The organism is Nonomuraea sp. NPDC050153, assembly GCF_044460125.1.
Lineage (GTDB): Bacteria > Actinomycetota > Actinomycetes > Streptosporangiales > Streptosporangiaceae > Nonomuraea.
In genome coordinates this window covers 167,076-213,693 of the sequence record NZ_JBITJQ010000020.1, presented here as the reverse complement: position 1 = coordinate 213,693, position 46,618 = coordinate 167,076, and the positions used below count along the sequence as shown (strand labels likewise).

Annotated in this window: 55 protein-coding genes and 2 pseudogenes (1 of these 57 running past the window's edge); 27 read left to right on the top strand and 30 right to left on the bottom strand. The window is 67.1% G+C overall.

Annotation, left to right across the window (positions count from 1 at the left end; genetic code table 11):
* Positions 1-207 precede the first annotated feature (207 nt).
* The 5 genes from ACIBQ1_RS38370 to ACIBQ1_RS38350 all read left to right on the top strand — a co-directional run bounded on the left by ACIBQ1_RS38370 (position 208) and on the right by ACIBQ1_RS38350 (position 2,475).
* A complete protein-coding gene (locus ACIBQ1_RS38370; protein WP_397284632.1) occupies positions 208-507 on the top strand; it encodes a hypothetical protein in 300 nt (99 codons plus the stop codon).
* Complete coding sequence (locus ACIBQ1_RS38365; RefSeq protein WP_397284631.1) at positions 507-899, top strand: hypothetical protein; 393 nt, start codon at positions 507-509, stop codon at positions 897-899. The genes ACIBQ1_RS38370 and ACIBQ1_RS38365 overlap by 1 nt, the downstream gene beginning before the upstream one ends.
* A 329-nt stretch (positions 900-1,228) precedes the next feature.
* On the top strand, positions 1,229-1,621 hold the full coding sequence (locus tag ACIBQ1_RS38360; protein WP_397284629.1) for a hypothetical protein: 393 nt from the start codon (positions 1,229-1,231) through the stop codon (positions 1,619-1,621).
* Positions 1,614-2,120 (top strand): HAD domain-containing protein, encoded by a 507-nt coding sequence (locus ACIBQ1_RS38355; RefSeq protein ID WP_397284627.1) that lies wholly within the window; start codon positions 1,614-1,616, stop codon positions 2,118-2,120. The genes ACIBQ1_RS38360 and ACIBQ1_RS38355 overlap by 8 nt, the downstream gene beginning before the upstream one ends.
* A 70-nt stretch (positions 2,121-2,190) precedes the next feature.
* Positions 2,191-2,475, top strand: a complete 285-nt coding sequence (locus ACIBQ1_RS38350) for a hypothetical protein (RefSeq protein ID WP_397284625.1) — start codon at positions 2,191-2,193, stop codon at positions 2,473-2,475.
* Between the two features lie 357 nt (positions 2,476-2,832).
* Here ACIBQ1_RS38350 and ACIBQ1_RS38345 read toward each other — a convergent pair whose 3' ends face one another.
* The 6 genes from ACIBQ1_RS38345 to ACIBQ1_RS38320 form a co-directional block, all read right to left on the bottom strand.
* Positions 2,833-3,768, bottom strand: coding sequence for a hypothetical protein (locus ACIBQ1_RS38345; RefSeq protein WP_397284623.1), 936 nt, complete (start codon positions 3,766-3,768; stop codon positions 2,833-2,835).
* Between the two features lie 236 nt (positions 3,769-4,004).
* Positions 4,005-4,394, bottom strand: coding sequence for a DUF6262 family protein (locus tag ACIBQ1_RS38340; RefSeq protein ID WP_397284621.1), 390 nt, complete (start codon positions 4,392-4,394; stop codon positions 4,005-4,007).
* On the bottom strand, positions 4,381-5,874 hold the full coding sequence (locus ACIBQ1_RS38335) for a tyrosine-type recombinase/integrase (protein ID WP_397284619.1): 1,494 nt from the start codon (positions 5,872-5,874) through the stop codon (positions 4,381-4,383). The genes ACIBQ1_RS38340 and ACIBQ1_RS38335 overlap by 14 nt, the downstream gene beginning before the upstream one ends.
* Entirely contained in the window at positions 5,816-6,679 is an 864-nt protein-coding gene (locus ACIBQ1_RS38330; protein ID WP_397284617.1) for a hypothetical protein, read from the bottom strand. The genes ACIBQ1_RS38335 and ACIBQ1_RS38330 overlap by 59 nt, the downstream gene beginning before the upstream one ends.
* The gene (locus ACIBQ1_RS38325) at positions 6,676-7,752 is read right to left on the bottom strand and encodes a tyrosine-type recombinase/integrase (protein WP_397284615.1); all 1,077 of its coding nucleotides are present in this window, start codon (positions 7,750-7,752) and stop codon (positions 6,676-6,678) included. Before ACIBQ1_RS38325 ends, ACIBQ1_RS38330 begins: the two co-directional genes overlap by 4 nt.
* A gap of 481 nt (positions 7,753-8,233) precedes the next feature.
* Entirely contained in the window at positions 8,234-11,284 is a 3,051-nt protein-coding gene (locus tag ACIBQ1_RS38320; protein WP_397284613.1) for a BTAD domain-containing putative transcriptional regulator, read from the bottom strand.
* Positions 11,285-11,483: 199 nt separating this feature from the next.
* Here ACIBQ1_RS38320 and ACIBQ1_RS38315 point away from each other — a divergent pair, with 199 nt between their 5' ends.
* Genes ACIBQ1_RS38315 through ACIBQ1_RS38305 form a run of 3 tightly spaced genes read left to right on the top strand, consistent with a single transcriptional unit; the run spans position 11,484 to position 12,811 of the window.
* Entirely contained in the window at positions 11,484-11,849 is a 366-nt protein-coding gene (locus tag ACIBQ1_RS38315; RefSeq protein ID WP_397284611.1) for a hypothetical protein, read from the top strand.
* 28 nt (positions 11,850-11,877) lie between these two features.
* A complete protein-coding gene (locus tag ACIBQ1_RS38310; protein ID WP_397284609.1) occupies positions 11,878-12,234 on the top strand; it encodes a hypothetical protein in 357 nt (118 codons plus the stop codon).
* Between the two features lie 40 nt (positions 12,235-12,274).
* The gene (locus ACIBQ1_RS38305) at positions 12,275-12,811 is read left to right on the top strand and encodes a hypothetical protein (protein WP_397284607.1); all 537 of its coding nucleotides are present in this window, start codon (positions 12,275-12,277) and stop codon (positions 12,809-12,811) included.
* A 94-nt stretch (positions 12,812-12,905) separates the two neighbouring features.
* Here ACIBQ1_RS38305 and ACIBQ1_RS38300 read toward each other — a convergent pair whose 3' ends face one another.
* Positions 12,906-13,628 (bottom strand): phosphotransferase, encoded by a 723-nt coding sequence (locus ACIBQ1_RS38300; RefSeq protein ID WP_397284606.1) that lies wholly within the window; start codon positions 13,626-13,628, stop codon positions 12,906-12,908.
* On the opposite strand from ACIBQ1_RS38300, the gene ACIBQ1_RS38295 reads away from it, so the two are divergent.
* The 4 genes from ACIBQ1_RS38295 (at position 13,578) to ACIBQ1_RS38280 (ending at position 15,467) form a co-directional block, all read left to right on the top strand.
* Complete coding sequence (locus tag ACIBQ1_RS38295) at positions 13,578-13,751, top strand: ClpX C4-type zinc finger protein (RefSeq protein ID WP_397284604.1); 174 nt, start codon at positions 13,578-13,580, stop codon at positions 13,749-13,751. The genes ACIBQ1_RS38300 and ACIBQ1_RS38295 overlap by 51 nt on opposite strands.
* A gap of 128 nt (positions 13,752-13,879) precedes the next feature.
* Positions 13,880-14,356: a GntR family transcriptional regulator gene (locus ACIBQ1_RS38290; protein ID WP_397284602.1), complete on the top strand. Its 477-nt coding sequence runs from the start codon at positions 13,880-13,882 to the stop codon at positions 14,354-14,356.
* Positions 14,357-14,410: 54 nt separating this feature from the next.
* Positions 14,411-15,265 (top strand): helix-turn-helix domain-containing protein, encoded by an 855-nt coding sequence (locus ACIBQ1_RS38285; protein WP_397284600.1) that lies wholly within the window; start codon positions 14,411-14,413, stop codon positions 15,263-15,265.
* A gap of 13 nt (positions 15,266-15,278) precedes the next feature.
* Positions 15,279-15,467, top strand: a complete 189-nt coding sequence (locus ACIBQ1_RS38280; protein WP_397284598.1) for a DUF397 domain-containing protein — start codon at positions 15,279-15,281, stop codon at positions 15,465-15,467.
* Positions 15,468-15,649: 182 nt separating this feature from the next.
* Here ACIBQ1_RS38280 and ACIBQ1_RS38275 read toward each other — a convergent pair whose 3' ends face one another.
* On the bottom strand, positions 15,650-16,525 hold the full coding sequence (locus tag ACIBQ1_RS38275) for a winged helix-turn-helix transcriptional regulator (protein WP_397284596.1): 876 nt from the start codon (positions 16,523-16,525) through the stop codon (positions 15,650-15,652).
* Between the two features lie 54 nt (positions 16,526-16,579).
* Here ACIBQ1_RS38275 and ACIBQ1_RS38270 point away from each other — a divergent pair, with 54 nt between their 5' ends.
* From ACIBQ1_RS38270 to ACIBQ1_RS38260, 3 genes are all read left to right on the top strand, one after another.
* Positions 16,580-17,887 carry an MFS transporter gene (locus tag ACIBQ1_RS38270; RefSeq protein WP_397284594.1) on the top strand — a complete coding sequence of 436 codons (1,308 nt, stop codon included), beginning with the start codon at positions 16,580-16,582 and terminating at the stop codon, positions 17,885-17,887.
* Positions 17,888-18,107: 220 nt separating this feature from the next.
* On the top strand, positions 18,108-18,785 hold the full coding sequence (locus ACIBQ1_RS38265) for a hypothetical protein (RefSeq protein WP_397284592.1): 678 nt from the start codon (positions 18,108-18,110) through the stop codon (positions 18,783-18,785).
* Between the two features lie 207 nt (positions 18,786-18,992).
* The gene (locus ACIBQ1_RS38260; protein WP_397284591.1) at positions 18,993-19,718 is read left to right on the top strand and encodes a hypothetical protein; all 726 of its coding nucleotides are present in this window, start codon (positions 18,993-18,995) and stop codon (positions 19,716-19,718) included.
* Here the strand turns inward: ACIBQ1_RS38260 and ACIBQ1_RS38255 are convergent.
* Positions 19,702-20,256: a hypothetical protein gene (locus ACIBQ1_RS38255; RefSeq protein WP_397284589.1), complete on the bottom strand. Its 555-nt coding sequence runs from the start codon at positions 20,254-20,256 to the stop codon at positions 19,702-19,704. The genes ACIBQ1_RS38260 and ACIBQ1_RS38255 overlap by 17 nt on opposite strands.
* A 186-nt stretch (positions 20,257-20,442) precedes the next feature.
* Here ACIBQ1_RS38255 and ACIBQ1_RS38250 point away from each other — a divergent pair, with 186 nt between their 5' ends.
* The 5 genes from ACIBQ1_RS38250 to ACIBQ1_RS38230 all read left to right on the top strand — a co-directional run bounded on the left by ACIBQ1_RS38250 (position 20,443) and on the right by ACIBQ1_RS38230 (position 25,575).
* A complete protein-coding gene (locus ACIBQ1_RS38250) occupies positions 20,443-20,607 on the top strand; it encodes a hypothetical protein (protein WP_397284587.1) in 165 nt (54 codons plus the stop codon).
* Positions 20,608-21,143: 536 nt separating this feature from the next.
* Positions 21,144-22,976 (top strand): serine/threonine-protein kinase, encoded by a 1,833-nt coding sequence (locus tag ACIBQ1_RS38245; protein ID WP_397284585.1) that lies wholly within the window; start codon positions 21,144-21,146, stop codon positions 22,974-22,976.
* Between the two features lie 76 nt (positions 22,977-23,052).
* The gene (locus tag ACIBQ1_RS38240; protein ID WP_397284583.1) at positions 23,053-23,814 is read left to right on the top strand and encodes an FHA domain-containing protein; all 762 of its coding nucleotides are present in this window, start codon (positions 23,053-23,055) and stop codon (positions 23,812-23,814) included.
* A gap of 267 nt (positions 23,815-24,081) precedes the next feature.
* Positions 24,082-25,020, top strand: coding sequence for a hypothetical protein (locus ACIBQ1_RS38235; RefSeq protein WP_397284581.1), 939 nt, complete (start codon positions 24,082-24,084; stop codon positions 25,018-25,020).
* Positions 25,021-25,239: 219 nt separating this feature from the next.
* Positions 25,240-25,575 (top strand): DUF6431 domain-containing protein, encoded by a 336-nt coding sequence (locus ACIBQ1_RS38230; RefSeq protein WP_397284579.1) that lies wholly within the window; start codon positions 25,240-25,242, stop codon positions 25,573-25,575.
* A 138-nt stretch (positions 25,576-25,713) separates the two neighbouring features.
* On the opposite strand, the gene ACIBQ1_RS38225 is transcribed toward ACIBQ1_RS38230, so the two are convergent.
* Positions 25,714-26,307 carry a hypothetical protein gene (locus tag ACIBQ1_RS38225; RefSeq protein WP_397284578.1) on the bottom strand — a complete coding sequence of 198 codons (594 nt, stop codon included), beginning with the start codon at positions 26,305-26,307 and terminating at the stop codon, positions 25,714-25,716.
* A gap of 294 nt (positions 26,308-26,601) precedes the next feature.
* Here ACIBQ1_RS38225 and ACIBQ1_RS38220 point away from each other — a divergent pair, with 294 nt between their 5' ends.
* Positions 26,602-27,060, top strand: a complete 459-nt coding sequence (locus tag ACIBQ1_RS38220) for a spore-associated protein A (RefSeq protein ID WP_397284577.1) — start codon at positions 26,602-26,604, stop codon at positions 27,058-27,060.
* Positions 27,061-27,702: 642 nt separating this feature from the next.
* On the opposite strand, the gene ACIBQ1_RS38215 is transcribed toward ACIBQ1_RS38220, so the two are convergent.
* Entirely contained in the window at positions 27,703-28,200 is a 498-nt protein-coding gene (locus ACIBQ1_RS38215; RefSeq protein ID WP_397284575.1) for a DUF6225 family protein, read from the bottom strand.
* Positions 28,201-28,473: 273 nt separating this feature from the next.
* Here ACIBQ1_RS38215 and ACIBQ1_RS38210 point away from each other — a divergent pair, with 273 nt between their 5' ends.
* Positions 28,474-28,698, top strand: coding sequence for a helix-turn-helix domain-containing protein (locus tag ACIBQ1_RS38210; protein ID WP_397284573.1), 225 nt, complete (start codon positions 28,474-28,476; stop codon positions 28,696-28,698).
* 121 nt (positions 28,699-28,819) lie between these two features.
* On the opposite strand, the gene ACIBQ1_RS38205 is transcribed toward ACIBQ1_RS38210, so the two are convergent.
* From ACIBQ1_RS38205 to ACIBQ1_RS38115, 19 genes and pseudogenes are all read right to left on the bottom strand, one after another.
* Entirely contained in the window at positions 28,820-31,024 is a 2,205-nt protein-coding gene (locus ACIBQ1_RS38205) for an NACHT domain-containing protein (protein WP_397284571.1), read from the bottom strand.
* A gap of 372 nt (positions 31,025-31,396) precedes the next feature.
* Positions 31,397-31,654: a hypothetical protein gene (locus ACIBQ1_RS38200; protein WP_397284569.1), complete on the bottom strand. Its 258-nt coding sequence runs from the start codon at positions 31,652-31,654 to the stop codon at positions 31,397-31,399.
* A complete protein-coding gene (locus tag ACIBQ1_RS38195) occupies positions 31,651-31,974 on the bottom strand; it encodes a hypothetical protein (protein WP_397284567.1) in 324 nt (107 codons plus the stop codon). The genes ACIBQ1_RS38200 and ACIBQ1_RS38195 overlap by 4 nt, the downstream gene beginning before the upstream one ends.
* Positions 31,974-32,249 carry a hypothetical protein gene (locus ACIBQ1_RS38190; RefSeq protein WP_397284564.1) on the bottom strand — a complete coding sequence of 92 codons (276 nt, stop codon included), beginning with the start codon at positions 32,247-32,249 and terminating at the stop codon, positions 31,974-31,976. Before ACIBQ1_RS38190 ends, ACIBQ1_RS38195 begins: the two co-directional genes overlap by 1 nt.
* A complete protein-coding gene (locus ACIBQ1_RS38185) occupies positions 32,246-32,755 on the bottom strand; it encodes a hypothetical protein (protein ID WP_397284562.1) in 510 nt (169 codons plus the stop codon). The genes ACIBQ1_RS38190 and ACIBQ1_RS38185 overlap by 4 nt, the downstream gene beginning before the upstream one ends.
* Positions 32,752-33,120: a hypothetical protein gene (locus ACIBQ1_RS38180; protein ID WP_397284560.1), complete on the bottom strand. Its 369-nt coding sequence runs from the start codon at positions 33,118-33,120 to the stop codon at positions 32,752-32,754. Before ACIBQ1_RS38180 ends, ACIBQ1_RS38185 begins: the two co-directional genes overlap by 4 nt.
* Positions 33,113-33,460, bottom strand: a complete 348-nt coding sequence (locus ACIBQ1_RS38175; protein ID WP_397284559.1) for a hypothetical protein — start codon at positions 33,458-33,460, stop codon at positions 33,113-33,115. Before ACIBQ1_RS38175 ends, ACIBQ1_RS38180 begins: the two co-directional genes overlap by 8 nt.
* Positions 33,457-33,639, bottom strand: a complete 183-nt coding sequence (locus tag ACIBQ1_RS38170; protein ID WP_397284557.1) for a hypothetical protein — start codon at positions 33,637-33,639, stop codon at positions 33,457-33,459. The genes ACIBQ1_RS38175 and ACIBQ1_RS38170 overlap by 4 nt, the downstream gene beginning before the upstream one ends.
* Before the next feature lie 464 nt (positions 33,640-34,103).
* Positions 34,104-34,310, bottom strand: a complete 207-nt coding sequence (locus ACIBQ1_RS38165) for a hypothetical protein (protein WP_397284555.1) — start codon at positions 34,308-34,310, stop codon at positions 34,104-34,106.
* Between the two features lie 112 nt (positions 34,311-34,422).
* On the bottom strand, positions 34,423-35,118 hold the full coding sequence (locus ACIBQ1_RS38160) for a hypothetical protein (protein WP_397284553.1): 696 nt from the start codon (positions 35,116-35,118) through the stop codon (positions 34,423-34,425).
* Entirely contained in the window at positions 35,115-36,020 is a 906-nt protein-coding gene (locus tag ACIBQ1_RS38155) for an ABC transporter ATP-binding protein (RefSeq protein ID WP_397284551.1), read from the bottom strand. Before ACIBQ1_RS38155 ends, ACIBQ1_RS38160 begins: the two co-directional genes overlap by 4 nt.
* Complete coding sequence (locus ACIBQ1_RS38150; protein ID WP_189140698.1) at positions 36,017-36,391, bottom strand: GntR family transcriptional regulator; 375 nt, start codon at positions 36,389-36,391, stop codon at positions 36,017-36,019. Before ACIBQ1_RS38150 ends, ACIBQ1_RS38155 begins: the two co-directional genes overlap by 4 nt.
* 820 nt (positions 36,392-37,211) lie before the next feature.
* Positions 37,212-37,919, bottom strand: a complete 708-nt coding sequence (locus tag ACIBQ1_RS38145; RefSeq protein ID WP_397284549.1) for a Tn3 family transposase — start codon at positions 37,917-37,919, stop codon at positions 37,212-37,214.
* Between the two features lie 5 nt (positions 37,920-37,924).
* Complete coding sequence (locus tag ACIBQ1_RS38140; protein ID WP_397284547.1) at positions 37,925-38,137, bottom strand: hypothetical protein; 213 nt, start codon at positions 38,135-38,137, stop codon at positions 37,925-37,927.
* A gap of 20 nt (positions 38,138-38,157) precedes the next feature.
* Positions 38,158-38,886, bottom strand: a pseudogene (locus tag ACIBQ1_RS38135) (IS256 family transposase); the annotation flags it as partial.
* 132 nt (positions 38,887-39,018) lie between these two features.
* On the bottom strand, positions 39,019-40,449 hold the full coding sequence (gene ltrA, locus ACIBQ1_RS38130) for a group II intron reverse transcriptase/maturase (protein ID WP_397284545.1): 1,431 nt from the start codon (positions 40,447-40,449) through the stop codon (positions 39,019-39,021).
* A 165-nt stretch (positions 40,450-40,614) separates the two neighbouring features.
* Positions 40,615-41,175, bottom strand: a pseudogene (locus ACIBQ1_RS38125) (transposase); the annotation flags it as partial.
* Positions 41,176-41,480: 305 nt separating this feature from the next.
* Positions 41,481-42,722: a serine hydrolase domain-containing protein gene (locus ACIBQ1_RS38120; protein ID WP_397284543.1), complete on the bottom strand. Its 1,242-nt coding sequence runs from the start codon at positions 42,720-42,722 to the stop codon at positions 41,481-41,483.
* Between the two features lie 528 nt (positions 42,723-43,250).
* Positions 43,251-43,532, bottom strand: a complete 282-nt coding sequence (locus ACIBQ1_RS38115) for a hypothetical protein (RefSeq protein ID WP_397284541.1) — start codon at positions 43,530-43,532, stop codon at positions 43,251-43,253.
* Between the two features lie 128 nt (positions 43,533-43,660).
* Between ACIBQ1_RS38115 and ACIBQ1_RS38110 the strand changes: the two genes are divergently transcribed.
* From ACIBQ1_RS38110 to ACIBQ1_RS38090, 5 genes are all read left to right on the top strand, one after another.
* Positions 43,661-43,972, top strand: coding sequence for a hypothetical protein (locus ACIBQ1_RS38110; RefSeq protein ID WP_397284539.1), 312 nt, complete (start codon positions 43,661-43,663; stop codon positions 43,970-43,972).
* A gap of 108 nt (positions 43,973-44,080) precedes the next feature.
* Positions 44,081-44,533 carry a hypothetical protein gene (locus tag ACIBQ1_RS38105; RefSeq protein WP_397284537.1) on the top strand — a complete coding sequence of 151 codons (453 nt, stop codon included), beginning with the start codon at positions 44,081-44,083 and terminating at the stop codon, positions 44,531-44,533.
* Between the two features lie 52 nt (positions 44,534-44,585).
* The gene (locus ACIBQ1_RS38100; RefSeq protein ID WP_397284535.1) at positions 44,586-45,173 is read left to right on the top strand and encodes a tyrosine-type recombinase/integrase; all 588 of its coding nucleotides are present in this window, start codon (positions 44,586-44,588) and stop codon (positions 45,171-45,173) included.
* 143 nt (positions 45,174-45,316) lie between these two features.
* A complete protein-coding gene (locus tag ACIBQ1_RS38095) occupies positions 45,317-46,147 on the top strand; it encodes an alpha/beta fold hydrolase (RefSeq protein ID WP_397284533.1) in 831 nt (276 codons plus the stop codon).
* A gap of 23 nt (positions 46,148-46,170) precedes the next feature.
* On the top strand, positions 46,171-46,618 hold the 5' portion of the coding sequence (locus ACIBQ1_RS38090; protein ID WP_397284530.1) for a MerR family transcriptional regulator. Its footprint extends 332 nt past the window's final position; 448 of the gene's 780 nt are visible here — the first part of the coding sequence; it begins with the start codon at positions 46,171-46,173; its stop codon lies off the right edge, out of view.

The window sequence follows — 46,618 nt, the reverse complement described above, 5'->3', positions numbered from 1 at the left end:
CCAGTGGTCCCACCAGGGCCACATCAACAAGATCGGACCAGCGCTCTACGCCTGCACCTCATTGAGCGCTTAAGCCTTCGTCAGCAGGCTCTAAGGTAGGCTCGAAAGCGAATCGATCAAGCCGTCTCCGTCAAGCACGGGCGCACAGAGAGGCATCTCCGACAGACTCGTTGGCGATACCGCCAACAAGAAAGGATCAAGGAAAGCATGACCGAACCCACCACCACCAAGCACGTCCACTTCATCACCCGCACCCCCGGCAACAACGCCAACTCCTCCAAGCCCCAGACCGCCGCCGAGATCCGCTACATCTTGGACCAAGCCGAGTTCGCCAACCCGCACCTCGTCGCCATCGCCGCAGGCGAAGGACACTTCGCCGTCTCCGGGAAGGCGGAAGCGTGGGTGGCTGTCTCCTGGTGCTCCGGCGACTGCGAGCACGAGATGGCCCAGGCCGTACGGGTGGCCGAGCACATGATGAACAACCCCGCCGCCCAGGAGCGCCCCTGATGCCCTACCTCACGCTGGGCAGCAACCCCACCATCCTCCGCATCGTCATCCAATCCGGAGACGACCAACGCCCCAGTCCCGTCGATGAGGACGACGAGCTCATCCCGCCACCGCGGCCGGGCGAGTGGGCCATCGCTCTCATCGACGACGACAACATGCACCTGCTCGCCATCGAAGAGGCCACCGCCGACGACCTGGCCGACTTCATCGCCCGCCTCACCGTCCAGGCGGCCACCGCCATGCGGGCCGCTGGCGTGGACCTGGCGGGCCGGATCGAAGCGTCCCTCGTCGTCGCAGGGCTCTGGCCCCGCGGCGACCACGACCACAATTCGGAAGGAACCGTTCTTCCCGAGAAGGGCTCAGCCACTACCGATGATCTACAGAAGGGATGAACATGCAGCGCTCCGTCCAGATTCGTACCGTCACCGGATACGTAGCAGACGGCGGCGGCTGGGACCCAAACGTGAGGGCGGCGGCCACACACACGACGTCGAGCTTGACCACCCTGCTGTCGAGGACGCCATCGACGCTGCTATCAACGTCCTGTGCGAGTACGGCCGCACAACAACTACCTGGAAGAGAGAGTCGCCCGCCTGCGCGGCTTCTCCAAGGACGAGGAGGCCTGCCTCCGCGCCAAGCTATCCAGCTATCCACCGCCGTAGTCCCCCGCGCCGCCCTACCTGAGGAGACCACCACCATGCCTACCGCGAGAGGACCTGGAGTGACCGAGACCCGCGACTTCCACATCGGCGACATCCTGTCCGGCGCTAGCCACGTGCTCGTATCGCCCACCCGCTTTGACGGCCTCTACCAGATCTTGAATTGGATGACTGGCGACAACCTGTTCACCCACCAACTCCCGCGAGCCGCAGAAGAATGCACCCCGTCGCTGCTCGCCCAGCACCCCGACCTGGCTGAAGTCGACGTGCCAAAGTCGTTCGAGGACGAGGCAACCTACGAGGCTTGGATGACCGAACAGGTCGCCCTCTACGGGGAAATCCGTCCTGTCGCACCCTTAGAAGCCGTGGACCATACCCGTATCGACCCGGTGGACGAGGCGCGGATGAGGCGCCCGGATGCGACCATTATCGAGATCGAGGACGACCGTGGCTGACGACCTCTGCCCGCTGATCCTTTTGGACGTCGATGGCGTTCTCAACGCCTGGCACCGGCAGGGTCCGCACTGGCAGACGTACGACGCTGTCTCCGACATCGGAACGTTCAAGGTCAACCTCAACCCCGAGCATGGGCCGATGCTGCTTCAGCTCGCCGCCGAGACGGGCGCGGAACTGGTGTGGGCGACCACATGGGAACTCCACGCCAACCTGTCCATCGCGCCACTCATCGGCTTACCCGATCTGCCGGTCATCCTGGTTAACTCCGGTCGTGAGGTGCCATACGTACACCCGAAAACGCCGCCCGTTGCCGAGTATGTGATGCGCCGGCCGTTCGTGTGGTTCGACGACGACCTCGAACGAGCCGATCGGCTGTACCTGAAGGGGCACGACAACGTGGACGCCTTCCAGATCATCGACGTGGGGCCGCGCAAGGGACTCACGCACCGCCACATCAGGCAGGCCGCCGAGTGGCTCGCGGAGGTGAGCCGTGGCTGACAACCTCCGTTGCATCGACGAACTCGCTATCCGCTCACCCCGAGGTGTTCGCACAGGAAGGCGGTGGCGGGTGACCATGACGACGTGGGACGGGCACTGCCCCGAAGAGCTCAACCGGGAATGGTGCCACCACACCTACAGCCACTGGCCGCCCACCGAGCCGGGCACACAGGAACTCGCGCCGTGGCGGGGAGGACCCGCCAACGAGCGGGACAGGGCCAGGTTCCTGGCGCTGTCGGCCGAGGACCGGCATCGAGCCTCCCTGCTCGCGCAGGCCGGAGACGACGGTGTCCGCTCCACCGCCGCATGCTGGGCGGCGGCGCTGGACGAGATCACGGGAGGAAGTGGGGAGTGAAGGCACCAACGATTCACCAGCCCTGGGCGTGGGCCATCGCTCTTGGCGGCAAGCCTGTCGAGAACCGCACGCGCGCCACCCTTATGTCGATCTTGGCTCGCGATCTCCTCGCTGACCTGCTGGTTTGCGACAACGACATGCCCATGACGCAGGGGGTGGCTTTCCGTGGCTAGACAGTTCGCGGCCCAATACACAGACGAGGACGGCGTCGAGCACACGAGCCACTTGGTGCCGCGTGTCAAGGCCATCGCCTTCGCCCGCATTTTGCGCGAGCACCCTGGACCCCAACGCCGCAGTGGTGGCTTGTCAGCTTCGAGGCGGCTGATCCGGCTGGCGACCGGGGCTCAAAGGCTGTGATCAGTGTTCGCGCGCGTATGCGTAGAGCGTCACGGCGGTGATGAACGCCACCTCGATCCCCAGCACCTTATCCAGAATGGTGAAGCCTGAAATGTCTGACGGAACCAGGACCTGACGCAGGGAAATGACCGCCAGCAGAGCGGCCGCCAGCTCCAAGGGACTGGTGTTCTTGCTATGTCGGCGCAGTGCGAGGGCGAGGACGAGCAGGACAGGGGTCGCCAGGATGGCGTACACGAAGGCGAGCGCGTTCGGGCGGCGGGTGAGGTCGATCTGGATAGCCGTGTCCAGGCGTAGCCGGTGGACCACGTTGTCGTCGGGCCGGGTGCCTTCGACCTTGCCTCCGGTGTCCACGTAGTAGCTGTGCGCGTTGTCGCCCAGGCGCGGGAGCGTCCAGTCGCTCAGGTTGTCGTCAAGCTTGATGGTGGAGATGAAGAGCATGAGCGTCCGCTTCGACATCCGCTTCGTCCCGTCGGACAGCGGTGGCAGTTCGACGCCGTCGGAGACGGTGATCTCAATCTGGAATCTGGCGGAGTAGCGGTCGTGCGGGTAGGCGGTCATGGAGCCCGTGAGCGGCACCTTGAAATCCGGCAGCGGCGCGAACCCGGCGTACATGTCACGCAAGCGGATCTGAGTGGAAACCGTCTGCGTGGTGATGCCCGACCTGGCGACGCCAGTGGCGCCCGCCCAAACTCTCATTGTCCCGAGAGCCTCTTCGTCCACGTCGGGTAGCCGCAGCTGCAGATCCGCGCTGAAAGTCGCCTCACGTGCGCGTAGGTCGATGTCGCGAACGCTCAAGAAAACTGTGCCGTCAGAGGACAACTGCGCGCCGATCTGGCTGTTAGGCCCGCCCAGCTCGTCGCCGCCTCTCATCGGGAAAGCAGCCCAGATGGCTATGAGAAATACGGCTAAGGCCACTAATGCGAGCGTCACGCGCACTGATCACTCCGCTGAGGTCTACGGCTTTTCACATTGGGGCGGTCGGCGATCGGGTACGCCTTGTCGACCAGTGTGAGCCACGCCGGGTTGCGCCACCATGCATTCGAACGGTGGATGGCGGCAATTCCGCCTACACCGTCTCGCTCGCCACTGGCCGTTCCGTTGTCTCACGCCCCGAGAACTGCCTGCCAGCGGAGGTTCCCGCCCATGACTGATGAGTGGTGCTTCGACCAAGGCTACTGGGACGGCAAGATCCGAAGTCGCCGCAGTTCGCCATGCGCGGCTTCGAGCCGGGCGGTCACGTCGGAGACCTGGTCGCGGAGTTGCTTGTTGCGCTCCAGTGCGATCTCCAGCCTGCGCTGGAGCGAGGCCTCGCTGGCGCGTTGGGTGCGTGACCGTGAGTTTTTCGGGGTGCGCTGCTGGAGCTGGCCGATCGCCTCGATCAGGTCGGGCTGGGTGTATAGCCAGGAGCGGGAGACCGCGGCGGCCTGGGCAATGCCCACCACGGTGGGGCGGTCGCCGCGGCGCTCGACGGCTGCGATGGCGTCCTGGGCGCGCTGGCGGGCTTGCTGGTGGCGTTGCTTGGACGCCTCGATGAGGAAGCGGGCGTTGTCAGCCGGCGGCATCGAGATCGGTCACCTTTCCCCCGGCCACGATCTGGCCGTCCGTGGTCCGCTCCAGGGCGTCGATGATTTGATCGAGCTTGCGCAGGGTGCGAGTGTTCTTCTCGGCGACCCTGGCCAGGCCGGACGCGGTGGCGTCGGCGATGAGCCGCTCGGTCTCCTCATGCTGGCGGCGGTGCTGGGAGAGGAAATCGGCGGTGGTGATGAAGAAGCGGCAGTCCAGGCACGGGTTGGCGTATTCGCAGTCGGTCTGGATGGGTGCCCCGCAGTAGCCGTTGGGCAGGGTGACCTTGGCGCGGACCATGCTGAGCTTCATCCAGGCGGCGTCCGCGAGTGGGTGCTCGGGGTCGAGTTGGACGGTCTGTCCGTCGGCGTTGATCTTCGTCGCCCGTTCCCAGTGCTGGCGGACGGTCTTGTCCAGCAGCCGGGCGTAGACGGCCGTCATCTGCGGGGACATGTGGTCGAGCAGCTTCTGGACCACATGTTGGGGGACGTTGGCGTTGATCAGCCGAGTCGCCAGCGTGTGCCGGAACTGGTGAAAGGTGACCTTGATGGGCTGACTGTGCTCATCGCGCAGGTCGAGCGCGTCGAGCCACGCCTTCAGCTGGTCTCGGAGACGACGGTCGCTGACCGGCTTGCTGCCGTCGAGGTTGGCGTTGGCGGCGGGGAACAGCCACGGCGACCCGTCCGGGAACCGGCGGTGAACGGCGCCCTGCTGAACGGCGATTCTGTCGGCGAGGGCTGTGCTGAGCGGGAAGAACGCGGGCCGGTCGTGAATCTTCCGGTTCAGCCAGGCCAGGTAGGGGTTGCCCGAGGCATCAGGCACGATGCAGTCGAAGGGCAGCCACCTCGCGTCCTTGAGACGAAGCCCGCATGCGATGAGCAGTTCGAGTAGCAGCCGGCCGTCGTCGGAGGGGAACTTCGCGAGCGCCTCGGGCTTTTCAAGCTGGCGCATCACGGGTTCGGGGATGAAGCGCGGCTTGCTGACTCGCGGACGTGGTCCGTCGTCGTGGTAGATGAAGGCGCTGCCGGGCAGTTCGGGCAGCCATCCGTGCCGGTGGATGTCCTTGAGCAGGGTGGAGATCGAGCTGATCTGGTGCGAGCGGGTAGTCGGGTCGGGCACCTGGGGGTGCAAGGCCGCGATCCAGGTCTCGATGCGTTCGCGGGTCAGAACCGCCGGGGAGGCGTCCGGTCCGTCGAGCTCGGCGAGATGGCCTGCGAGCCGGACGCAGGCGTAGATGTTGGTCTTGATCGTGGCTGCGTTGATCCCTTGGGCAAGACGCCAGCGGCACCAGCGTTTGACGACGTCCTTCAGCCACGGCTGCGTGAGGCCGTCGAAGTGTAGCCATCGAGCCTGTTCGCGTTCCACTCCCAGGTGTCGCAGGTCCCACGTGTCGCGCGGATACTGGTCGGCCCACGGGTCGTCACCGATCAGTAAGGCGTCCAGCTCGAAGCGGGTGTCCTGGATGAAGGCGTGGGACATGCTGCGGTAGGCCGCGCGGCCGGGCCTGGTGGAAGGTCAGCCAGTCGGCCTCGTCCCAGTCGAGCAGGCTCGTGAGCTCGGCCGGACGGATCCAGGAGACGGCGCGCGATACGATACTGGGCGGGGTGTGCCTGGTGCCCAGGTCATGACGGCGTTGCAGCCCAAACTGGATCTCCAGGCGAATCTGCTGGCTCAGATCATGAAGCCGGATGTAAGGGTTGCGGCGCAGCTCCAGGACCTTGAACCAATCTCGCATTTGGGTCGACGTCAGGTTGGGGTGGCCGTTGTTGCGCCAGCGGATGTAGTGACGTCCGCACAAGGTCATCGATGGGCTGTCGGTCCGCCACGGGCAGCCGTCGACCAGGCACTCCCGATCGTCACGTCGCGTCGGGTCGCAGCGCGCCGTGGCAATCCACTGGTCCAGATCCGGCGAACCTGCCCGCTGCCACGCCTCGGTGTGGCGTGCGCACAAGGGCCGGCTGCCGCGCGATGCTCTGCCGCACCGAGCGACGCTGCAACCGGGCGGGTTGTCGCGCCACCTCGTGGTCGGGTCCTCGCAGAGGATCCAGGCCTCCAGGTCGGGCATGCCCGCTCGGCGCCAGCGTCCGTAGTGGTGGGTGCACAGCCCCTTGACCGAGAAGCTCACGGCGCGCGTGCAGGCCGGAATCCTGCAGATGCCCTGGAAGAACACGGGGCTGTCGGGCGGCGGATAGAACTCCTCGCCCGTGCGGAACTCCGGCCGCACCGTCGCCATCAGCCGTTCCAGCAAGCCCGCGCCAGTGGCCAGCGGGCGCGGTGCGGTCACGAGCTCATCTCCTGGTCGTTTCCGATCAGTCCTGCGGAGACAAGGACGCGTCGATGATCCTCGACACTCAAATGGCTGTACGTATCAGCCGTGACCTGCGGGTTGGCATGCCCGAGCAACGCAGCCACGACCTCGATCGGGACCTCGGCTCGCAGCAGCCGGGTGGCATAGGTGTGGCGGCAGGCGTGTGGCGAGAAGTGCGTGATCTCGGTCCGCGCTCGCAGCCGTTCCACCAACTCGTTGACGTTCGCCCTGGTCATCGGGGAGCCGATCGGTGGATGGAACAGGTTCACGAACACGTAGTCGCAGTCGAGCATCCCGTACTCGATCTCCACGTAGTCGGCGTACAGGTCGAACACCTCGCTGCGGACCGGGATCGTGCGGCCCTTCAGCCCTTTGGCTCGAGCCTGGTTGGCGTTGTCCTCGCGCGGGACGACCTCGACCTCGCCGCGCCGCATGCTCAGGTCGCTGTGGCGCAGGCCGAGCGCCTCGCTGACCCTCAGGCCCGACTCGTCCAGCAGCGTGATCAGAAATTTGTCCCGCAGGCGGCGGCACGCAGCAACCAGGTCCTCGGTCTCCTGCGGTGTCAGGGTCTTCGGGCACTTGCGGTGGGCGTGAATCCGGAGCGGACTGTACTCCACCGGGCCGCCGCGCCAGGTGTGCACCAGCATCGGCACGTACCGGCCCGTCGGCCGGGTACCCAGGAGCTGACCGAGCAAGGCCGGCACCGATTCGTCGCGCCGGGCGTGGTAGCGGTAGAAGGAGCCGACGGCGGCCCGCTTGCGCTGCAGGGTGCTGTTCTCCAGCGCCTGGCCGGTACCGGGCAGCAAGAACACTCCCGGCGCCCGGGTCGGCTTCGGCCGGCGCAGCCAATCGAAGAACTGGGCGAGCTGCTCCAGGGTCAGCTGACGAAACTCCAGGCCGATCTGGTCAAGCCAGATGAAGAAGTCCCGCAGGTCGTAGGCGTAACCCTGCACCGTGTTCGGCGACGCGCCGCCAGCTGCCATCCAGGCCAGGAACGCCTCCACCGGCTCGACGGGCAGCCCGTCCGCGTCCACCACGGTGTACGACACCGGGCCACTGTCTGGGGACCGAAGGCGCTGTACGGCGAGCCCACTCATCTCGGGGCCTCCATCGACATGGACACGGCAACAGGACGTGTCTATGAAGCACCACAGAGTGAGATCCCGCCAGCGAGTTGGACGTCATGGACACCAACTTGCTCGCTCTACATAACCACCACCCACCGAGGCGAGATCGCCATCCACGCCGGGAAACACTGGGACGAGGCCGGAGCCTGGGCCTGGCGCATCATGGGAGCGGCTACGTCGGAGGAGCCGCTGGTGCCCGACGACGAGCGGTTCGTGTTCGGCGCGATCGTGGCCGTCGCCGAGTGGGTGGGCGTAGTCCGGGACGCGTCGTCGCCGTGGGCGGAACCGGGACAGGTGCACTGGCTGCTGGCCAACATGCGTCCGCTCAGCGAGCCGATGCCGTGCCGGGGCTGGCATAACATCTGGGACGTGCCTCCCGAGGTGGAGGCCCTGGTGCGTGCGCTCACCGACCCTCGAGGCGAGCCACCGCCTCCTCGGCATCTGGATGATCAAGCTCTTTCAGCAGGGCTTGGGCCTGTGACCAGGCGTGTCGCGCCGCATCGAGCTCGTTGAGTGCGGCGTGGTTGTCGCCTAGGTGGAGGAGAACTTCCCCATGGTGGTATTGATCGCCTAACTCCACGAACAGATCGAGTGCCTTCTGATAGGAGGCGGTGCTCTGTTGAAGGTCGCCGAGGTGGTGGTGGGCGTGGCCAAGGGTGTCCCATGCGGCTGCTGCTCCCGGACGGTTGCCCAGTTCGTGATGGAGAGCGAGCGCGTCTTGGCTGTAGATCAGGCCTTTGGCGTAGTCGCCGAGTTGGCAGTAGTGCCAGCCGATGTTGTTGAGGGTGGCGGCCAGTCCTTGGCGATGGTCGGCGATGCGGTACCGCTGCAACGCCTGCTCGTCGTGCCGTAAAGCCTCAGCGTACTTGCCTTGCCGCCCGGCGACGATACCGAGGTTGAGGAGGGTGAGCCCTTGCAAGATAGGAGTGCCCACCGCGTTGAACAGGTCAAGGGATCGCTGCAAGTGTGAGGTGGCGTCATCGAGGCGGTGAAGTCGCGTATAGCCGTATCCGAGAGATTGTTCACTGTACGCCTGCCCAAGCCGGCAGCCGTGTTCGTGAGTGATCTCCAGGGCGGTGTGGCTGATGTTGATCCAGTCGTGCCAGTGTCCTTGCCGCTCGAGGTACGTGGCTAGTGCCCACGTAAGCTGCCACGTATGGGTGACGAAGCCGGACATGGCGGCTTGCCGAACGCTGGCGATCAAGACAGGATGCTCACTCGCGAACCAGGTGGATGCCTGTTGGGCATCGGTCAGGGATTCCACGGTGACACCATGCTGAGGGGCCGCGGGTTGCGGCTCTTCCCGGTTCGGGTACAGAAGTTGATCAGCGGCCAGCGCCGTGTGCAGGTAATGGTCGAACAAGCGGCGCAGGGCTTGTCGGCGGTCGTCGTGGTCGTCCTTGTCATGGGCCAACTCTGCTGCGTACGCACGTAGCAGGTCATGAAAAGCGAACCGACCGGGAGCGTTCTCGGCGAGCACGTGAGCTTTGTTAAGTTCGTCCAGTAGCCGCCGGGCGCGATCAATGGGGATTCCGGCCAGGCTCGCTGCGGCTGCCACGGATACATCCGGTCCCGGGTGCAGGCCAAGGAGACGGAACAGACGTCCGGCGTCGGGGCTGAGCGTGTGGTACGACCAGGAGAATACGGCTCGCACGTTAGTGATGGGGTCACCGCCGTCAAGGCCGTCCAGGGTGCTGCCGGTCTCTTGCAGTTCGCTGGTCATCGCCTTGATCGTGACAGCGGGCCGAGCTGCGATGCGAGCCGCGGTGATCGCCAGAGCGAGGGGAAGCCGGGCGCACAGGGCGACGAGGTTGTCGATCTCACCCGGCTCCGCAGCGACACGGTGCCGTCCGAGGCGGTGACCGAGCATCTCACGTGCCTCCGCAACCGTCATCAGGTTCAGGATGATGGGGTACGCGCCCTCGACCACGAGCAGGCTGGTCAGTGGATTGCGGCTTGTCACTACGGCGAAGCATCCAGGCGAGGCCGGCAGCAATGGACGTACCTGCTCTGCGTCCCGCGCATTGTCCAGGACAACGAGCATCCGCCTGCCCGCGAGCAGGCTCCGATACAAACCCACCTGAGCGGTCACATCGGTTGGTATCCGATGTGGGGCGACGCCCAAGGCGTCGAGGAAGCCGCGCACCGCATCGGCAGGGGTGATAGGCGATTCACTCGGGCCGAACCCACGCAAGTTCACGTACAGCTGTCCGTCTGGAAACTGATCACGGGCTCGGTGTGCCCAGTGCACAGCGAGAGCGGTCTTACCCACGCCGCCGGTGCCAGCGATAGCGGAGATCACAACGGTGGCCAGGCTGCCTTCAGCAGCGGGGAGGAGCTCATCGAGGTGTTCAAGGGCCTCGGTGCGGCCGGTGAAGCCGGAGACGGCGGGAGGTAATTGGGCGGGAATGGGAAAGGCTGATCGGATCTGCCCACCCTCGCTGTCCGCACCGGCCCGGTCGCCTTGGTCCGCGTGCAGGATCGTGAGGTGAGCTTGCCGGGCTTCCGGCCCCGGTTCGATGCCGAGCTCTTCGCGCAGGCGGCGGCGTAACCTGGCGAACTCGCGCAGCGCCGTCGACCGCTGCCCGTCCAAGGCCAGGGCCAGCATCAGCCGGACATGCAGTCCCTCGTGCAGGGGCTCGTCGTGGATGAGACGGCGTAATAGCGCGATCGGCTGCTCGGGCAGACGCAGGGCGGCCGCAGTCTCGGCGAGGGCGAGAGCCGCCGCCAGCCGTCGATTGGTGAGCGCGACGGCGGTGGGGTGCTGCTGAAGACGGTCGCTGGCGTCGGTCACGACTCGGCCGCGCCATTGGCCTAGGGCTTCGTCCAGCGTCCGGTACTCCTCTATCGACCCGGTCGCCTCGCCCTCCGCCCGGGTCACCAGGTCGCCGAACCGTCCGGCGTCGATCCTGCGCGGGTCGATCCTCAGCGCGTACCCCCGGCCTGCCGAGACCAGGGCCTCAGCAACCGATCCGCCCACAGGTGCGGCCGTAAGCGTCGAACGCAATCGGGCTATGTGAACGTGCACCACATTGCGGCATGTCCGAGGAGGTCTCTCACCCCACAGGGTGTCGACGATTTCGTCGACCGTGACCGTCTCGTTTGCATGGAGGGCCAGGAGTGCGAGCACGTCACGCCGCGCCGGCGACAAGCCGTGCACCTCGACTGTGTCGAGCCGGACGGACATCGGGCCGAGGATGTCCAGACGTAGTCCGCCCTCGTCACCGTCGGGGTGGCCATTGGAGACCAGGGCGTCGCGATCGGAGTCCGACAAGGCGAGCGCAGCGGCCAGGCGCTGTGCCGACAGAGCGCGCGGGCGCGCCCGGCCGCTTTCGATGTCGCGCAGCGCCCGCACGCTCAGGTCGGCGCGGCGGGCCAATTCCTGCTGGGTCATACCCGACTCGACACGGCGCCGCCGGATCAGGCCGCCGACCGAATCTCGTGCAGGCCGCATGAACAGCCCCCCGTCCGCATCACTCGCCTGCCGCCAATTCTGCCGACAACTGCCGCACGCCGCCAGACGCCGAAAGAATCCGCAGCTCATGGATGTGGATGGGAGAGTCATTGCGTTAAGCGGCTGTCAAGCAGTCGCGCGGTATGTGCCGCTAGCGTTTTGAAATGCGAATCGATTCCCGTCCAGTACAGGACTACGCATGAGAAGAACGAAACACGGATTCGTCAACGCCGTCCTGGTCTTCCTGGTGGCGGCCCCTCTCACCGCCTCCCTTGCCGCTCCGGCTCAGGCGGATGAAGGTCATTGGTCCAGGGAACGCAGCGGATGTGTCTACACAGGTGGCATCTCCGCCGACCACCGCTACGCGTGGACCGCAAAGTCCTCGGGAGGCTGCGACGGCCACCCGTGGCTCAGGATCTACTCCAACTACTCCAACATCACCGAATATTGGGAGGGCCACAAGGCTAATTTGATCTCCAGAAGTGGCACGCTCTGCCCGGACCCGTCCTTCTGCGCCGTCTACCACAGGAGCCAGAGCAACGAGTCTTATGGGCAAAGTCACTGACTTTCAGGCTCACAATCGTGGAGAACGCATGGATACGATCCAGAAAAGATATGTGAACGTTATTCTGGCTTGCGCGCTGGCTGTGCCGGTCACCGCACTCGTCGCCACTCCGGCTCAGGGGGACGAAGGTCATTGGTCCAGGGAACGCAACGGCTGCATCTACACCGGCGGGATCTCCTCCGATCACCGTTATGCATGGACCGCCAAGACCTCGGGAGACTGCAAGGGCCACCCTTGGCTCAAAGTGTATTCGGACTACGATGAAATGTGGGAAGGGCATCGCGAAAACGTCGTCTCCAGGAGCGGCACGCTTTGCCCTGACGTCAATTTCTGCCAGGTGTACCACAGGACGCAGGCGAACGAGTCCTATGGACAGAGCCATTAGCGCACGTGCTGCGGCCCTGGGGTTCAGGAGCTTGACGGGGTTGGTCGTCCTCGTGCTCTGGGGGTCGCCGGCCGGCTGCGCGCAGGCCGGCGATCCCCAACTCCAAACAGGGGCCCGCGAGCCTTCCCAGACCGCCACCGGCATATCGGCTGTACCGGTGACGCGAGCGGACTACGAGGACGCGGTGGGCCACACACGGGACTGCATGCGCAAGTCCGCCGTGCAATTGGTCAGTTATGGCTGGGATCCGATCGACCAGCAGGACATGATTCTGACGTACCGCGCGCCGGGAGTTCCGGAAGCGACGGTATTCGACGTCGCCCGAAAGTGCCGAGCCCGGCATCTGAATGCCGTCGAAGCCCGCTATAGAAACGACCATCAGGCGCTCATGATACCAGAACTGATGAAACGCGTTCAGCATTGCCTCAAGGCGAAGGGTGTTTCTGTCACCGGGCAGGAGCGCAATCCGGGCGACCTTCTCGCGGTGGTTTCTGAGGACAGGCTGATGGATCTCTTGGACTGCGTGCACCAAAATGCGAACCAGCTTTATCCGACGCTGCCCATCGAGTTCCCCTGATCCTGGATCCACTGGGCCCAGGACTCGGTGGGCCTTGGCCGGCCAACGCCGGAAGAGCTCGATGCGCAGGGAGGGTGCGCCGCGGGGTTAGGGGTCAGGCGAGCAGGTGAAGGACCCGCCGGGCCTGCCGTTCCAGGGTTCCTGCGGGATTGCGGGTGGCGAACGGCCCGTCCGGGCCGAGCATGAGGAACCAGCCCAGCGCGAGCAGCCGGCGGAAGTCCCGTACGCGTTCGCGCTGCCGCCTGGTCAGCTCCAGGGCGGCCAGCAGGTGCTCTGCGTCGAGGGCGCCGTCGACGCGTGATATGTGCTTGCAGACTTCGGCGAGCTCGAAGGCGCGGTCGCTGCGGCCGGAGTCTTCCCAGTCGATGATGCGTACCTGGCGATCGTGGTCGTCCCACAGGTAGTTGGCATGATTGCCGTCGGACAGGCCGAGGATCGGTGGCAATGGATCAGCGGTGAGCTTGCCGGGAGCGGTGGTGGCCAGCCACGCCGCTCCTGCCCGGTAGGCCTGGTGCGCGGCGGGCGTGTCGCCGAGGTTGGGCTGCTTGTCGGCCCAGGTACGGACCTTGGTCACGGCTGCGGCGGGTCCCCACGCGGCGGGCTCGACCGCCGCGACCACCGGCGCGGGGATCGCCTGGTGGAGCCGGGTCAGGGCGGCGGCCAGAGCGGTGACCTGTTCGGCGGTGACGTGCTCGCCGCGCAAGACGCGGCCGGGTAGCCGGCTCATCACCACGGTGGGCGGATCGGTGTCTCGGCTGGCAGCGTGATGCCGGCGCTGGAGGTGACTCCCGTCAGCTGTGACTGGTGCGGGGGCCACCCGGACAAGCGCCGCATCGTCGTGCAGGGGGCAGGCATGGCGATCTGCGACGACTGCGTGGAGCTCGTGGTCATCATCATCGAGGAAGAGGGGAAGAGGCGGGCGGCAGAGAACGAGAGGTAGAGTGCCCCGTACACGCGCGTGTGATCTGCAAATCCCGCGCACCGCGAAGGCCCTGGCAGGGATCCACCCCCTGCCGGGGCCTTTCGCACAGGTATACACAGGTACGCGTTCCGGGTACGGTAGAGCGCATGATCCGCGCCGACGCCAAGTACCCGCAGGTGGCCGCCTCCATCGTGGCCGATATCGACTCGGGCCGGCTCAAGCCGGGTGATCGGCTGCCGTCTGAATTGGAGCTTGGTGCCCAGCACCAAGTGGGCCGCACCACCGTCCGGCAGGCCATAGACCTGCTGCGCGAGCAGGGCCGCGTCCAGACCGTCCCCGCGAAGGGCACCTACGTGACCGGGGACAAGACCAGCGCCCCGGTGCCGCCGTCCCGCCGCCTGGTGGACGACCTGCGCGCCGCCATCACCTCCGGCGAGCTGAAGCCGGGCGACCCGCTACCGTCCGAGCAGGAGCTGATGGACAGATACGGGCTGGCCGCCATCACCATCACGATCGCCCTACGCAAGCTCCGCAAGGAGGAGTTGATCCACCACATCCCCGGCCGCGGCCGATTCGCCGGCCCGGCGCCGCGCAAGAGCCAGGATCGCCGTACCGGGCAGTGAAAGCTGGCAAGCCGGGTCTACATCCCGGGGATGATCGACAGAAGAATTGTCCGCATGCCTGAGTCCCGGATCAGCCCTCCGTACCGCCTCAGCGTCCTCGGCATGCGCCTCGCTCAGCTACGCGAAGCCCGACATCTGACCGGGGCCCAGGTCGCCCAGCGGACCGGAGTCACTCCATCGGCGCTGTCGCGGCTGGAACGCGGGAAGAACAGCTACGTCACCCCCGGCGATGTGCGGCTGCTGCTTGACCTGTACGACGGCGACGACGATGTGCGCGAGGAATGCCTGGAGCTCGTCGCCGATGCCCGCCTCACCCCGTACTGGGCGCCGTACCGGCGAGCTCTCGGCGAGTTGGAGGAGTACGTCGCTCTCGAGACCGAGGCCCGGCACATCCGGTACTGGCACCCGCTGCTGATCCCGGGCTTACTCCAGACGGACGCGTATGCGCGGGAAGTCATCGCCGCCGAACGCTTCGACGACGACCCGTCGCTCGTCCGGTTGAAGGTCCGGGCCAGGCTCGCCCGTCAGTGGATCGTCCGCTGCGACCACGACCCTGTCCACGTACATGCCCTCCTGGCCGAAGGCGTGTTGCGGCAGAACGTCGGCGGGCCCGCGGTCATGCGGGAGCAGCTCGACCGCCTGGTGCAGGAAGCGGGCCGCCCGAACGTCACGGTGCGGGTCATACCCCAGGCGGTGGGTGCCCACCCGGGCCTGGCGGGCGGGTTCGTGCTGCTGAATCTGCCGTGGTTGGGGGACACGCTGTTCATCGAGGCAGGAGGGGGAGGCGTCGTCGATCGCGGGCCACGCGTGCAGGAATATGGTCGGCTACTGAGTCGGCTTCAGGCGATGGCGTTGCCGGACAAGGAGTCGGCCGCGCTTATCGCGCACGTGGCAGAGGAGATCAGTTAGTGCTGGGCGGGAATTGGGTGACGGCGTCAGAGTCGGGCGGTTGTGTGGAGGTGCGCCGCAGCGCAGTGGCGGAGTGCAGGTGCGCAACAGCCGTGATCCTCAAGGGCCGGTGCTGGACTTCACACCGGGAGAGTGGTTCGACTTCGTGCGGGGGGTGCACAGGCAGGTGTTCGATCTGCCGGAGTGGCATACGGCAGGTTAGACGGGTCGGAGAGCCATTCCCCGACGCGCTCATCCTGGCGGTGAAACACCGATCGCAGTCGTTCAGCGCCTGTCGGGTGACTCTGCGGACCAGATAGGCAACGCAGAGCCGAGCATCTCGTAGGCGACGGTGAGGAGCAGGCGGGCGATGGGCGATGGGCGATGAACGCGCACGGATCGTTGTCATTGACTGCGGACGAGGGTGAGCATCTCATCGACTGAACCGGCCGGATCGCTGATCGGAAACTGCACCGCCCGGATGATCGCGTCGGGGTCGAGCAACAGGGTGAGGCGTTTGAAGCGGTCGACGCCGGCCGTTCGGAAGGTCGGCAGCAGCAGCCCGGCGGCGAGTCTGCTGTCCTGGTCGGACAGGAGGGGATAGGACAATCTCGCGTGCGTGACGAAGGCGGCCAACTGGTCGGGTCGCTGGGTGCTCACGCCTCGGATCGTGGCACCTGCCGCCTCGAAGTCGGCACACCGTGAAGCGTAGGTGAGAGCCTCCAGAGTGCAACCCTTCGTCCCCGGGATGTCGGCCCAACCGGGCGGGTAGCCGTGGGTGCCCGGGGCGAAGGCGCCGGGGAAGAAGTAGAGGACAGTCCAGACGCCGCCCGGTGCGTTGGGCGCGACCGGCTCGCCGTCATGTCGTTCCAGCACGACATCCGGCATTTTCCGGTTAACCAGATCGTGCACGCGACGGCTCTCGGCGGACCCGTCCTCGCTGGTCGCGGTCAGCGCCCCGTCGCCCATCACATGTCTGGCGCCCCAATCCTGCAGGGCGATGAGCGTCGGCAGCAGGCCTTCGCCCTTCGTGGTCAGCAGGTAGTCGTAGCGCGGCGGGTGATCGGAATAGGGCCGCTTCTCCAGTACCCCGTGTTCGACGAGCCCGGCCAGGCGCTCGGCCAGTGCTCGCCGGCTGACGCCGAGCTCACGCTGAAGGCCGTCGAAGCGGGTGGTGCCGCCCGCGATGTCGCGCACTACCAGGAACGTCCACCAGTCGCCGATCACTCCGAGCGCTTGCGCGATACCGCAGTCGGAGTCGGGCAGATCGGCGCGCTTCACGCATTCCAGTATAGTGCGTTCCATTCTGGAACTTACCAAAGGAGAGGCGCTGGGATGGGAATCGACAGTGGAGGTGGGGCGGGCGTCTTCTGGCGGTGGTGGACGGCCGGCACAACCAGCGCGGTCGGCTCGGCGGTAGGCGCAGTGGCGCTGCCACTGACGGCCTTGACGGTGCTCAACGCCTCCGCGTTCGAGATGGGCATGATCGCCGCCGCCGGGTACGTCGCCTGGATCGTGATAGGCCTGCCCGCCGGGGTGGTGGTGCAGCGACTCCCCATGCGAAGGGTGCAGATCGGCGCCGACCTGGCCCGCGCGGCGGCGGTCCTCTCCATCCCGCTGGCCTGGTGGCTGGACCGGCTGACGGTCGCCCAGCTGGTGATCGTGGCCCTCGTGATGAGCTTCGCGAACGTCGTCTTCGACGTCGCCAACTCGACCTTTCTGCCGTCGATCGTGAGCAAGGAGCAGTTGCAGTCCCGTAACAGCCTGACGTCCGGCACCCACGCCACCACTCAGCTCGGTGGGCCGTCGGTCGGCGGTCTCATCGTCCAGATGCTCGGGGCGGTGCCCACCCTCCTCGTCGACGCGGCCAGCTACCTCGTCTCAGCCCTGCTGCTGCAGACCCTGCCCGAACGCCGCGCAGAGGCCCCCGACCGCTGGCCACCGGTGCGCGCGATGATCCGCGAAGGCTGGCGTTTCGTCGTGCACCACCCGGTCATGGGTCCGTGCATGTGGGCCGCCACCGCGGCCAACACGGTCTGCGGTGCGCAGCACGCGCTCTACGCGCTGTACCTCGTACGCGAGCTGCACGCCGAGTCCGGCCTCGTCGGCCTGCTGCTGGCGGCGGACGGCGTTGGCACGCTGATCGGCGCGGCTTTGACGAACCAGGTCACAGCCAGGCTCGGCAGCGCCCGCACCCTGGTCGTCGCCGGCTTCGTCGCGGTCGCCGGGGCGCTCGTCGTTCCCCTCGGCACCGGTTGGCAGGGCTTCGCCGCCTTCGCCGTCGGCAACGTGGTATTCGCCGCCGGCGTCGTGGTGCTCAGCGTGGTGACCCGCACGTACCGGCAGATCGCCAGCCCGCCCGACCTGCTGCCCCGGGTGATGGCCACGGTCCGTTTCGTCTCCTGGGGCGCGATCCCGATCGGCGGGTTGATCGCCGGAGTGATCGCCGGGGTGCTCAGCGGCCGGGTCACCCTGATGATCTTTGTCGTCGCAGCCATCTGCATACCGTTGGTCCTGCTGGCCTCACCGATCCGGCACCTGCGCGACCTCACCGACTATCAGCAGAGCGACGAATCCACCAGCTCGCCACCGCATCATCGGCAGCTCGCCCCTGAAGCCCAAGCGGACACGTCCAACCCGTGAAGGAAGGCAGGGCAGTCGACTGCATGCCACTCCCTGACTGTGGACGGTCACGATCTTGTCGAGGTGGGCGGCCAGCCTGGTCCAGGCTTGCGGCCATGAAAGCTCCAGGCTGGTGGTCACTTAGAGTCTGGCCGGGCGGTCAGGCCAGGGGCATGACGCGTCTGTGTCGTGGCGGGGTGTAGTCTGCCCGCCTCGGACCATGATCTACAGGAGACGACGCGTGCACGCCGCCCAATTGTCACGGCAGGAGTTCGTCGAGTTGAAGGTCGATGGCCAGGGCATGGTTGTTGAGGGCCTGCACCTCGACCGCTGCTCGTTCGTGATGTGCGACCTGGGGACGGATGATCCGGACCTCAGCCGGGTCGTCCGCAACGTCACCGTCTCCCGGTGCGTCTTCAACGGATGTGACGTGAAGGGCGTCTACCTCGACGAGGTCACGGTCAGTAACCTCAAGATCCGTGGTTGGGGTCGGCTCTTCGCATGCGTGCTCCGCCATGTCACGCTCAGCGGCCAGGTCTCCGGGACGCTGAGCGTCTTCCCGCCCGGCAGGTGGTGGGACGCCGAGCGCCGGGCCTGGCTGGATGAAGCGATCGCGGACGCGTACCGGAAGGTCGATTGGGCGCTCGACGTCTCCGGCGCCGAGTTCCTCGATGTCGATCTCCGCCATGTGCCTGGCCATCTCGTCAAGCGGGATCCAGAGACACAATTCCTGCTGCGGAAGGAGGCGCTCGACGGCCTGGACTTGGGGCACTTCGGCCCGCACGCGCGGGGTTTCCTGGCGGCGCTGGCCGACAGCCCGTTCGACTCGATGGTGGCTGTCGCGCCCAAGCGGTCGGCGTTGTTCCCGAACATTTTCGAGGATCTGGAGGAGCTGCGGAAGCTGGGCCTTGCCGAGTAGCGGTGACTCATGTTGAGCGCGGAGATGCTGGCAGTGGTTCGACGCGGAGCAAATGTCAGCAGCCCGCTGGCCGAATTCGGCGCAGGACGAGTGTTTCCAGTACCTGTTCCGTAATGATGTACGGCTCGACGATGACCCAGACCAAGAGAACGTGATGTTCAGCCACCTGGTCGTCGAGCAGGGAGGGAGGCCCGTCAGGCGTGGGCGGTGTTCCTGCGGGAGCGGGAGGCGCACGCGGACGCGGTCGATCGGTGGCTGGTCGAGGGCGGGGAGGGGGAGCCACCGCCGGAGCCTGAGGTGCCTGAGCTGGAGTGGCGGCCGGGGGAGCCGCTGCACTGCGGGCTCTGCCGGGCGACGTGTCGTCGTGCGCTGCTGGTGGTGGACGAGCTGGCGGCGTCGTGGGCGGCGCGGCCGGGGGTGGTGAAGGAGCAATCCAGGTGGTCGCGGGCGCGGGGGACCAGGCCGCACGGCTCCATGTCGGGGGAGGGCGACGACGTCCACATGCTGACGGGGGAACTGCTCAGGTTGCGGCGTGACGTGGGGGAGCGGCTGGCGTTGGCGGACCAGGTGCCCGCCGGCCGGTCGGGGGTGGTGCGGTCGAGGTCGGTGACGTGGCTGGTGGACAAGCTGGACGCGGTGCTCGCCCTGGAGGAGTTGACCGTGGTGTCGGGGGTGGAGGATGCGGAGCGGCCGGTGGAGCTCGGCGTGGTCGAGTGGGTTCTCGCGTGGGAGTCGCGGCTGCGGTGCCTGGTGGACGACGAGCCCGGCCACACGCTCGCACGCTGCCCCGGCTGCGGGCTGCGGGCTGCGGAGGCTGGAGTGGAGCCCGCGGGCTGGCTACTACGTGTGCCGGAATTGCGAGCGGCACGTCAGCGAGGCGGAGGCAATGGACCTGGTGAGCGAGGAGGCAGGCTGATCAGTTGCAGGGCCTGATGCCGTGACTGGTATGCGTAACATCGCCGATGGTGTATCTGTCGCTTGTCATCCATTTCGAGATGTTAACGAGCTTTGTGCTGTCATCGCTCAAACCATCCTGGTTCAGCATGTAGCCGAAGGTTGCGAAGTCGTCTTCGGCGGCGACCCATGTCCAGCCACCACCAGCTGTGGGCTTGGGGATAGTGCCTTGGCTACATGGGTCGAGCCTGTACCGGTAGTAGCGAGTGCGGGTGCTGTTCGACGGAGTCCAGTCCTGATAAAGGTAGATGGGGCGGACGTTGTGGTTGCGGAAGTTCCAGCCGTCGTATTCCCCTGGTAGTGCCTCCACGCGCCAGATGATGATGTTTCTGGCGAACGCCGTCTTTTGGAGTTTGGCCCTTTCTACCTTCTCCCTGGCCTGCTGTTGTCGCTCCTCTTCGTGTTGTTTGAGGTCATCGACTCGCTGCTGGTTGGTGGTCTTCAATGCGTTCAGGGAGATGATGATCGCGGGCACGGACATGAGCCCGGCCAGGACTGTACCGATCGCGGCCAGCACCTGGAGATAACTACGGACATGGCGTTGTCGGCGGCGTCGCGGTCGCGTGGCGAGGCGTCGGATGGTCCTGGCGGAGGAGCGGGGAGCAATATTGCGTCCAGGCACACGTCCAGCGTGGAGGAGACAATCACGGCGTGGGGGTGGTTCGGCGTGTTGCGTGGATCTGTCCCAATGTGTGAGGGGTAGTTGGAGATCGCATGGCCAGGCGACCGGGTGATGGTGAGGAGGTCGCCGCAGCTGGGACCGGTGTCGCTGGTGGTCGGAGCGAATATGAAGACGCTGCGCCGCGGTTGGTCCGGGTTCTACGTCGAACTCGACGGCCTGGCCGGCCGGGTCCGCTCGGACGTCTAGACTAGCCCGGCAACCCGAACCTCCTCGGCACGTTCACTCTCCGCCCCGATCCTGACGATGTGGTCGAGCTGCCCCCTGCGTTCTCTCACGACATGTGCAGGAGTGCACCAGAGTGCGGCCGGAGTACAGATCACGGCCGGCAGCGTGCGCGATCACGATGCCCACCGTCCGGACCCAGCGCTCGGCATGGCAGTTCGCCCTCGACGTCCGCGGCGGCGTCTTCACCGCCGTGATGTCAGGGCCTCTGTGGCCTTGGTGTTGGCCTCAGCGCCGGGTTTGACGTAGCACATGGCGGTGCGGGGGCTCTTGTGGGGGTCTTGCCCATGATGACCTGCAGGGGCACTTTGGCTTCGCCGAGGTGGGTGGCGGCGCTGTGGCGCAGCTGGTGCAGGTCGAGGCCGGCGTAGCAGTCTGGGCTGTACCGAGCTGACTTCGGGTGACATATGCCGTCAAAACGGGTGACCAAGACGCTGTGTATTTCCCCGCTCACCCAGTAAATTCGAGGTTCCCGGTGATCGGCGAGGGGAGAACGGACGGTGCGCCAGGGCAGGACGGTCGGCGGGCGCTACCGCCAGGAGACCTGCCTTGTCAGCAGCCGCGCCACAGAGGTCTGGGTGGCCCGCGACCTGCTGCTCAACCGGGATGTCGTGCTCAAACGCATGCTCGTGGACAACGCCGGCTTCAGCCGTTTACAGGCCGAGGCCCGCGCCCTGGCCGCCTTCAACCACCCGCACGTGGTCACCCTGTACGACGCCGTGCAGGACGAGGACGAGGCGGCATCGTGGATGGTGATGGAGCACGTGCCCGGCGGCAGCCTCGACGAACACCCGCCCATGCCGCCGCAGCAGGCGGCTCGGCTTGGCGCGCAGATCGCCGGCGCGCTGGCCGCCCTGCACGGCAAGGGCATCGTGCACTTGGACGTGAAGCCGGGCAACATCATCCTTACCGACGACGGTGTGGCCAAGCTGGCCGACTTCGGTGCCGCGTACCGGGTCGGCGGCAGGGAGACGATCACGCCCAACGGCGCCATCAGCTACACCGTCGACTACGCTTCGCCCGAGGTGGTCCTGGGGCGGCCGGAGCCGGCCTCGGATGTGTTCTCCTTCGGCGCCACCCTGTATGCGCTGGTCGTCGGGCGGCCGCCGCGCCCGGGGGCGGACGAGGAGGAGTCCGACACGTACGTCACGGCGTGGGAGGCCGCGCGTGGCGCCGTCGAGATGACGGCCGACGTCGGGCCGCTGGAGAGCCTGCTGGCGGACATGCTGCAGCGTGAGCCGGTGGAGCGGCCGAGCGCCGCTGAGGTCCAGCGGCGGCTGGAGAAGATCGCGGGATCCGCGGCGGCCCGTCCCCGGCGGTGGCCGTTCATCGTGGCGGGTGCGGCGTTGGTCGTTGTCGTCGCCGCTTACGCGGTGTATCACACCGTGAGCGGGCCGCCGGGCGAAAGGAACCCAGGCGTACCCACAGCAAGCTCGGCCAGTTCGGCCAGGCCCTCAGCCGGCCCGGCAGGGCACCCGGCCGGCACGGTCGCTCCATCGGCTTCCCTGATCGGTGACCCGCGCACCGCCGACCCGTGCGCCCTGACCGACCCCACCGCGCTCAGCCGGTTCGGCAGGGCGGAGCTCGACGTCGACTACGGCAACTTCGACCGGTGCGACGTCATCGTCCTCCCGCCCGCCAAGGGCGTCGTCGACGTCAAGGTGTCGCTCGACCGCGACCCGCCGCCCGAGCGGGCCCGGCCGACCAGGACCGTGGGCCCGATCGAGATCGTCCACGACCCCGCCGAGAGCGCGGTGTGCTCACGCACGCTCTTGCTGCCCGGCGTCCATGACACCGTCGTGAAGGTCATCGCGGACATGGTGGAGGACGGCGAAGCCGACCTGTGCGCCATCGCCGACGCCGCCACCACCACGGCGGCCCAGGTGCTCGCCGACGGCCCGATCAAACGCCGCTCCCCGCCACCGCCCGCCGGCTCACTGGCCCAGAAGGACGCCTGCGCACTGCTGCGCGGCGACGCACACATCGACGCCGCCAACCTCGATCCCGGGTTCGCCGGATGGCAGTGCTCCTGGGACAGCACCACCGACGACACGTCGGTGTATCTGCAGTTCGACCGCGAACTCCTGCGAAACACCGAGGACGACGGGACGCCCACCCGCGTCAACGGCTACCGCGCCTTCGTCACGCCGAAGGGCGAGGGCGGCGGGACCTGCCTGCTCCAGGTGGTCTACCGGTCGTACACTGACCAGCGCGGCGAGACCGCCGTGGAGAAGGTGCGGATCGTGGTCGACGGCTCGCTCCCCACGGACCAGCTGTGCCGGATGGCCACCGATCTCGCTCGCTCCGCCGCTGCCCAGCTCCGCGGATCGTGACCTCCGGGACCGGTCCGGACGAACCCTGAGATCCTGCTTGTGCGCACATCCGACCAGCGCCGATGGAGGCGAAACGATGAGTGGCAGCCTCGCGCACGGCGTGGGCTCGGCCCTGCCCGGCACGCTGCACGCCCGTACGATCATGGGCGGTATCAGGGTACGACCTACCCCGGGTCGCAACGTGCGCTTCGGCCGCGCCGAACGCCCCGACGTCGACCTGAGCGTCGGCGTGGACGACCAGTCGGTGAGCCGCCTGCATGCCGAGGTGACCTACCGGGACGAACGGTGGTGGCTGCGTAACGTGGGCTGGCAGCTCCTGCGCCTGCCGCGCGGCCGGCTGGTGCACTCCTCGACCGATCCTATCCCGTTGGCCGACGGCTACACGCCGCTGTTCATCAGGGGCTCCGGCTACCGGCAGCACCTGGTGGAGCTCTACGTCACCGGCGAGGACGGCGAGCCCCAGACGAACCGGCACCGGGCCGAGACCATCCCGCCCAGGATCTGGGACCTGAGCGCCGCGGAACGCCTGCTCCTGGTGGTCCTGGGCGAGCACTACCTGCTGTACGAGGAGTCGCCCCGGCCGTTGACGTACAAGCAGGCCGCGGAGCGGCTGGGATACCTCCGCCCGGAGGAGGGCTGGCGGGCACGCACCATCGAGAACAGGATCGAGATCGTCCGCCACCGCCTCGACGCCGGCGGCTTCCCGTACCCGCTGCTCCACGACAAGGACGCCGGGCGCCCGTACGACAACCAGCTCCTGCACAACCTCCTCAGGGGCCTGGTGGAGTCGACGACCCTGGTCCCGCCGGACCTGAACCTCCTGGAATCCGACCTATGACTCTCATGGTCATGGGTGGATCGCGTCGAGGAGTGTTCCGCGCCACGCTGCATGAGGACGTAGCGGGTTGTCGGTCGTTGATGGTGTTGATCAGTGACCGAGGGGTGGGTTGGGCGTGTCCGGTTTCGTGTGCGACGCCAGCGTGAGGATGAGCTCCCGGGGTGAGCCCAGCCGGTAACCGGGAGCCGGCCATAGTAGGGCGGGTTGTGCTTGCGATGCCGCACCATGACACCACGAGTGTCGTTTCCTGACAGATGAGGCGACGGTATGACGGCAAACAGCGGTTTGACGATTAACGATGCCATTAGCACGATGCGGAACTTCCGGCCCGACACGTTACGCAAAGAGGTCGCCCCGGAGAGCGGCATCCTGAACGAGCCGGGTGCCTCATACATAGGCGAGGGCCTTCTCCGGTGCGCGCGATGCGAGGGCCCCGTCGTGGTGGGCTGGCAGGACGAGGGCTGGTACGCGAGAAGCAGCTTCTATTGCTGCCCCACTCCCGACTGCAGCCGAGCCTCCGCATCGATTCCTGAGGTGGATGCGGAACTGGAGAGCCTGACCAGGCAATATCTGGCGGAGCCTACCGTCGCCGAGGCATGGCGCGCCGAGCACCTCGCGAAGCTGGACCACTGGATAAAGTTAGGCCGCACTGTGCTCCCGTGGTGCTGCGACCAGCGGCTGCGCCGGGAACTGAGCCGCAGGCTGGCGAAGTGGCAGCGGATGTATGTGGACGAGCCTAAGGAGCTGTTGTTCTGGTTCGGGACCACGCTTGCGGGGCTCATCGTTGATCGAGTCATTGTGGCTGGGAATTCGATGCAGGGCCGTCCCTTGGCGGAGTTGCACAACGCCAACAAGCAGTGGTTCGCTTCCTACCGCTCCCTGGGGAGCCTGAGCCGACGGGAGCTGCGTCGCGCCGTCGGCGGGCGCGGCGAGCTGAAGAAGATCGACGACGAGTGGGAGCGGCTCCAGAACCGAGTGCTGGATCTCGTGCAGGAGACCGATTGGTTCTACTCGGGTCCGCCCCGACTGCCCACAGAGCAAAACATCATGGACGAGCCTTGGTCGCAGTCCCCCGGTGCCATGGGGCGAAAGCGGCGGGCCTTGATGATGTGGGCACTTGGGGCGCGGGGAAGCGCTGTCCGGCTCGTGGTCGCCCTAGACGGCGCCCCTCAAAAGCGGGTCGAGGTCGTTCCCGCAGGCGGCTAACGGGCCCGTGCACCGGCCACGACTGCCCCCGGCGTGACCTTTGTTGAAGGCTGCGGGTTGGTGACGGTAGAAGATCGACCGGATCGCTCCGGCTGATCATCGGGAGGGCGCCCGTCACGGTGACCGTGTTCTGAGTGACGTGAGTCACATGGCAGCGGCCCTCCCGGTATCGATTGGCGGCGAGCTCGAAAGGGCCGTGCGAGTGTGCCTGGAGGCACCTTGATCACGGTAGACGTCGACGCGGCTGAGGTCGAGCGGCGATTACGAGCGGGCGAGATCGTGTGCCCGTCGTGCGGGGGCGTACTGGCGGGGTGGGGGTTCGGGCGTCGACGCCGACTGCGGGGCATGCGCGAGGCGCTGATCGAGGTCCGGCCGCGGCGGGTGCGGTGCAGCTCGTGCGCGCGAACGCACGTGTTGTTGCCGGTCACAGGGTTGCTGCGGCGGGCTGACGGGGTCGAGGTGGTCGGGGCCGCGTTGGAGGCGAAGGCCCAGGGCGTGGGGCATCAGCGGATCGCTGCTGGTCTGGGTCGTCCGCCGTCGATGGTTCGGGGCTGACTGCGACGGTTCGCCGCGTCGGCCGGGCGGGTGCGGGCAGCCTTCACCACGGTGCTGGTGCGGGTGGCGGGCAGCACGCAGCTGATCCTCCCCGCGGCGACGGAGACCGCGTTCGCCGCGAGTTCATGCGCGCCATCCCTACTCCTTACCCCACAGCGTGACGATCTCGCCCTCGCCCGGCACGGCGGTGATGTTGCGCGGTGCCAAGATGACGTCGTCCGAACTGAGCAGGTCGTTGTTCGCGCGGAAGTCGTTAAGACCGGTATAGGTTCGGCCGGTGGCGTCGATCAGTTTCCCGTTGACCACGAAGAGCGTCAACAGTTCAAGGGATCCGTCCGGGTGCTTGACCAGCACGACCCGCCCGTGGATCATGCTGGCGTTACCGCCGGTACTCTGTACGGCGGCGCGGACCTTGTCGCTCAGATCACAGCTCGTGTCGAAGTGATCGGCGGCCCGAGAGGTGTCCGAGCCTCTGGTGCAGGGAAAGGCGGACAGCAGCCGAGACTGCAGCTCCTCGCCCGTGTAGTAGGCGGCGAAGTTGGCCATGCGGTCTTCGCTGGTGCCGCCCCCGGTGAAGCGGTCGTTCTTGACGTTGGGCGACTTCACGTACTCCCCGAAGAGGTTCAGCTTGGGATCCGGCGGCCCGGCGGGACCACACGCCGCCAGCAAGAGCACCGCCGCCAGGACCACAGAGCCGGTCCGGATAGAGCGCGTTCTGATGCCGCTGTTCACTGGCCTCACTTTCCATCGATATGCGACGACAACGTTAGGTTGCGAGGTGCCTACCCTCCTCCGCTGACCGGGTCAGGGCTGCTCAGTCTGAGTATCTCTTGACCGCATCGGGACCCCTCCCGAGTGAGTACGGCCCGCCCACTGCCCGCTTCCATGGGCGTTCCAGGCGAAGGTCGCCGAGCAGATCCACGCCTGACGCATCTCCGCACACACGAAACGGACCACAGAGGTAAGGTGTGCGAACCGTCACATTGAGTGCGACTCGTGGATAGCGGCCGTGAGCCAGTGGTAATCATGATCACACCATTGGCAATCGAAAGGATATTCGTGCGCACACGTAAGCTGGCGACCCTCCTGGCTGGCGCGGCCCTGGCTGCCTCCACCACGCTCGTGGCGGGCGCCGCCCCGGCCAGCGCGGCTGGACCCTGCGGCAGCGGCTACTCCCGGGTCGGTGTCTACAGCATCGGCATCGAAAAGTACGGGTACCGTACGGGGATTCTGGAGGTCTACTACAGCTCCAGCACCGGCAAGAACTGCGCCCTGACCTACGGCGACGGCCCCTACGCCAACACCGTGAGTTGGAAGGGCGTCACGATATCGAGAGGCGATGGCAGCGGGAAAGACGAGGACGCCAAAGAGTACAAGTACTACGCTGGCCCGGTGTACGTCTCGGCGCGTGGCGGGTGTATTGACGTGGAAGGAATCTCGCCGGCCTGGACGAGCGTCAAGCTCAACAACGTGCACTGCGGCTGAGCCTCTTGTGACCAGACGGGGTGGCCTCCAGAGGGAGCGTGGAGGGCACCCCGCAGGACGCTGTGTGGCTGCCCGGCCATGATGGTGAGGAGACGGCCCTTCCAAGCGGAGGTCGTCGAACACATCCACGGTTGATCCGAGCATGAAGAGAGGCCCGCCGCGCAGTGCGGCGGGCCTTTCTCCCCCAGGGGTTCGGGTCTACTTGACCTCGACGGCCTCCTCGTCGTCGTCCTCGGGCTCGTCACCTCGGTCTTAAGGTCGGCGTCGGGCTCGGCGATCTCGTCCACCGGCTCGTGGTCGTTGGCGTAGTCGGTCACGGGTCTGTCCTTCCGCGAGGAGTTGCTTCGTCGGCATCATCATGTCGCCTCGTTGGCGGTTCCGCACACATTCCTCAAAAAATTCGGGCCGACTCGAATGTTGGCGGTGCCGCCAACGGTTGCGCCCAATGGATCTTCTGTGTCGCACTTCGTGCGGGCGGCACCCCTATGCCCAAGCGGGCCCCCTTGTGAGCTGGGCCGGAGCAGAGGCGCGGGACTGGACGCGTTTCTGCCGGTGCGTGTGCCGCCCCCACCCTCTCCTATTCGTTCGACACCGTTCGCGCGTCTACGGCCATCTCAGCGGCTCGATTCTCGCCGGAAAGCATCAGGAAGCGGGGTGACGTGACCCCGCCATCCCCCGCGACCGCCCGCCAGGCCGCGGAACGACGTGAACGGGAGCCGTGCACCATCCGCAAATGGGCGTCCCGCTACCAGGCGCGTGTCCTCGGCCGCGCCGGGCGGGAGACCGTGTACGACTTCGCCGACCTGGCCACGATCGAGTGGTGCATCTGGGCTGGGCGCGAGGTTCCCGCCACGGCGGAGGGCCGCGACGAGCTCCGCGCCACTCCAGCGCGAACAGCGGATCGTCCTCCAGGCCGTACCCGTCACCCCAACCCACCTTGCTGTGTCCGGCGTCCACGATGATCTGGTCGTCGTACTCGCCCTCTTCGTACCCGGCCGCGTGGACCACGATCGGGGCGTCGTCCGGCAGGTGCGCGATAGCCGCGCGGAGCTGGCCAGCCGTCCATGCGCGGCGGCCCTTGGCGTCGGTGACGGTCTCCCACGGCACGGTCGTTGTGTGGGGCACCTCGATGTCGCTCATGCCTCGGATCCTCGCACCGCCTGGCCGGGCTGTCCGTTCGTCAGCGCAACAGCGCCACGGCGACGACGGGGATGCTCACGGTGGCGACGATCACGCATAACCGCAGCGTCGTACCCCAGTTTTTGATCGCTTCCCGCACGAGCCGTGTGTTGATCTGCATGGCCGGTTTCCTCCCTGATTCGGCTTACACGACCAAGGGTGGACCCGGCTGGTGCAGGTCCGATGGGTTGCCGGGTGTGTGGTCCGATATACGTCCCTTCGAGGAAGGCCCTCATGCAGATCAAGCCCCGCGTGCGCATTGTCGGCGCCGAACGACACCAGCTCGCCCAGCATGTCGCCGGCCGCTACCGGGCGGGCGAGTCCATTCGTATCCTCGCGCTGTCGATCGGCCGCTCGTACGGGTTCATTCACGCACTGCTGGAGGAAGCGGGCGTCGAGTTGCGGCACCGCGGCGGCAACCGCCGCCCTCGGCGCGGCACGGCGGGAGTGGGGGAGTGACGCCCGCCCCAGGTCGCCGCGGTGAAGCGCGTGAACTCCTTGACGACGCTCAAAGCTTTGTTTTCGGACCCCCTACCGGCGGCTTTGATCTTGAGTCGCACATTGGAGATCGGCTCAGTAATTACGAGGTTCCACCGGAGGTGTCGGCGGCAGCCAGGTGATCGTGCAGTTCGGCGTGGCGGAACTGGTAGAGCGGACCCACCGTGCGGAGCAACCCCAGGCGGTGCATGTCATCGAGAAACGGGATCAGACGGCGGGGCAGCCGGCGTTGGGTCAAGAGGGTGATCGTGCAGGCCAGCCACGCGCGGTGATGCCCAGATGTCAGCCCGCCGACGAACCCGCCAAAGAGACCGCCGACGATCCCGAGCGCGAGTCCTTGCGTAAACGCACCCGTGATGGTCCCGCCGTTCAGAACGAAGACTACCCCGATTATGGACAGGAAAGTCAGGACACCGAAGGTGTACGCGGCTGCGAGGGTACGGGCGAGGGTGAGGTTCCGGTCGGCCCTCCAGGTCGACGAAGCACTGGTCGAGGAAGTGAGCGGGGTGGGGCGTTCCATCTGCCTGACCCACGCAGAGGAGATGATCGCGCACCCGCCGGCGACACCGAGCAGGTGGATGACGGCCAAGATCTGAGACTTCAAAACCCACTTGGGCATGGAGCTAGCGACGAGGAAAAGGACGGTCCCAAGCAGGGTCACGACGCTTACGACTACGATTCCAAGCCCGATAGTCCGGATCGAGGGGAAGTGGGATAGGGCAAGTCGTCGGTCGGTGAACCCGGGGAGCTCATCGAACCAGCGTTTGGCCTTCAGCCACGTCCAGATCCAGGCGACGAATCCGAGCTGGACTCCAAGCTGGACTCCGATGTTCCGTTGCTTGATGTAGGACACTCCCATAACTACGAGGCAGGTCAGAGCGACGACGAGCCCGATGGTGATTCCGACCATCGCCCGCAGGAGGCGGCGCTGTGCGGGGGTGGTGGTGTAGCGGGCAATGGTCCACCAGGTCAGGTCCCGGGTGTGGTTGCGGGTGAGGGCACGGGCCACGTGGCTGAGCCAGGCGCGTGCTTGGCCGGGGTCCCACGATCGATGGGGGCGGAAGGGGCCACGGGGGTCGCCGGGGTCGGTGATGGGCGGGCGGGCGTGGATGAGGGCGTCGACGAGGTGGTCCAGCAGGTGGGAGCGCAGAGCCTTGAGGTCCTGGCCGAGCGGGCCGAGCAGCGGCGCGGGGTCGGCGTTGGGGAGGATGTAGACCATGCGGATCAGCCACAGGCCCAGCGGGGTGGCGGTCACCACGGCCAGCGCCGGGGCCGTCCCGGAGCCGATGGCCTCAAGGGCCGGTTCCCAGTCGTGGCATGGGGTGGGCGGCAGGCAGGTGCGTAGGTAGGTGGCGGCGATGGATGGGGTGAGCGCGGTGGGGGCGATGACGGCCGCGCCGGTCACCACGTCCCCGGCGGCCTGGACTGCGGTGGCGAACTCGGTGGTGCGGCTGGTGAGGATCAGCTGATCGTTTTCGGTGAGCGACTCGTTCAGCGCGGTGATGACCTGGGCCCGGGCCAGGGTGGGCAGTTCGTCCAGCCCGTCGAGGATGGGCAGGATGTGTCCGTTCGCGGTAAGCGTGTGTGGGGTGGTGTCGCCGCCGTACTCGGCGGCGCGCAGCGTGGGGTAGGCGGCAGCGAGCTGGGCGGCCAGCCAGGCGTCCAGGCGGCGGCAGCGGGAGGTGTCCCAGCCGGCGATCGACAGCATCACCGGTACCGGTTCGGCGTTGGTGCGGGTAGCCAGGAGTTCCAGCAGGAGTTGCAGGGCCAAGGTGGTCTTGCCGGTACCGGGGCCGCCGGTGATGATCAGGCGGCGGCTGCGCAGGGCGCGAAACTGCCCGGCCAGGGCCCGCAGGTCCTCGGCGGTGCCGCTGAAGGCCAACTCCCCTTCGGCGATCAGGTGCGGGTGGTCCATCAGCGCGCGTTTGCCGGTCAGCTGCCAGGCGACCGGGATTGGCTGCGGGTCACCCAGCGCGCGGATACGCGCCTCGTCCTTCCACTGCTGCTGCACCAGATGTGCCAGCGCCGTCTTGGCTTCGATGATCATCGTGTCGGTCGGGGCGGCGGGCGGCGGTCGCCGTCTCAGCGCCCACTTGGGCAAGGCGATCGCGGCTAGAGCCAAGCTGACAACGGCCCCCAGCATGCCCAGAAGCTCATTGGGCCCAGGCTTTTTGCTCCAATCGATCCAGGCAAGCACCGCTACGATGATCAAGACGAGGAAAACCACGAACACAGTGGCAGCCACGGTGATCCGCCAGCGTCGCCGACGCTCCTCGGTGAGGGGCACACCCATCACCTCCTCCAGTCATCGCGGGCGGCCAGAGCCCTGGCAAAGGCATCAGGCTCCGCAGTCGATTTCCGTCGATACCCACCCTCTCCCGCGACCACACCGATGGCCTTCGCGATCGATCTTGAGTACACCGGCTCTTTACAGAGGTTTCGGAAGAAGGAGAGCCGTGGACGCCTTCCGCGTGCTGCCCCCGTCGGGGCGTTCTCCGTCACCACCGCCATAACCCGACCTGGATGCGGCTGCACACGTCTTTCCCCCCTTGATCCAGTAGAGCTTCCTTCATGGCAACGGCGCTGGTTACGGCTATCACCAGCGGGGCCGAACATAGCGGAGCCCGCCGACAACGCAGCGGGCTTCTTCGAGTGGGGATCAGATCCGGTCTTGGATCACGGTGGCCATCCGCCACGACTCGTACGCGTCCACCTCGAACCCCAGGCTGGTCAGCGATTCACGCACGCTGCTCTCCAGGCATGCGAGGCACGCTCCAAGGTCCGCTCCGTGGCAGCGTCCGCACGCGGTGACCCCGGCCTGCACGGCGGCGGTGATACGGGTGGTCTGCTCGGGGTCCAGGTCGAGCATGGCGTAGGCCGTGGCGCGGGTGATGATTTCCTCGGTGACGGCGCTCATGGTCCTTCCTGGTGTTGGGCGTAGCCGCGGAACCGTTCGGCCGCCGCTCGCGCGGCGGGGATCGCTTCAGGGGGCGGGATGTCGCCGATGTGGAGCGAATCCGAGTCCTGGCCGAGGAACATCTTCACGTGGTCGGCCTCGATGGCGCGGGCCACGTCGTCGTAGAGCGTGCTCACCTCCGAGTGGTCGTCGGGGATCTGCGCGTGCGGGTGGCCGGCGAGTGCGATCCGGATTGCTCCGTCCGGGTCCATGTCGGGCATGCCTTCGAGGAGGTTGGCGACCGTGTCGAGCATGTCGGCCGCACGGGCCCAGTCGGTCATCAGCTGCTCCCTTCCGGGGCAGGGGCGGTGGTGGCCACCACCCGGTCCCAGCGGGGATCCCACCCGGTGCAGTGCCAGCGCTCCCCTGCCTGGTCCCGCACCTTGATGCGCCACACGGGCCAGGTGGCGCGGGGTCCACGCTCGATGGCGAGCACCTCGTACGTGCTGTCTTCGTATCCGTGGTCGTAGCGTTGACCGACCTGGCGGGGGCCGATCTGCTCGTCCACCCACCGCTCGTACTGCTCTCGGTCGGCCGCGGTCTGTGGGTCGCTCACGGGACAGGAACCTTCCAGACGGCGGCAAGGAAATCCGTGATCCGCTCCGTGGGCACGTTGATCCCCTCATGCGGTTCCACCAGCCCCAGCCCGACATAGCCGCTCGCGTACTGGTTGAACTCGTCGATCGAGAGCCAGCCTGGAGCGTGCTCGTTCGGGCCGACCATCACCGACACGTTCTCCCCCGAACGGTGAATCAGCACCTCATCGAACCCGGTGACGACCGCTCGCTCCAGCACGTTCATGGGGAAGTCGTGCCAGAAGAACGACGGCATGTCCTCGTACAGGTCTTCCCCACCGATGGACAGCAGGTCACGGCGGACCAGACTGACCGTTCCCGGCCAGTCCTTCCGCCAGATCAGGGCTGTGCCCAGGGTAGACGGGCAGTGGATGATCTCGCCGCACATCATGCGTTCTACCAGCGAGGCGATCTCCAGCACTATGGTGACGTCCGGAGTGGCGAGGTCGGGCCTCCAGAACAGCATGTCGAGGCTACGGTCGCTCATGGGCACCTCGCCAGCTCGAGACCGTGGGCTTGCTCCCACATCAGCTGCGCCACCGTGTCGGGGTCGTCGTCCTCGACGCCGGGCCGGCCGCCACCGTGGTCGATGCGGTGGAACAGCTCGGCCATGTGCCGGGCAGCACTCCGAGCCTGCCTGGTGAAAATGACCGCCCCACTGCACTGGATGTCGATGACTCGCCGGGCGACGTGCAAGTCGTCCATTTCCGAGTCGGTGACGTCGATCAGGCTCGTCGGCCGCTGACCCCAGATTGCGAGGGCCAGCGCCTCGTTCAGGTCGAGGTCGTGGTCGCCGAGCATGATGTCGGCCGCCCGCTGCAGCACGTACGCGAGGTGAGCGAAGCTAGCCATCGATCCGCCCCCTCGCCGCCAGTTCAAGCTCCCGCGCCGCCTGCGCAGGCGGAATGGGGATGACGACGACCTGATCGTTCGGGAACGCCTCGTACGCCTCACCCGGCAGTGCCTCTGTCCCGAACAGGATCGGCACCTCGTGGCCGTCGTTGACGTACTCGGCGAACAGGACGCGCGGCCACTGGCCGCCGACCTTGGGCGGTTCGGACGGCACCATGTAGAGCATGGCGATGAGTCGGAACCGGCCGCCCGACGCGAACCGCATGACCAGTTCGTGCACTTCCATTTCGATCGAGCCGGGCTCGTTGTAGTCAGCCCGGGTGGGGAACGTGTCACTCACCGCGGGGCCGCCTCCTCTATCGCCGCACGCACCGCGGCGGACAGGACGTGCGGAAGCGTCACCGTGGCGTTGCTTCCGCAGGCCGGGAAGGCGAGATTCAGTGCCAGCCCCTCAGGACCGGAGCCGGCGTTCAGCCACACCGCAAGCTCGGCACCCTGCGCCCGCACGACGCCCGGCACACCTTCGCCTACGGCCTGTCGCAGGCCTCCGGCCACAAACCGCGCCGAACTCGAGCGCCGCCTCGGCCACGCCAACGACCGCTACCTGCGCCTGTACACCAACCCACCCGACGACATCGCCGCCGACTACGTCGAAGACCTATGACCGCGAGACCTGGGACACCTCAACACGACGGGCAGCGTAGCCATTCGCCCAGTCGACGATCCGGTCGGCGAGTGCCATGACGGCAGCCGCGACGCCGGGAACGCCTGGACCGCCGGCTGCGTCGATGACGCCGAGTGTGAGCCGAGTATGGAACACCGCTTGGCCTGGCGTCGGTTCGACCAAGCTGTACCGATACCACATCGCCATGGTGGTGGCGCGCTCCGCGCCGGCTGCGGCCACCATCGCCAGCGCCGTTGCGTTGCTTCCTGGACTTCCCGGTGGCGCCTACGACTCCGTAGCCGATACTCGGGCTCGACGTTCAGGAGTCGCGGCGGGCACTCCGTAGCGCCATGAAGACGGCCCAGGCGGCCACACCCAGGGCCGGACCTAGCGCGACACCGAGAGCGACGTTGTCGAAAAAACCCCCGACGACGACGCCGAAGGCAGCGCCAAATGTGATCCAGATCCCGAGATTTGCCCAGATCCCGAGACCTGCGGCGGGCGGGGGCGTGTTGTTGCTCGTCATTGCATCTCTCCCAAGGACGCGGGCGGACAGGGCTGACAATCTGGCGGCCCATCACGGCGGATGTTGGTGTTCGCGTTGTCCGGTGTCCGGAGCGGCCGAGTGCCCGCCGCGCCTACGCCGTGGCACGGCGGATGAGCCTGTACCCGCCGACCGCGAACGCGGCGGCCACCAGGACCGGCCAGCCGGCGAGCAGCGCCGTGGGGGACTGGTCGAGCAACCAGCGGCCGATCGCGTGCCATTGCCGGGTCCACGTGATCAGCGCGGCGGCCAGCCCGAGCGCTGTGAACGCCAGGGTGAGGCCGGCGAGGACGCCGGTGGTGCCCCAGCGCAGGTACAACGTGCCGAGCAGGATCCCGAGGTGGGTCATGACCAGCATGGGTACCGCGTACCCGAGCAGGAGCAGCACCGGGTTGGCGTCATCCATGAACGGCAGGCCGAAGAAGCGCATCCCCATCCCCCAGTAGCCGGTGGCCTGTTCCACGGCGCGCAGCAGGCAGAGCACCAGCGCGTAGACCACCGACTGGACGACCGCGAGCAGCGACCAGGCCAGGTAGAACTCCCGCCGGGTCACGCTCATGCCCAGCGCGTACGGGAAGATCTGGGTGACCGAGACGGCGGCCATCCCGATCGCGACGCCGCACAGGCTGACCAGGCCGCCGGTGTTCGTCACGCCGTCGCCCGGGTCGTAGTTCGCCATGAAGCTCAACAGGTTGATGCCGAACACGACGGCCGTCGTGCCCCACGTCCAGCCCAGGATCTGCGGCCAGGCCGGCATCTGGAGACGGGCCACCTGACGGATGCGGTTCATCGGGCGGCCTCCCGGTCCGCCGGCGCCGTTGTCGTCGGCGGTACGGTCAGGCGGACCACGAGTTGCTGCAACGACAACGGCTCCAGGTCGACGTTCAGCGCCTGCGCGTGCGCCTTCGCGTGCGGTCCGAGCCCGCCGAGGATGGTCGACCGGACCTGGCCGCTCAACCGCTCGCGGTGCAACTCGGTGCGTCCGGCGGCGAACCCGTCCACGGCCTCCGCCCGTCCGGTGGCCGCCACCGCCCGCCCGCGCAGGTCGTCGGCGTCCTCATCGAGCAGCAGCCGGCCACGGTCGATGAGCAGCACCCGCTCGACCAGATCGCTCACCTCGTCGATGAGGTGGGTGGACAGCACCACGGTGCGGGGATGCCCGGCGTAGTCGGCGAGCAGTCGGTCGTAGAAAAGCTGCCGGGCGGCCGGGTCGAGCCCGAGGTACGGCTCGTCGAAGAACGTCAGGGGCGCCCGCGCGGCCAGCCCGACGGTCACGCCGAGGGCCGACAGCATGCCCCGCGAGAGCTTGCGGACCAGCCGCCCGGCCGGTAGCTGGAAGTCCGCGGCGAGGCCGTGCGCGAACGTGTCGTCCCAGTTCGCAAACAGCCGGCGTGCGGTGCGAAAGACGTGGCGCACGGTGTAGAAGTGGGGGTAGCGCTGGCTCTCCCGGACGAAACAGACCTTCGACAGGACGGCCGGGTTCTCCACCGGTGGCGCGTCGAAGACCGACACGTTCCCCGACGACGCGAACGCCTGCCCGGTGAGGATCTGCATCAGGGTGGTCTTGCCCGCCCCGTTGCGCCCGAGCAGGCCGTAGATCGTGTGCTCGGCCAGCGCGAAGCTCACGTCGTCGAGCGCCGTGACGTCACCAAAGCGCTTGGTCACCCCGTGTGCGGTTACCACCGCCGTCATCCCAGGTCCCTCCCGACAACCGCACCGAATGAATCGATCATCTTCATCAGCTCGTCGTGGCCGATGCCGAGCTTGCGCGCCTCGGCGAGCAGGGGTTCCACGTACTGTTCGGTGAACCGTTCCCGTCGCCGCTCGCGCAGCCTGGCCCGGGCGCCACCGGCGACGAACATGCCGATGCCGCGTCGCTTGTAGAGCGTTCCCTCCGACACGAGTTGGTTGACGCCCTTGGCCGCGGTGGCCGGGTTGATCCGGTGAAAGGCGGCAAGCTCGTTGGTGGACGGGACCTGGGCCTCCTCCACCAGCGACCCGTCGATGATCGAGTTCTCGATCAGCTCGGCGATCTGAAGGAAGATCGGTCGGTCGTCGTCCATCGTTGGCTTAGCCGCCCAACTGGTTAGCTACATGTGTACGTAACCATGCAACCTTGCGCCGCGGCTGTCAAGCCGCCCGGGCGTCCCGCGACCTCAGCCGGCGGCGGCGCCGGGACCCGTTTCCCGCTCAGGAAAGGCAGCCGGGGATGCGTGGGCGGCGTCGTCTCGACGCAGCGGACGGTGTGATCGGGCCGTAGTCGCTGCCGAGGTCAGCGATGACGCGCAGAAGACACGCAAGCGGCCATCTCGAAGTCCATGCCGCGCAACACACGCAGTTCCTTGTACGACTTCTCCAGGCCTGCACGTGGATCGCCGGCCCCTGGACCCGATTGCTTGTGGGAGGGCTGCTCATGACAGTCAGAATGGAGGGCTGACGCAGCGTCAAGGTCAAGCCCACAGGGCAGATTCGATTCGTCTGCGTACGCCGATCGTCCGGAACCCGGCGCCGTGCTGCCAGGGGCGCGCACCGCCCTACCACGATCATGAAGCTAGTCCGGGTTGCCCGGCTCCGGAGCTTGCCCGGCTCCGGAGCTTGCGCAGCGCCGCCGAGCGAAAGGCGCTTGGCCACATCCAGCCGTACCTCGCCGTAGGGCTGGACATGCTGCCAGAACAGCGGGGTCAGCCCGCGCTGGTCGGCGGGTTTGAGCATGGTGGTCCATTCGAGGTCGGCCAGGACGGACGGTCTCCTGCTCGAACCTCGCCGATGCGGGGCAGGTCGATCCGCCCTTCCAACAGAGCTGTGCGTACGTCGTCCAAGGACTGCTCTCCTCTCCTGGTTCCCCTGTGAGGGGTGGGACAAGTGCAGTTAACAGGGAGAAGATCACCGAGTTCGCTCCTCCCACCGGATCGGCCGGGTCATCGCTGGCGTCAGCCGCGGGTACAGATCGCTCTCGCCGCTCTCCACCCGGTACAGCTTGACCTTGTTGATCTGCTTGATGCGCGGCAGCAGGTCAAAGCCCAAGAGCCTGGTCACGCCGAACCCGATTTCCGTCTGGCCATGGGAGCCGACATAGTTGCCCTCGACCTTCATGGTGGTGCCGTGCCGGACCGCGCCCTCGATCATCGCGTGCACCTCCGAGGCCGAGGCGCGCAGAGTCTGGGAGTGCACCACCATGGACCCGCGCTCGATGTGCCAGTAGATGAGGATGCCGCGGCCTCCGTACCGCGAATGCCACTCAGTGAAAATATTTTGATCGTAGGCGCGCACATGCGTGGAGTCGGAGGCGACGGTGGTCGTCCCCTCGCCCCACAGCTCCACGTCCCGGGCGGTGAAGGTGGCGTTCGCGATGGTGATCGCGATGTCGGTGGCGACCTGCGGGGTCAGATAGCAGCGCCGGACGTAGCGGATGTCGTCCTCACCGTGGGCGTGGCCGCCGGAGGCCACGGCCCGGATGCCGGTGTTGGTGCCGTATCCGAAGATCGCGAGCATCAGCCGCTCGGCCAGGACCTCGGGCTTGAGGCTGGAGCCGCCCACCACCGAGGTGACCGCCTTCAGGCAGCCGGTGCGCAGCACCGCCTCCTTCAGCATGTCGATCAGCGGGACCGAACCCCAGCGCCGACCACCCAGATCTCCTTGCACCGCAGGGCCTCGCGCAGCGCCTGGAAGGTGACGATCTCATACACCATCCGCACCACCCGCCGGCGCCCGCGCTTATCGTTCTTGAACACCAGGTCCTCCCACTCACCGGCGGTGCCGCGATGCTCGGGCACCACCTCACCGCGCGGGTAGTACGGAGCAATAGTCAAGACCTGTGGATCATGAAGTTCTAGGCGGCTGTGGGGACGGGTGATCCTGCGGGTCGTTCGACGAGCTTGCCGTCGATGAAGGTGGCGCCGGCTCGGACCAGGGCGACCAGGTGGGCGCCGTTGACCGCGCGCCAGCGCCGTTGGGCGGACTCGATCAGCTTGAAGGCCATGGCCAGGCCGGCGGCGCGGGAGCCGGGGCCCTTGGTGACCTTGGTGCGGTGCCGGACGGTGGCGAAGGTCGACTCAATGGGGTTAGTCGTGCGCAGGTGACGCCAATGTTCGGCGGGATAGTCGTAGAAGGCCAGCAGCTCCTCTATGTCGTCGGTGACCTTGGCGACGGCTTTGGGAAACTTGACGCCGTAGGCGCCCTTGAACACGGCGACCGCGGCCAGCGCCCGGTCTTTGCTCTCGGCGTTCCAGATCTCAGCAAGCGCCTTCTTCGCGCCGGGATGGGCCGATTTCGGGAGTGCCCCGAGCACGTTGGCGATTTTGTGAAACCAGCAGCGCTGTGCTCTGGCCTGCGGAAACACCTCAGCCAGCGCTGACCAGAAGCCGAGCGCGCCGTCTCCGACCGCGAGTACTGGGGCGCGCATCCCGCGCCGCGCGCAGTCCCGTAGCAGGTCGGCCCAGGATTCGGTCGATTCGCGATAGCCGTCGGTCAGGGCGACGAGTTCCTTGCGGCCGTCGGCGCGCACCCCGATCAGCACCAGCAGGCAGAGTTTGTGCTCCTCCAAGCGGATGTTGACGTGGTGAAGTCGGACCGGGGCGCCGTGCCAGTGTTTCCATCGGCGGGTTTCCCCGGTCCGCTTCCCGAACCGGACGTGCGCCTCGTCGACGCATCCGGCTCTCCACAAGTCGCGCTGGGTCTGTGCTGTCGTTCCTCATGCGACGTTCGGCCACGGGGATGGGATCTTGGCTCCCCGGTAGCGGTAGCGGGTGGTCCGCACCTCGCCGGGGTTGAACATGATCACGTCACCGTCGGCGGGCCACCATCCGTTGCCGCAGTAGCGTCGGCGGAGTTCCTTCCAGGTAATTCCGGGGTGTTTGCGGCGTATCCAGCGGATGACCTGTCGCCAGGTGAAGGCGCGCAGGTAGCCGAAGGAGATGCTGGACACCCCAGGTTGGAAGTGGTTGGTCCAGCCCCGCAGCACCGGGTTGAGCTGGCGTAGCAGGGCTTCGAGCGGCAGGTTGATGTTCTGTCGGCACCGGGTCTTCACCTTGCCGATCACGGCTGCGAGAGCCTTGCGTGAGGGGTAGGTGTAAACGTAGCGCCGGTTGGTGCCTCGTTTACGGCGGCGCTGGATGTGCCAGCCGAGGAAGTCGAGGCCCTCGTCGATGTGGGTAATCAGGGTCTTGTCCTCCGACAGGCGCAGGCCCATCGTGGACAGCACCTCGGCGATCTCGTCCCGCAGAGCTTCCGCGTCGGCCCTGGTGCCCGACACGACCAGGCACCAGTCGTCGGCATATCTGGTCAGCCGGTAGTTCGGCAGACCATGACGACGACGGGTGAGCCGGTCGTTGCGGCTCGCCCCCGGCCCGCCCGGAGCCTGAGTGATGTACTCATCCAGGACGGACAAGGCCACGTTGCTGAGCAACGGGGACAGGATCGAACCCTGCGGGGTTCCGGCGTCGGTCCCTCGCAGTACGCGATCCTCGTCGAGGATCCCGGCCTTGAGGAATGCCTTCACCAGAGCCAGAACGCGTTTGTCTCCCACACGCGCCCGCACCCGGCCCATGAGGGCGGAGTGCGAGATCTCGTCGAAGCAGGCTTTGATGTCGCCCTCCACAACCCACTCATAGGAGCGGGAGGTGAAATGGCGGATCTCGGCCACCGCATCATGAGTCCGGCGGTTCGGGCGAAACCCGTAGGAACACGGGAGAAAATCCGCCTCGAAAATCGGCTCCAACACCAGCTTCAAGGACGCCTGGACCACCCGGTCCCGAACAGTGGAGATCCCCAGGCGACGACGCTTGGTCGTGCCCGGTTTCGGGATCATCCGTTCCCGCGTCGGTAACGGGCGGAAACTGCGGTCCTTGATCTCGGTGCGCAGTCGGTCGAGAAACACCTCGACTCCTACCTCGGCCTCCACGTAGTAGGCGCTCTGCCCATCCACGCCAGCCGTGCGAGCGCCCTTGTTGCCCCGCACCCGATCCCATGCCACCAGCAAGAAGCCGGGATCGGCGACGAGATTGAACAGATCATCGAACCTGCGATGAGGGTCATCACTGGCCCAACGGTGCAGTTTGGTCTGGATCTCCAGTACCCGGCGCTCAGCCTTGAGCAGAGCGTGTTCCAGTTCGTCGGTATTCACCGGCGGCCTCCTGGTCTTCCAGCGTCCCGGCGTTGTCAGGGCTGCTTCCCGCCCTTCCCGGCGTCCCCCGGGTCAGGCTGCCCTCAGCTTCACCCGGCTGCCACGACAGCCTGAGTGGTGGAGGTCTTCCACCCCCACTCGGTCATGCAGCGCTTCGCGGCGCACGATGCCGTCGGCCCAGAGATAGACGTAGTCGACGCCGGACAGGTCGCGTTCGGCGAAGGCACGTTGCTCGGCTTTCCACTGCTCGGTCAGCTTGGTGATGACCGGCGCCGACAGCCCGGTGCTGGAGCCGAGGAACTGGCCCAGAGCCGGGACGAAGTCACCGGTGGACAGGCCGTGCAGGTAGAGCAACGGCAGTACCTCGGTGATGGCCGGGCTCTTGCGGCACCAGGGCGGCAGAATCGCCGAGGAGAAGCGCCGACGCTCGCCGGTGGCCTCGTCGATGCGTTTGTCGTTGACGCGCGGGGCGTGCACTTCGATCGCGCCCGCGCTGGTCAGTACCTGCCGGGGCTGGTGGTGGCCGTTGCGGACGACCAGGCGGTGCCCGGTCTCGTCACGCTCGTCGGCGAAGGCGGCGATGTAGGCGTCGACCTCGGCTTTGAGGGCCTCGGCGAGCATCCGGCGGGCGCCTTCGCGGACCAGCTCGTCGATCAGCGCTTGTGAGGGGCTGGAGGCGGACGCGTCGCGGTCGCCGTTGGAGGGGTCAGGGACTACGGTGAGCACGGGTGTGCCTTCCCGACCGACGTTGGCGCGTCGGTCATGTCTTGAGAACTCACGTGATCATCGGGAAGGTACACCCCTTCCCGACCGATCCACAGGTCTCAAGCATTGCTCCCGACGCTGGGCAGCGTGGTGATCAGCCATGGTTCGCCGGGTCGGCGCCGAGCATGAGGATCGCCGCTGCCGCTGCCGGAGGCGATGATTCGTCGGGCGATCTGGTTGCCAGGCCGCGGAATCCACCCGGCCCGAGCTGGTGGATTTCCCGGCCCGGGTCTCTTTCTTCGGGTCGGCTATGCCGTGGCCGCGCGTCAGCCGCCGTCGTCGCCGTCGCCGGGTGAAGCCCCGGTGATGGCCTGCGTCTGCTGTCCGGTGATCTCCTGCAGCGGTATGTCGTCGTAGTTGCTCAGGACGACGCCGACCCATCCGGTGTCAGGGTAGATGCTCCAGTGGGTGCAGCTGCCGGGGTGAACGCCGCTGCGCGCGAGCTCCCACTGGCCTTCGACGATGTGGGCTGTCGGCCCGTAGGTGCTGAACCCCGGGGAGCCTCGGAAGTTGGGGGCCTTGATCGAGGTGAACACGTCGGCCCAGGCCGGGTCGAGCACGGTGCCGTCGTACAACGCATCCGCGAACCGGACCAGGTCCGGTGCGGTGACGAACCCGCCGTCCGGGACGAAGTTGCGGGCATTGTTCTGGCCCGCCATACCCGGGCTCGGGCTGTCCTTGTCCAGGTTGCGCACGGCGTCCACCCAGCTGCCGTCGGCCTGTTTCATGTAGGAGTGCGCGATGTGCTCGTCGGCCAGCCACTGCGGCCTGGTGTAGTACGCCGAGCCGGTCATGCCGCAGCGCCCGAAGATGTGCTTGTGCACGTAGTCCCAGAACGTCATGCCGGACGCCGCCTCGACGATTTGCACGGTGACATCCGCACCCCAGCCGGGTTTGTTCGAACCCGCGCCGGGGGCGGCGACCAGCTTCGCCTGCCGGGTGTACTGCTGGTAGTACTCGTGCTGCTCCTCCTTGCTGTGGAAGATGCGTTGGTAGTCGTGCTCCGGAAAGGACAACCCGGAGGTGCCCATGAGCAGGTGGTGGATGCGCACCTGCTCGGCGATCTCCTTGGCGAAACCGGTCAGGTAGGTGCCCACCGTGTCCCACAGCTTCACCTTGCCCCGCTGCGCCAGCTGCACGATGGACAGGCTGACGAACGGCCCGCCGTAGAGGTTGAACGCGACACCTTCGTGGTTACGGATCCCCTTCTGCTTGTCGGCCATGCCGTAGCTGCGCGACAGTACCGTCCGGCCCCGGTGCGACAGCAGCACCACGCCGGAGAACTTGTCCTGTGCGGCCAGCTTCGCGATGTACCGGTCGTAGGCCCCGCCGGGCAGGGTGTCCGGCGGGATCCGGTCCTGCCCGGACGGCTCGGACGCGGCGGAGGTGCCGGCGTGGCCGAGCCCGGCGCCTGACAGCGGCGTGCCGACCGCCATCACACCGGCGGCCAGCCCGCCCCATCCGAGCAGCCGCCGCCGCTCGACACCACGTACGGAATCCGAGTCCATGTCACCGCCCTCCCCGCGCGAGGGAAGAGGCGAGTGCTCGTTGAGGGACGCGATGGTCCCGCGCGCCGTTGGTCATGGCTGCGATATTTCGTCGCGAATGTCACCGGCCCGCGCGCGTGATGTCACCGTTTCTCGACAAGCCCCTGATCTCGACCGGGACTCCGCGACAGTGGGTGCCGCCCGCAGCGCGGCGGAATGCAGCCCGGGAGCGTTGACATCAGCGTTCGGCGTCGACGCTTGCCCGCGTCAGTGGGGGCCGCAGGTTGAGCACTCTAGGACCGTTGCATGAGCGGGGTTTTCTCGTGTTCGGACCCCCTAGTGCTGTGACCGGAAACGATCACCGGGTTGAGTAGGGGTCCGCGATGCCCAGACCCGGCGAGTGACGCTCGTGCGCTGCCAGGAGGAGATGCTGTCCGGCATCCCGCGCCTGGTGTGGTTCGCCAAGATGACCGTGTGGGATCTACCGCTGCACACGGGAGAGGACCAGCGGGAATGTCGAAAGTTCCCGCTGGCCCCTTGGCAGACTGACTAACGGGGAATTACCTCGACGCCATACGCGTCGACATCGGCGTACTCGTGACAGGATGCCGCCGAGACGCCATTCTCTATGTAGACGTTATTGCCCCTGCTGAAGTATAGATTTCCATCATTCTCCAGGCAGGTTGCCCATGCGTAGTAATAGCGGAAGTCGGTCCCAAGGCATTTGGCGTAGGCCGTGTTGGCGCCGTCGCTCTTCGAGGTCTGACACGATGTGGCAGATGCCGTTGTGGGTGCGAGGACGCTCAAAGCGCCGCTCGTGGCGATAGCCACCGCTACGAGTTTAGCAAGGCGTCGAATAGCCTTCTTTTGGTGCATGATCTTCCCCCGTCTTTGTCTGGATAGGCCGGGATGGAGCGATCGTCGCACCCGAATCGAGGGGAAGGAAACAACATTCGACTGTGGTCGAAATACCCAGGTCGCGAGCCGAGAGCGCGGGCTGTGAGTTGCCGACCGACGTCGCGCTGCTCGCCGGCCCGGCGTACTGCGCTATCCACGGCGCGTCCGAGCCCGGCCCGGCTTGCCTGCTGTGTCCGGAGTGCTGGCATGCCTTCCCGACGCCCGAGGCACTGGCGGCCGACCATGCGGCCACGGTCGAGCGGCTGAACGCCAAGCTGCTTGCGGCACCTCCCGTGTTCGACGGCGTGGAGCCGACTCTGTTCGTGGCGGAGACCGATCCGGAGAAGATCACCGCCTGCCCGCACGACCTGTAGGGTCCCGCAACGGCATGGAACTCCAACCAGTCGTCTCCCCTGCGCGAACCACATCACTGAGAGCAGCATCGCATGTACCGTTCGTGCCCAGCCCCCAAGGAGGCCCACATGCCCCGCGCGAAGACCGCCACCACCCGCGACCAGGTCAAGGGCTGCGGCTGCCTCATCGTGACCGCCCTGCTCATCGTCGGAGGCTGCAACAGCCTGTTCGGCAGTGACCAGCCATCCCCGGCCGCCCCGGCCGTGCCCTCGATGTTCACCCCCACACCGGCGATGACCTGGCAGGCCGAATCGATCAAAGACCTGGACGACGACGGCATCGCTGATCGCTATGACGGCGACGCTGATGGCGACGGCGTGACCAAAATCGACGACCGCGACGACCGGGACGCCACCAAGGGGAAGCGCAGGCCTGCCCGCACGGCGAAGCCCACGCCGAAGGATGATCCGGTCCCGCTCGCGAACGCGCACCCGGGAGGCTTCTGCGGCACCCAGGGCGCGGTGGGCATCGCGTCCAATGGGCGCACGTACACGTGCCGCGGTGGACACTGGCGCCGCTGATGCGAAGCGGGGCCGGTTCCGGCCGACACCTGGTACGGGCATCCACAGCCCGATGATGGCTGCGATGTTCGCTTGCCTGCACTTCGCCGGCCTGCGCCCGGCCGAAGCACAGGGACTGCGCAAGAAGGACTGCTTCCTGCCAGAGCAAGGATGGGGCCACCTCACACCGACGAAGACCCGCCCGCAAAGCGGCACCGCCTTCACCGATTCAGGACGGCTGTTCGACGAGCGGGGCCTCAAACACCGCGAGGAAGGCGAGGACCGCCTGGTGCCGATCCCACCAGAACTGGTGGCGATCCTGCGTGCTCACATCGCGATCTTCGGCACTGCTTCGGACGGCCGACTCTTCTACACCCGCGGTGGCGGCACCTTCTCCTACTTCGCCTACTCCACAGTGTGGCAGGAGGCCCGCCTGCTGGGGCTCACCCCTGAGCAGGTCGCCTCCCCGTTGGCGCGTCGCCCCTACGACCTGAGGCACGCGGCGGTGTCGCTGTGGCTTAACGCCGGTGTGCACGCGCCCGAGGTTGCCGAGCGGGCAGGGCACGGCGTGGACGTGCTTCTGAAGATCTACGCCAAGTGTATCGATGGTCAGCGCGAGGTGGCCAATCAACGCATTGAGAAGGCGCTGGGGGAATCATGATCCACCGAGGGCGTGCTGCGGAATCCATGCGGAATGATCACGTCCCGGAGCAGCCGACTTCCTGCGCTTACGCAGGTCGGAGGACCTTCCCTGGCGTAAGGGCATTGACCCTGACGCAGGGGCAACCGCCCAGCATGGTCGGCATGACGACGAGAACCACCTTGCCGGCCGGCGAGGATGAGACGCGAGGCTTCACGGTCCACCACGACGGCGTCACGATCCCGGTGTCTCGCGGCGGCCGGGGGCGTCCGCTGGTCCTGTGCCCCGGGCTGAACTCGACGCAGGCCGACCTGCGCGAGCTGACCGAGCTGCTGCGGCGCGACCACGACGTGGTGACCTTCGACCTCAGGGGCCACGGCCTCGCCTCGGCCGCCGACCGGTACTCCTTCGAGGCGTTCCTCGGCGACCTCGCCGCCGTGTTCGCGGAGCTGGGACGCCGGGGCCTGCCCTCGGCGCCCGTGCTCGTGGGCTACTCGCTGGGCGCGGACCTGGCCGTGCACCATGCCTCCCGGTGCCCTGACGACGTCGCCGGGCTGGTGCTCATCGACGGGGCGAACCCGTTGCCCGAACCGTTCATCACCGATGCCGACCTGGGGGAGTTCCGCACGATGGCGGCGGACCTGGCGGCGCGGCAGCAGGCCCTGCGAGGGACCGCGCGTCAGGTGCTGCTCACCGCGCGGGAGATCCACGACCTGAACCTCGAGATCGACGTGGTCCGGTCCGGGATCCTCGACCGGTACCGGAAGATCGACCACCCCATCAGCATGATCATGTCGAGCTCGATCGCCGGAGACGGCGGCGACGGGCGGGCACCGCGGCACAACCGGCTCTGGCGGGCCGGCATCGAGCGGCTCGTCCGGGAGCGGCCGCACGTGGCCGTGTCCTGGCTCGACGCCGACCACCGGCTGGTCTTCACCCACGCCCCGCGGATCGCCCGGATCATCCGGGGCGCGCGGGGCCAGACCACCTCCTGAACGGCTCCTGGGAGACTGGTCCGATGCTGACCATCGGCGAGCTGGCGTCGTACGCCGGGGTGACGGTGCGCGCGGTGCGGCACTATCACGCCAAGGGGCTGCTGCCCGAGCCGGAGCGCGACCGCTCCGGCTATCGGCGATACGACGCCGGCGCCGTGGTCGAGCTGATCAAGATCCGGACCCTCGCCGCGGCCGGGGTTCCGCTGGCGCGGGTGCGGGAGCTGCTGCGGGCCGACGAGGAGGAGTTCGCCGCGGCGGTCGCGGACATCGACAGGCGGCTTCGGGCGGAGATCCGCGAACGGCAGCGGCACCGGGAGCGGATCGCCCGGCTCGCCTCCGGGGACACCCTGGCGCTGCCCCCGGAGGTGGTCGAGTTCCTCGACCGGCTCCGGGCGCTCGGGGTCGACGAACGGATCGTCCAGGTCGAACGCGACGGCTGGATCCCCCTGGCCGCGCACTCACCCGAGCGGG

What these genes read in the sequence shown, in the direction of transcription:
- ACIBQ1_RS38370 (WP_397284632.1), top strand. Translation starts at nt 208, where the DNA reads ATGACCGAACCCACCACCACCAAGCACGTCCACTTCATCACCCGCACC.
- ACIBQ1_RS38365 (WP_397284631.1), top strand. Translation starts at nt 507, where the DNA reads ATGCCCTACCTCACGCTGGGCAGCAACCCCACCATCCTCCGCATCGTC.
- ACIBQ1_RS38340 (WP_397284621.1), bottom strand. Translation starts at nt 4,394, where the DNA reads ATGCCGCCGGCTGACAACGCCCGCTTCCTCATCGAGGCGTCCAAGCAA.
- ACIBQ1_RS38335 (WP_397284619.1), bottom strand. Translation starts at nt 5,874, where the DNA reads ATGTCCCACGCCTTCATCCAGGACACCCGCTTCGAGCTGGACGCCTTA.
- ACIBQ1_RS38320 (WP_397284613.1), bottom strand. Translation starts at nt 11,284, where the DNA reads ATGCGGCCTGCACGAGATTCGGTCGGCGGCCTGATCCGGCGGCGCCGT.
- ACIBQ1_RS38315 (WP_397284611.1), top strand. Translation starts at nt 11,484, where the DNA reads ATGAGAAGAACGAAACACGGATTCGTCAACGCCGTCCTGGTCTTCCTG.
- ACIBQ1_RS38310 (WP_397284609.1), top strand. Translation starts at nt 11,878, where the DNA reads ATGGATACGATCCAGAAAAGATATGTGAACGTTATTCTGGCTTGCGCG.
- ACIBQ1_RS38295 (WP_397284604.1), top strand. Translation starts at nt 13,578, where the DNA reads ATGCCGGCGCTGGAGGTGACTCCCGTCAGCTGTGACTGGTGCGGGGGC.
- ACIBQ1_RS38290 (WP_397284602.1), top strand. Translation starts at nt 13,880, where the DNA reads ATGATCCGCGCCGACGCCAAGTACCCGCAGGTGGCCGCCTCCATCGTG.
- ACIBQ1_RS38285 (WP_397284600.1), top strand. Translation starts at nt 14,411, where the DNA reads ATGCCTGAGTCCCGGATCAGCCCTCCGTACCGCCTCAGCGTCCTCGGC.
- ACIBQ1_RS38270 (WP_397284594.1), top strand. Translation starts at nt 16,580, where the DNA reads ATGGGAATCGACAGTGGAGGTGGGGCGGGCGTCTTCTGGCGGTGGTGG.
- ACIBQ1_RS38240 (WP_397284583.1), top strand. Translation starts at nt 23,053, where the DNA reads ATGAGTGGCAGCCTCGCGCACGGCGTGGGCTCGGCCCTGCCCGGCACG.
- ACIBQ1_RS38235 (WP_397284581.1), top strand. Translation starts at nt 24,082, where the DNA reads ATGACGGCAAACAGCGGTTTGACGATTAACGATGCCATTAGCACGATG.
- ACIBQ1_RS38220 (WP_397284577.1), top strand. Translation starts at nt 26,602, where the DNA reads ATGATCACACCATTGGCAATCGAAAGGATATTCGTGCGCACACGTAAG.
- ACIBQ1_RS38215 (WP_397284575.1), bottom strand. Translation starts at nt 28,200, where the DNA reads ATGAGCGACATCGAGGTGCCCCACACAACGACCGTGCCGTGGGAGACC.
- ACIBQ1_RS38210 (WP_397284573.1), top strand. Translation starts at nt 28,474, where the DNA reads ATGCAGATCAAGCCCCGCGTGCGCATTGTCGGCGCCGAACGACACCAG.
- ACIBQ1_RS38200 (WP_397284569.1), bottom strand. Translation starts at nt 31,654, where the DNA reads ATGAGCGCCGTCACCGAGGAAATCATCACCCGCGCCACGGCCTACGCC.
- ACIBQ1_RS38195 (WP_397284567.1), bottom strand. Translation starts at nt 31,974, where the DNA reads ATGACCGACTGGGCCCGTGCGGCCGACATGCTCGACACGGTCGCCAAC.
- ACIBQ1_RS38185 (WP_397284562.1), bottom strand. Translation starts at nt 32,755, where the DNA reads ATGAGCGACCGTAGCCTCGACATGCTGTTCTGGAGGCCCGACCTCGCC.
- ACIBQ1_RS38180 (WP_397284560.1), bottom strand. Translation starts at nt 33,120, where the DNA reads ATGGCTAGCTTCGCTCACCTCGCGTACGTGCTGCAGCGGGCGGCCGAC.
- ACIBQ1_RS38165 (WP_397284555.1), bottom strand. Translation starts at nt 34,310, where the DNA reads ATGACGAGCAACAACACGCCCCCGCCCGCCGCAGGTCTCGGGATCTGG.
- ACIBQ1_RS38160 (WP_397284553.1), bottom strand. Translation starts at nt 35,118, where the DNA reads ATGAACCGCATCCGTCAGGTGGCCCGTCTCCAGATGCCGGCCTGGCCG.
- ACIBQ1_RS38155 (WP_397284551.1), bottom strand. Translation starts at nt 36,020, where the DNA reads ATGACGGCGGTGGTAACCGCACACGGGGTGACCAAGCGCTTTGGTGAC.
- ACIBQ1_RS38150 (WP_189140698.1), bottom strand. Translation starts at nt 36,391, where the DNA reads ATGGACGACGACCGACCGATCTTCCTTCAGATCGCCGAGCTGATCGAG.
- ACIBQ1_RS38145 (WP_397284549.1), bottom strand. Translation starts at nt 37,919, where the DNA reads ATGCTGAAGGAGGCGGTGCTGCGCACCGGCTGCCTGAAGGCGGTCACC.
- ACIBQ1_RS38120 (WP_397284543.1), bottom strand. Translation starts at nt 42,722, where the DNA reads ATGGACTCGGATTCCGTACGTGGTGTCGAGCGGCGGCGGCTGCTCGGA.
- ACIBQ1_RS38105 (WP_397284537.1), top strand. Translation starts at nt 44,081, where the DNA reads ATGCCCCGCGCGAAGACCGCCACCACCCGCGACCAGGTCAAGGGCTGC.
- ACIBQ1_RS38100 (WP_397284535.1), top strand. Translation starts at nt 44,586, where the DNA reads ATGATGGCTGCGATGTTCGCTTGCCTGCACTTCGCCGGCCTGCGCCCG.
- ACIBQ1_RS38095 (WP_397284533.1), top strand. Translation starts at nt 45,317, where the DNA reads ATGACGACGAGAACCACCTTGCCGGCCGGCGAGGATGAGACGCGAGGC.